The organism is Brachybacterium netajii (SeqCode) (assembly GCF_054114245.1).
The window spans coordinates 57,672-115,342 of sequence record NZ_JBSYXB010000006.1; the positions used below are offsets into that span (position 1 = coordinate 57,672).

A 57,671-nucleotide genomic window follows, 5' to 3' on the forward strand; every position below is an offset into this window, starting at 1 on the left:
GGATCGTTGGCGATCACGACGTCGGCCTCGAGCGTGCGGGCGAGCTCGAGCGCGAGATCGATCGCCCCCGGCTCCTCCGGGTTCGGGAAGGCGACGGTGGGGAACTCCGGGTCCGGGTCGGCCTGCTTGGCGACCGGATGGACGTCCGTGAAGCCCGTCAGGTGCAGGGCCGCCAGCGCCGTCTCTGAGCCGACGCCGTGCATGGCGGTGTGCACGATCCGCACATCCCGCGCGCCCGAGAGGTCGACCGGCGCGCAGATCGCCTCGAGGTACTGCTCGTGCAGGCGATCGCCGATCATCTCCCAGCCGTCCGCGGCGACCGGGATGGCGGCGACCGGCCCGACGGCCGCGATGCGCGCCGCGATCTGCGCATCCGACGGCGGGACGATCTGCACGCCCCGCCCCTCGGGCTCCGCCGCCCGGCCGCCGAGGTACACCTTGTAGCCGTTGTCCGCGGGCGGGTTGTGGGAGGCGGTGACGACGATCCCGGCGTCGGCCTCCAGATGCCGGACCCCGAAGGCGACCAGCGGGGTCGGCATCGCCCGGTCCAGCAGCTGCACCCGGCAGCCGGCGGCCGTCATGATCGCCGCCGAGCGATGCGCGAAGTCGCGGGAGTTGAAGCGCGCGTCGTGGCCGATCACCACGAGCGGGCGTTCCAGACCGAGATCGCCGAGGAGATGGTCGGCGAGGCCGCGGGCCGCGCGAGAGACCACCGACAGGTTCATCCGCAGCGGCCCCGGGCCCATCCGTCCGCGCAGCCCGGCGGTGCCGAAGGCGAGGGTGCCGGAGAAGGCGTCGGCGATCTCCTCGACCGCCACGCGCTCGCCGGCCTCGGCCTGCTCGAGCAGGGACTCCAGCGCGGCCCGCGTGCCGGCGTCGGGGTCGTCGGCGATCCACTCCAGGACCCGTGCCCGCAGCGACGGCTCGAGGGGCGCCGCCTGCTCGAGGGACGCGGAGGTCATCGCCGGGCCCCGGTGATCCGGCGGACCGTCTCGGCGAGCAGGCGCGAAATCCGCGGACCGGCGTCGCGGCCCGCCTGGAGGACCTCCTCATGGCTGAGCGGCTCGGGGCTGATGCCGGCGGCCAGGTTCGTCACCAGCGAGATCCCCAGGACGTCGAGTCCGGCCTCGCGAGCGGCGATCGCCTCGAGCGCCGTGGACATGCCCACGAGCGAAGCGCCCATCGCGCCCGCCATCCGCACCTCCGCCGGCGTTTCGTAGGAGGGGCCGCGGAACTGCATGTAGACGCCCTCGGCGAGGCTCGGATCGACCTCGCGGGCGATGTCCCGCAGCGCCGGCGTGTAGACGTCGGTCATGTCCACGAAGGTCGCGCCGCGCAGCGGGGTCTCGCTCGTGAAGTTGATCTGGTCGGCGATCAGGACGGGGGTGCCGGGGGCCCAGGAGCGGTCGAGCCCGCCGCAGCCGTTGGTCAGCACGATCGTGCGGCAGCCTGCCGCGGCGGCGGTGCGCACGCCGTGGACGACCGGGTCCACGCCCGCACCCTCGTACAGGTGGGTGCGGGCGCCGAGGACGAGCGCGCGGGCGTCGGAGCCCTCGACGCGGATCGAGCGCAGGGTCCCGACATGGCCGGCGACGGCCGGCGGGCGGAAGCCGGGGATCGTGGTCGCATCGGCCTGCCAGACGGTCTCGCCGAGGAGGTCCGCGGCACCGGCCCAGCCGGAGCCGAGCACGAGCGCCAGGTCATGGGAGGCGACGCCGCTGGCCTCGGAGATGGCGGCGGCCGCATCGCGGGCGAGCAGGGACGGATCAGGGGTGGAATCGCTCATGGACAGAACCTAGCGCAGCGAGCATCGCCCGTCCTCCCGTCGGCGGGCCCGCCCGTGCGTCCTGCGCGGAACCCGCCCCCGGAGGAGACCGACCCGACATGATGGAGGCGGCCGACATGATCGATACGGCCGACATGATCGAGGCAGCCGACACGATGAGGTGGATCGCCGACATGACCGACCCCAGCACCGCCCTGCCCGCGGATCCCGACCGGGTCCCCCGGTCCGGGGAGCGCACCCGGACGGTGATCCTCGGCGGAGGCCCCGGCGGCTACGAGGCCGCCCTCACCGCGGCCCGGCTCGGCGCCGACGTGACCCTCGTGGAGGACCGCGGGATCGGAGGCGCGGCGGTGCTCACCGACGTCGTCCCCTCCAAGACCCTCATCGCGACCGCCGAGGTCCTGGACCTGGTGGAGGGGTCCGCCGCGCTCGGGATCCTCGGCGCCGAGGGCGTCGCCGTGGACCTCGCCCGGATCGATGCGCGGGTCCGCGAGCTCGCGGCCGCGCAGTCGGCCGACGTCCGCGAGTCCCTGATCGCGGCGGGGGTGCGGATCCTCGACGGTCGCGGCCGGCTCGACGGGCCGCAGCGGGTCGCGGTCCGGCCGAGCGGCGCGGGGGACGGCGGGGCGGAGGCCGGCGGGGGCGAGGAGGTCATCGAGGCCGACGTGGCGCTGCTCGCCGTCGGCGCCCGCCCGCGGGAGCTCGCGAGCGCGCCCTGCGACGGGGAGCGGATCCTGAGCTGGACCCAGCTGTACGAGCTCGAGGAGCTGCCCGAGCATCTCATCGTCGTCGGCTCCGGCGTGACCGGGGCCGAGTTCGCCAGCGCCTATCGGGCGCTCGGCAGCCGCGTCACCCTCGTCTCCTCCCGCGACCGGGTGCTCCCGGGGACCGACGCCGACGCCGCCGCGGTGCTCGAGGCGGCCTTCGCCCGCCGCGGCGTCGAGGTCCGGCCCCGGTCGCGGGCCGTCGCCGCCCGGCGCACGGCCGACGGCGTCGTCGTGACCCTCGAGAGCGGCGAGGAGATCGTCGGCTCCCACGTGCTCATGGCGCTCGGCGCCGTGCCCTCGACCGCGGGCCTCGGGCTCGAGCAGGCTGGCGTGCGGCTGCGGCCGAGCGGGCACATCGAGACCGACCGGGTCTCCCGCACGAGCGTCCGCGGGATCTACGCGGCGGGCGACTGCACGGGCGTGCACCCGCTCGCCTCGGTCGCCGCGATGCAGGGCAGGATCGCCATGCACCATGCCCTGGGCGAGGCCGTCAGCCCGCTGATCGCCGCCCAGGTGTCTGCGGCGATCTTCACCAGCCCCGAGATCGCGACCGTCGGCGCGAGCGAGCAGGAGATCCTCGACGGCGCGGTCGAGGGCGAGGTGCTCATGCTGCCGCTCGCGACGAATCCGCGCGCCAAGATGCAGGGGATCGACGAGGGCTTCGTCAAGCTGATCGTCCGCCCGGGATCCCGGACGGTGATCGGCGCCGTCGTCGTCGCCCCGCGGGCGAGCGAGCTGATCCTCCCGTGCGCGCTCGCGGTCGCGCACCGGCTCACAGCCGATCAGCTCGCGGCGACCTTCACGGTGTACCCCTCGCTCACAGGCTCCCTCGCGGAGGTCGCCCGTCGGCTCACGACCTGAGCCGGGTCCAGTCCTGGACGGTCTCAGTCCTGAATGGTGCTCAGTCCTGGATGGTGCAGAGCACGGCGCCGGCCGAGACGGTCGCGCCGATCTCGGCGGTGAGCCCGGAGATCACGCCCGAGCGGTGGGCGGTGATGGGCTGCTCCATCTTCATGGCCTCGAGCACGAGCAGCAGGTCGCCGTCGGCGACGGTCTGCCCCTCCTCGGCGACGATCTTCACGATCGTGCCCTGCATGGGCGCCGTGACGGCATTGCCGCCCGCCGCGGCCTGGCCGGACGCCTTGTGGGCGCGTTTGCGGGGCTGGCGCACGGCCGCCTGCGGGGCGCGCAGCGAGGCGGGCAGGGAGATCTCCACGCGGCGGCCGTCGACCTCGACGACCACGGACTCGCGGTCCTCGAGCTCATCGGGCTGCGCGGGCAGCGGGGCGGGGGCGATCTCCCCGGAGAACTCGGTCTCGATCCAGCGGGTGTGCACCGAGAACGGCTGCTCGGGATCCTCGGGCGCGAACGCCGGATCCTCGACCACCAGACGGTGGAAGGGCAGGACGGTCGGGATGCCCTCGATGCGGAACTCCGCGAGCGCCCGACGGGAGCGCTCGAGGGCCTCCTGGCGGGTGGCACCGGTGACGATGAGCTTCGCGAGCATCGAGTCGAAGGCGCCGGAGATCTCGTCGCCCGCGCGGACGCCGGACTCGACGCGCACGCCGGGGCCGCTGGGCGCCTCGAAGCGCTGGACCTTGCCGGGGGCGGGCATGAAGCCGCGGCCGGCGTCCTCGCCGTTGATGCGGAACTCGAAGGAGTGGCCGCGGATGATCGGATCGGTGTCCGGGACGCGCTCGCCGGCGGCGATGCGGAACTGCTCGCGCACGAGGTCGACCCCCGCGACCTCCTCGGTCACCGGGTGCTCGACCTGGAGGCGGGTGTTGACCTCGAGGAAGGAGATGGTGCCGTCGCGGCCCACGAGGAACTCGCAGGTCCCGGCGCCGACGTAGCCGGCCTCGCGCAGGATCGCCTTCGAGGAGGAGATCAGCTGGGCGTTCTGCTGCGGGGAGAGGAAGGGCGCGGGCGCCTCCTCGACGAGCTTCTGGTGGCGCCGCTGCAGCGAGCAGTCGCGGGTGGAGACGACCTGCACGTTGCCGTGCATGTCCGCGAGGCACTGGGTCTCGACATGGCGCGGGGAGTCGAGGTACTGCTCGACGAAGCACTCGCCGCGGCCGAAGGCGGCCGTCGCCTCGCGCACCGCCGAGTCGAAGAGCTCGCGGACCTCGGACTCCTCGCGGGCGACCTTGAGACCGCGGCCGCCGCCGCCGAAGGCCGCCTTGATCGCGATCGGGAGGCCGTGGGCGCGCGCGAACTCGACGACCTCGTCGCTCGACTCGACCGGGTCCTTGGTGCCCGCGACCAGCGGGGCGCCGGCCTTCTGCGCGATGTGGCGCGCGGAGACCTTGTCGCCGAGCTTCTCGATCGCCTCGGGGGAGGGGCCGATCCAGGTCAGGCCCGCGTCGATCACGGCCTGGGCGAAGTCGGCGTTCTCGGAGAGGAAGCCGTAGCCGGGGTGGATCGCGTCGGCGCCGGAGCGGCGCGCGATGTCCAGGATCTTGTCGACCACCAGGTAGGAGCTCGCGGCGGTCGTGCCGCCCAGCGCGTACGCCTCATCGGCGACGGTGGTGTGCAGCGCGTCGCGATCGGGGTCGGCGTAGACCGCGATCGACCGCAGGCCCGCATCCTTGCAGGCCCGGGCCACCCGCACCGCGATCTCCCCACGGTTGGCGATGAGCACCGTGGACAGGGGACGGGGCTTGGCGTGGCGAGAGGCCATGGGAGCGGGGTTCCTTCCGGGAGGGAGCAATGGTCGAGTCTAGTACCGGGCGGGGGTCACGAGGCCGCGGAGTCCGGGACGTCCTCGTCCCACAGGTCGTGGATCGCGATGCCGATCTCGCCGAGGAGACGGCGCAGCAGCGGCAGCGACAGGCCGACGACGGCATGGGGGTCGCCGGCCACGGAGGTGATGTACGGCCCGGCGATCCCGTCGATCGTGAAGGCGCCGGCGACGTCGAGGGGCTCCCCGGTCGCGACATAGGCGGCGATCTCGTCGTCGGAGATGGCGGCGAAGGTCACCTCGCAGCTCGCGGTCGCGCCGAGGGTCGCCCCGGTGCCGCCGTCCTCGGGGTCGCGGTCGTCGACGAGCCAGTGGCCCGAGTGCAGCACGGCGGTGCGTCCGCGCAGCGAGCGCCAGCGCTCGGCGGCCCGCTCCGCGGTGCCGGGCTTGCCGACGACCTCGCCGTCGAGCTCGAGCATCGAGTCGCAGCCGAGGACGACGTAGCCGCCGTCGCTGCGCGCGGTCGCGGCCTCGGCCTTCGCCCGTGCCAGCAGCAGGACCTCCTCCTCGGCGGCGAGCGTCTCGCCCGCCGCGGTCGCGGCCTCGCGGGCCGCGCCGAGCAGGGCGTCCTCATCGAGGTCCACCGGGAGCCGGGAGTGCGCGATCCGCGCGGACTCGAGGGTCCGACGACGACCCGCGGACGCGGAGGCGAGCAGCAGCAGGGGCTCGTAGTCCAGATCGTCGGTGTCGAGATCGCTGTCAAGATCGTCGGTGTCGGGAATGGTGGTGTCGGGGCTGGTCATCGCAGTGCTCCTCGCAGAACGGAGAGGGGGAGGCTGCCGAGCTCGAGGGCGCGGCGATGGAAGTCGCGGGTGGCGGCGGCGGTGTCGGGGGCGCCGACGAGGGCGGCGTCGCGCAGCTGCTCCCACTCGCGCTGGCCGATCTTGTAGGACGGGGCCTGCCCGGGCCAGCCCAGGTAGCGGTGGAGCTCGAAGCGCCGTTCGGCCTCGCTCACGCCCCAGTGCTCGCCCATGAAGTCCCAGGCCTTCTCGTAGGTCCATGCGCCGCCCGCCGATCCGGCGAGATCCTCGGGCATGGGGAGGCCGACGTGCAGGCCGATGTCCAGGACGACGCGGCCGGCGCGCAGCCGCTGGGCGTCGAGCATGCCGAGGCGGTCGCCGTCGTCGGCGAGGTGGCCGAGGGAGTCCATCAGGCGCTCGGCGTACAGCGCCCAGCCCTCGCCGTGGCCGGAGACCCAGCACATCATCGCGCGCCAGCGGTTCAGCGCGCCCGCCTGCATGACCTGGGTGCCGACCTGCAGGTGATGGCCGGGGACGCCCTCGTGGTAGACGGTCGTGGTCTCCAGCCAGGTGTGGAACTCGTCGTTGCCGGCCGGGACGTCCCACCACATGCGGCCCGGACGGGTGAGGTCCTCGCTGGGGCCCGTGTAGTAGATGCCGCCGGAGCCGGTCTGCGCGATCCGGCACTCGAGCCGGCGCAGCGGCTCGGGGATGTCGAAGTGCGTGCCGGCCAGCTCGTCGATCGCCCGGTCGGAGAGCTCCTGCATCCACTCCTGGAGGGCGTCGGTGCCGTGCAGCACCCGCTGCGGATCCGCGCCGAGGGCGGCCTTCGCGGCGGTCACCGAGCGGCCGCCGCCGGTGCCGTAGCGGGCGTTGAGGCGGGAGGCGACCTCCTCCTGCTCGGCGACGATCGCGCGCAGCTCCTCGATGCCCCAGGCGTAGGTCTCCTCGAGGTCGATCTCGGTGCCGAGATAGGAGCGGGAGGCCAGCTGGTAGGCGTCCCGGCCGACGGCGTCGGCCTCGGGGGCGCGATCGACGAGCGACTCCAGGACGTCCGCGATCTCGAGATAGCCGCGGCGCGCGGCCTCGGCGGCGGAGGCGACGGCGGAGCGCTGCGCGTCGGTGCCGACGGCCTGACGGGCGAAGCCGGCGAAGAAGCCGTCGTCGGCCGCATAGCCGCGGGCCTGCTCGGCGCCGAGCAGGAGCTGGCGGCGCGCCGAGACGGTGCCCGCGGACGCCGCCTCCTCGAGGGACTCCGCCCAGGTGGAGAGCGAGCGCGGGAGGCCGGCCATGCGCTCGGCGATCACCTGCCAGTCCTCCGCGGTGTCGGTGCTCATCAGATCGAGCACGTCGCGGGACTGCAGGACGCTCGCGAGGTTGTTGACGGCGGCGATGTCCAGGTGCTGCGCGGAGCGCTCGAGCTGCAGGCCGAGCCGCTCCTCGAGGGCCGCGCGTGAGACGCGGTCGGCCTCGTCGGCGTCGGGGACCTCGGCGATCGCGGCCAGCAGCTCGCGCGCGAGATCGTCGCGCTCGGCCTCGGCGGCGGGGGAGTGGTCGGTGACCTCGGCGTCGTGCCCGGCCACGCCGAGCTGCGTCGCGAGGAAGGGGTCGAGGGCGGCGAGGCGGTCGACGTACGCGTCGGCGAGGGCGTCCAGGGCGCTCGCGCCGCGCACGGCGGCGTCGGAAGCAGATGAGGTCATGGCTCGGAGTCTAGTGATCGGAGGCGTGGGGGCGGGCTCGGCCGTCGGCAGATCGGGATCGGGCTCGCCCGGGCTCGGCCGTCGGCTCAGCGGTCGCCGAACTGCCAGGCTGTGGAGGAGGCCTGCAGGCGCAGGCCGTGGGAGCGGGGATGCGTGCGCAGCGCATCGCCCCAGGACCCGGCGCCCGAGGCCCCGGGTCCGGTCGCGAGCGAGCGCTCCTCGGCCTCGATGCGGCTGGTCACGCTCATCGCGGAGACCACCACGGCGATCGCCGCGAGCTCGGCGTCGGCGAGGCGGCCCTGGACCAGACGGACGTCCGACGGGGAGATCACCGCGGGGGACGCGGGCACGGTCGCGCTCACAGCGGGATGTTCCCGTGCTTCTTGGTGGGCAGGGCGTCGCGCTTGGTGCGCAGTGCGCGCAGCGCGTGGGCGACCTCGCGACGGGTGTCGGCGGGCTGGATGACCCCGTCGATCCAGCCGCGCTCCGCGGCCAGGTACGGCGTCGCGAACTGCTCCTCGTACTCGGTCTCCAGGCGCTGGCGCGCGGCGGCGACGTCCTCGCCGGCCTCGGCGGCGGCCCGCAGGTCCTGGCGGTGGAGGATGTTCACCGCTCCCTGGGAGCCCATGACGGCGATCTGCGCGGTGGGCCAGGCGAGGTTGATGTCCGCGCCGAGGTCCTTGGAGCCCATGACGATGTAGGCGCCGCCGTAGGCCTTGCGGGTGATCACGGTGACCAGCGGGACCGTGGCCTCCGCGTAGGCGTACAGCAGCTTCGCGCCGCGGCGGATGATGCCGCTGTACTCCTGGTCCGTGCCCGGGAGGAAGCCCGGGGTGTCCACGAAGGTCAGCACGGGGATGTTGTAGGCGTCGCACATGCGCACGAAGCGGGCGGCCTTCTCGGAGGCCTCGATGTCGAGCGTGCCGGCGAAGTGCGCGGGCTGGTTCGCGACGACGCCGACGCTATGGCCCTCGACCCGGCCGAAGCCCACCACGACGTTCTGCGCGAACAGCGGCTGGACCTCGAGGAACTCCTCGTCGTCCAGGACGGTGCGGATGACCTCGAGCATGTCGTACGGCTGGTTGGGCGAGTCCGGGATGAGGGCGTCCAGGGCCGTGTCGGCCGACGTGCGGGACTCCTCGGCGTGCACCGGATAGGTGGGCGCCGGCGTCAGGGTGTTCGCCGGGAGGTAGCTCAGCAGGTCCTTGACGTACTCGATCGCCTCGGACTCGTCGGGCGCCATGTAATGGGCCACGCCGGAGCGGGTCGAGTGGGTGCGGGCGCCGCCGAGCTCCTCGAAGCCGACGTCCTCGCCCGTGACCGTGCGGATCACGTCGGGACCGGTGATGAACATGTGCGAGGTCTTCTCGACCATCACGATCACGTCGGTCAGCGCCGGCGAGTAGACGGCGCCGCCCGCGGCCGGACCGAGGATCAGGGAGATCTGCGGGATCACGCCCGAGGCGCGCACGTTGCGGCGCATCATGCCCGCGAACATCGCGAGGGAGGCGACGCCCTCCTGGATGCGGGCGCCGCCGCCGTCGAGGATGCCGATGATCGGGACGCCCGTGGTCAGCGCGAGATCCTGGACCTTCTGGATCTTGCGGCCATGGGCCTCGCCGAGGGATCCGCCGAAGACTGTGAAGTCCTGCGAGTAGACGCACACCTGGCGCCCGTCGATGGTCCCGTAGCCGGTGACGACGCCGTCGCCCGCGGGGCGCCGGCGCTCGAGGCCGAAGGAGTGCGACTGGTGCGCCACGAAGCGATCGGTCTCGACGAAGGAGCCCTCGTCGAGCAGATCCGCGATGCGCTCGCGAGCGGTCTTCTTGCCGCGCGCATGCTGCTTCTCGACGGCGACGTCGTCAGCGGCGGAGACCGCGGCGGCGTCGCGCTGGCGCAGGTCCTCGAGTCGCTGGGCGGTGGTGAGCGGCCGCGGGGCGTCGGTCACGGAGCCTCCAAATGCGGCGCTGGCGGGCCGCGACGATCCTGGGGATGAACACGGGGATACTACGCTACCGGTGGCCGCCGAGGGCCGAGGCGCCGGCCGCCGCACAGCGCCGCCCGATGCCCCGACGTCGACCCGGGAAGCGGCAGGACCAGCAGAACCATCGGGGCCGGACGGCGATGCCGCACCGCCCGAAGGGATCGGACGCGGCGGGACGAGCGGAGGAGCAGCGCAGTGGGACAGGGCACGGGCACGGGTGCGTCCGCAGCGGACGGACGGTCGGACGGACGGTCGGACGGACGGCCGGGCGGGCGACGAGCCGGGGGTGCGGCGTCGGTCGCGCTGCACGAGCGCGCCCGGGTGACCTCCACCCTCGATCTTGCCGATGAGCTCCTGCATGCGGGGGAGCCGCTGCCCTTCGGCGTCCTCGCCGCGGAGCAGACCGCGGGCCGCGGCCGCCTCGGCCGACGCTTCGAGTCCCCGGCCGCGGGCTCGCTCGCCTTCACGCTCGCCCATCGCACGCCGCTGCCGGTCGCCGCGCGGACCTGGTTCCCGATCGCCGTGGGAGTCGCCGCGCTCGCAGCGATCGGCGAGATCGTCCCCGGGGCCCGGGCGGGCCTCGGCCTGAAGTGGCCCAACGACCTCCACACCGCGGATGGGCGCAAGCTCGGCGGCATCCTCGTCGAAGGGCGCGGCGCGGACGTCGTGCTGCTCGGGATCGGTGTGAACCTGACCGGTCCGGTGCTCGACGGCGAGGGCGCCCCGGTGCCGGGCACGGCCTGGCTGCTGGGACCGGGCGGAGAGGGCGGTGCGGGTCACGGGTCCGACGTCCCGGCCCCGGAGGAGGTCGACGGACTGCGTTCGCAGCTCGCCGAGCGGATCGGCCGGCTGCTCGAGGACGAGCTGGAGGCGCTCGCGTCCGCGGACGGAGACGGCACGGCCACGGGCCTGCACGAGCGCTACACTATGACCTGCATCACATTGGGTGCGGAGGTGAGGGTCGACGTGCTCGGCGCCCCGGCCGACGGTCCGTCGGTGCACGGGACCGCTGAGAGCATCGACGGCTCGGGCCGGCTGCTCGTGCGCCGCGAGGACGGCGCGCTCGTCCCGGTCGACGTCGGCGACGTCCGGCATCTCAGGCCGGTCCGAGGCGAGGGAGGCAGGATGGGCGGCTCGCGCGAGTGAGCGCGGGGCGCGGCCCGACGGGTGTGGCGGCGTCGGCGGCATCGGCGTCGGCGGCATCGCCGAGCGCGGCAGACGCAGCAGGAGCGGCAGGGAGAACGGCAGGGCTGGCGGGGCCAGCAGGAGGGAACGATGGTGTGACCAGCGGTATCGACGATGTCGAGCGCGAGACGCTCAGGAGGGCGGCGAGGCGCGCGGGCGAGGAGCAGCGCGATCTCGACCTGCCCGACCTCGACCTGCCCGATCTCGACCTGCCCGATGCGGTGGAGGACTCGCCCGATCTCGAGCCCGACTCCCTCGGCGGGGAGGCGGTGCTGGATCTGAACCGGCGCTTCGCCGCGGTGCGTCGCAGCGTCGGCACCCTCGAACGGGCGCTCCTGCAGGGGCCCCGGCAGTACTCGCGGCGGGATCTCGCGGAGGAGCACGGCATCCCCGAGCGTCTGACCTCGGTCTACTGGCGGTCGCTCGGCTTCTCGCCGGTCGACGAGGACACCGTCGTGTTCACCGAGGAGGACGCCTTCGCGATCGGCGACCTCGCCGCGATCGTCGAGGAGGGGGTGCTCTCCGAGCGCGCCTTCTCCTCCATCACCCGCGGGCTCGGCTTCCACATGGGCCGCCTGGCCATGTGGATCACGGAGGCGCTGGTCGACGAGGCCAAGGTCGCCGGCGGCGCGAACGACGCCGACGCCCGCCAGCAGATGCTCGACGCCGTGCCCGAGCTCCTGGAGACCTTCGAGTCGCAGGTCATGTTCACCTTCCGCCGTCAGCTCGCCGCCTACGCCGCGCGCGCGGGCTCCGAGGTCCTGCACGGCGACACCGACGAGCTGTTCCCGCTCCAGCGGGCGGTCGGGTTCGCGGACCTCGTCCAGTTCACCCGGCTCTCCCAGGACCTCTCGGGCGCCCAGCTCGCGGACGTCGTCGGCCGCTTCGAGGCGATCAGCCGCGACCTCATCTCCGTCGGCGGCGGCCGGGTCGTCAAGACCGTCGGCGACGAGATCATGTTCCTCGCCGACACGCCCGAGGACGGCGCGCAGATCGCCGTGAGCCTCGCCGAGACGATCACCGCCGAGCCCGATCTGCCCGGCGTGCGCGTCGGCCTGTGCTGGGGATCGATGTTCTCCCGCTACGGCGACGTGTTCGGGCCGACGGTCAACCTCGCCGCGCGCCTGGAGTCCGTGGCCCGCCCCGGCACCGTGCTCGTGGACGAGACCACGGCGCAGGCGGTCGCGGACGCGCTGCCGAGCGGCTTCGAGGTCGACGAGGGGCACGAGGAGGAGCTGCACGGCATCGGCTCCGTGCGCGTGCTCGAGCTGCGCCGCGGCCGGTCGACGCCGCTGAGCCTGGGGCTGTGAGGGCTGTGAGGGCTGTGAGGGCTCGTGGGGCGCGCTCGCTGACGACGCGCGGGACCGGTGCGCGCCGACGTCCAGGGGGTGCGGCTTAGGATGGTCGACGTGACCCGCCTGCTTCTCGTCGAGGACGACTCCGCCATCGCTGAACCCCTCTCCCGCGCGCTCGATCGCGAGGGATACACGGTCATGCGCGCGTCGAGGGGCATGGATGCCCTCGGCATCGCCGCCGGCCCGGAGGGGATCGACCTGGTCATCCTGGACCTCGGACTGCCCGATCTGGACGGCCTCGAGGTCGCCCGCCGCCTGCGCAAGGGCGGCCTGGAGTCGCCGATCCTCATCCTCACCGCCCGCGCCGACGAGGTCGATGCGGTCGTCGGCCTCGATGCCGGCGCGGACGACTACGTCACCAAGCCCTTCCGGCTCGGCGAGCTGCAGGCGCGCATCCGCGCGCTGCTGCGGCGCGCCCAGGCCGCCGAGGAGTCCGGCGACAGCTTCGACATCAACGGCGTCACCCTTGACGTCGCGGCCCGCCGCGCCTATGCGGACGACGAGGAGCTCAGCCTCTCCGCGAAGGAGTACGACCTGCTCACGGTGCTGGTGCGCGAGGCCGGCAGCGTCGTCACGCGCGATGACCTCATGCGCGAGGTCTGGGGCGCCGAGTGGTGGGGCTCCACCAAGACCCTCGACATGCACATCTCCTGGCTGCGCCGGAAGCTCGGCGACGACGCCACCAATCCGCGGCGCATCACGACGGTGCGCGGGGTGGGATTCCGGTTCGAGACCGGCGACGGGAGCTGACGCGTGCGGCAGCGCGTGCTGCAGGCGACCATGATCACGGTGCTGATGGTCGTCCTCATGCTCGGCATCCCGCTGGTCTACTCCTGGCTCCAGCTGACCCAGGAGTCCCTGCGCTCGCAGGCCAACTCGATCCTCGAGGAGGTCCGCACCGACACGGAGCAGCGCCGCAGCGACAATCGTCCGATCGATGAGGCGATGCTGCAGCGGCACGTGGATGCGCAGACCGATCTGAACATCTCGATCTCGGTCACCCTCGACGGGGACACGATCACCGCCGGCGATGCGCCGGGCGAGAACGCGCTCACCGCGACGACGCAGGGCGCCGACACCTTCATCGTCGTCTCGATCCCGCAGTCCGACGTGCGCGCCCACACCGCGAGCGCCTCCGTCGTGCTCGGCGTCGCGGGCCTCGCCGCACTGTCGATCGGCGCCTCCATCGCGCTGTGGCAGGCGCAGCGGATCTCGATGCCGCTCGCCCGCCTCAGCCGGCGCGCCGAGGAGATGGGCAGCGGCCGGGCCCGCGGGCCCTGGATCCCCTCGGGGATCTCCGAGATCGACGACGTCGCCGAGGAGCTGATCCGCTCCGGTGCGATGCTCACCGAGCGCCTCGAATCCGAGAGCCGCCTCGCCTCCGACGCCTCCCACCAGCTGCGCACCCCCCTCACCGCGCTCTCGATGCGGCTCGACGAGATCCTCGCGACCAGCTCCGAGGAATGGGTGCGGGAGGAGGCTCGGATCTCGCTCGAGCAGATCGACCGGCTCACCGAGGTCGTCCACGACCTCATCAACGCCCCCCGCTCCTCCCAGCGCCGCAGCCCGGGCGTCGTCGACCTGCGGGCGATGCTCACCCAGCAGAGCGAGGAATGGTCCCCGGCCTATCGCCGTGCCGGGCGCGAGCTGCACATCCAGGTGCCCCGCAGCGCCGCCGTCTGGGGATCGACCGGTCCGCTCACGCAGGTCGTCGCGACGCTCATCGAGAACGCCCTGGTCCATGGCGGCGGGCGCACCACCGTGAAGGTGCGCCGCAACGACCACTCGACGGTCATCGAGGTCAGCGACGCCGGCGCGGGCATCGACCCGACGCTCGGGAAGCGCGTCTTCGAGCGCTCCGTCTCGGGCGCGGCCTCGCAGGGCACCGGCGTCGGCCTCGCCCTCGCGCGCACCTTCGTGGAGGACGACGGCGGCCGCCTCGAGCTGCTCACCGAACGCCCCGCCACCTTCGGCGTCTTCCTGATCTCCGCGCCCGGCGAGGAGCTCCCCGCCGCGGCCGCGCCGTCGGCCGAGGGCCGGGGCCCGTCCGCGCGGGCCGCGGCCGTGCGCTCCTCCGCCGCCCGGGCCGTCGCCGCCCGTCGCGCCGCGAGCCCGCTGGGAGGCGGGAGCGGCGAGAGGGCCGGAAGCGCTGGAAGCGCGAGCGGATCGGAGAGCGACCTGCCGCAGGGCTCCGTCGTCCGGCGGCGCCATCGGCATCCGCGGGACTGAGCTCGCCGGGCCGGGGCTCGCCGGGCCGGGGCTCGCCGGGCCTGAGCTCCCGGGACGGGACGGGCGGACCGCGGCGCGGCCCGCGCGGGGCACGGCCTAGACTGTCGGCCGTGCCTGACACCCCCTCGACCTCTCCCTCCGCCCCCTCGACCGGGCGCCGCATCGGCGTCGTCGGCGGCGGCCAGCTCGCCCGCATGATGCTCGGCCCCGCGATCGAGCTGGGCCTGCCCGTGACCGTGCTCGCGACCGCTCCCGAGGAGAGCGCGGCGCAGGTCGCCGGATCCGTCGAGATCGGTCGGCACGACGACGAGACCGCGGTGCGCACGCTCGCCGCGAGCGTCGACGTCGTCACCTTCGACCATGAGCACGTCCCCACCGCGATCCTCGAGGGCCTCCGCGCCGACGGCCTCGCCGCCGTCCGCCCCGGCCCCTCCGCCCTCCTCCACGCGCAGGACAAGCTGGTCATGCGGGAGCGCCTGAGCGCCCTCGGCCACCCCTGCCCGCGCTGGTGGCGGATCGCCGACGCCGCGCAGCTCGACGCCGCGATCGCGGAGGCCGGCGGACGCCTCGTCGTGAAGACCCCGCGCGGCGGCTACGACGGGCACGGCGTGCGCGTCGTCGGCTCCGCCACCGAGGTCGCCGACTGGCTCGGGGCGCACGACGAGCTGCTCGCCGAGGAGCTCGTCCCCTTCGCGCGCGAGCTCTCCGCGCAGGTCGCCCGCCGCCCCGGCGGCCAGGCGGTCGCCTACCCCGTCGTGCAGTCGACCCAGCGCGACGGCGTCTGCTACGAGGTCGTCGCCCCGGCGCCGGACCTCGACGACGAGGCGCAGCGGCGCATCCAGGCCCTCGCCCTCGCGATCGCCGCGGACCTCGACGTCGTCGGCATGCTCGCCGTCGAGCTGTTCGAGACCGCCGACGGCTCCATCAGCATCAACGAGCTGGCCATGCGTCCCCACAACACCGGGCACTGGTCCATGGACGGTGCCGTCACCGGACAGTTCGAGCAGCACCTCCGCGCCGTCGCCGACCTCCCGCTGGGCTCGACGGAGCCGCGCGCGGAGGCCGCCGTGATGGTGAACCTCCTCGGCGGAGCCGCCGAGGACCTCGCCCCCGGCATGGAGGCCGCGCTCGCCGCGGATCCCGAGCTCAAGGTCCACCTGTACGGCAAGTCCGTGCGGCCGGGCCGCAAGATCGGCCACGTCACCCTGCTGGGCGACGATGCCGCGGACCTCCTCCGGCGAGCCCATCGCGCGGAGCGGATGATCGTCGACGGCCCCGAGGCCGCGACGGGGACGGAGACCCGATGACCATCGAGAACAGCCAGCAGCAGGACCAGCAGCAGGACCAGCAGGATGCGCAGGGCCGGCAGGGAGCCGCCGCGGCCGAGCGTCCGCTGGTCGGCATCGTCATGGGCTCGGACTCCGACTACCCGGTGATGCGGGCCGCCGAGGAGGCGCTCGCCGAGTTCGGCATCGCGGTCGAGGTCGACGTCGTCTCCGCGCACCGCATGCCCGAGGACATGGTCGCCTGGGGCCGCAGCGCCGTCGACCGCGGTCTGCGGGTCGTCATCGCGGGCGCGGGCGGTGCGGCGCACCTGCCCGGCATGCTCGCGTCCCTCACGCCGCTGCCCGTCATCGGGGTGCCGGTCCCGCTGAAGCACCTCGACGGCATGGACTCCCTGCTCTCGATCGTCCAGATGCCCGCCGGGGTCCCCGTCGCGACCGTGTCCATCGGCGGCGCTCGCAACGCCGGCCTGCTCGCGGCGCGGATCCTCGCCGCCGGCGGCGACGAGCATGCCGCCGCCCTGCGCGAGCGCATGGTCGCCTTCCAGGGCGAGCTGCGGGAGATCGCCATGCGCAAGGGGGAGGCGCTGCGGGCGTCCCGCTGACGTCGGGCCGGATGACGGGCGGGCGTCGGCGACGGGGAGGTCCTGTGGAGGTCCCGACAGAGGGGCCGTCCGCGCGGGGATCGTCCCGGGAGGGTCCCGGAGGTCGGGGTATCGTCGTGCGCATGAGTGAAACCCCTGCCTACCGGGTGGCCCCGGGGGCCGACATCGCGGCCGAGGCGACCATCGGCGACGGCAGCTCGATCTGGCATCTCGCGCAGATCCGCGAGGGCGCCGAGCTCGGCCGGGACTGCGTCGTCGGGCGCGGCGCGTACATCGGCTCGGGCGTGCACATGGGAGACGGCTGCAAGGTCCAGAACTACGCGCTCGTGTACGAGCCCGCGCAGCTCGCCGCCGGCGTCTTCGTTGGCCCCGCCGCCGTCTTCACCAACGACCACTTCCCGCGCGCCGTGAACCCGGACCTCACGCCCAAGAGCGCCTCCGACTGGGAGCCCGTGGGCGTGACCTGCGACGAAGGCTCCTCGATCGGTGCTCGCGCGGTCTGCGTGGCTCCGGTCCGGATCGGCGCCTGGGCGATGGTCGCCGCCGGGGCGACCGTCGTGAAGGACGTCCCCCCGCACGCTCTGGTCGCGGGCGTCCCCGCCCGCCGCATCGCCTGGGTCGGCCGCTCCGGCGAGAAGCTGCTGGAGGCGTCCGACGGTACCGACGCCTGGGTCTGCCCGACCACCGGCGAGTGGTACATCCCGGATGAGACCACCGGCGGGCTCCAGCTCGCCTCCCACCCCGTCGTGGACGCGCCGCGTCCCGCGGAGCTCCCCGACCTCGATTCCCACGATGAACAGGACATGACGACTCGATGAACACTTCGAGCAGCGCAGAGCGCGCCTTCATCCCGCCGGCGAAGCCGATCATCGGCCAGGAGGAGAGGGACGCGGTGGACCGCGTCCTGGCCTCCGGGATGGTCGCGCAGGGCCCCGAGGTCAAGGCCTTCGAGGAGGAGTTCGGGGCGGCCCTCGTCGCCGGCCGCGAGTGCGTGGCCGTGAACTCCGGGACCTCCGGCCAGCATCTCGGCATGCTGGCACTCGGCCTGACGGCCGGGGACGAGGTCATCGTCCCGTCCTTCACCTTCGCCGCGACCGCGAACTCGGTCGCCGCGGCGGGCGGCACCCCGGTGTTCGTCGACGTCGACCCCGAGACCTTCTGCCTCGACCCCGAGGCCGTCCGCGCCGCGGTCACCGAGCGCACCGTCGGCATCCAGCCGGTGCACCTGTACGGGCACCCGGCGCCCATGGACGAGCTGCTGGCGATCGCCGCGGAGCACGGCCTGTGGATCTTCGAGGACGCCGCCCAGGCGCACGGCGCGACCTGGAAGGGCCGCCCCGTGGGCTCCTTCGGCCAGGGCGCCATGTTCTCGCTCTACCCGACGAAGAACATGACCTCCGGCGAGGGCGGCATGGTCGCCTGCGAGGCGCCCGAGCTCGCCCGCCAGGTGCGCCTGCTGCGCAACCAGGGCATGGAGAAGCAGTACGCCAACGAGGTCGTCGGCTTCAACAACCGCATGACCGACATCCACGCGGCCATCGGCCGCGTGCAGCTGACGAAGCTGCCCGGATGGACCGCGACCCGACAGGCGAACGCGGCCTACCTCGACGCGCACCTCGAGGGCGTCACGACGCCGGTGGTCCGCGCGGGCGCCGAGCACGTCTACCACCAGTACACGATCCGCGTCGCCGGCGCCTCGGCCGAGGAGCGCGACGCCTTCGCGACGGCGCTGCGCGAGGAGCACCAGGTCGGCTGCGGCGTCTACTACCCGACGCCGGTGCACCGCCTGGAGACCTTCCGCGCGGACATCGAGCTGCCGGTGACGGAGGTCCTCGCCCGCGAGGTCCTCTCGCTGCCGGTGCACCCGAGCCTCGTGCCGGGGGACCTCGAGCGCATCGTCGAGGCCGTGAACACCGTGGCGAAGGCAGGGGCGTGAGCATGAGCAGCTCGACCAGCGAGACCAGCACGACCGGCGGAGCCCCGCTGCGGGCGGGCCTGATCGGCCTGGGCATGATGGGCCGCCACCACGCCCGCAACCTGAGGAGCCTCGAGGGCGTCGAGCTCGTCGCCGTCGCCGACGCCTACGGGGACCCGCACGGCGCGGCCCCCGGCTACGAGGTGCTCCCGGACGTCGACGCGCTGATCGCCGCCGGCATCGACTACGCGGTCGTCGCGGTGCCCACGCAGTTCCACCGCGACGTGGCCCTGCGCCTCGCCGAGGCGGGCGTGCACACCCTCGTCGAGAAGCCCCTCGCCTTCGACATCGCCGAGGCCGAGGAGATCACCGCGGCGTACGAGAAGGCGGGCCTCGTCGGCGCCGTCGGCTACATCGAGCGCTACAACCCCGCCCTGCAGGAGATGCGCCGGCGCATCGCCGACGGACAGCTGGGCGAGATCTACCAGATCGCCACCCGCCGCCAGGGCGGCTTCCCCGCTCGCATCGCCGACGTCGGCGTCGTCAAGGACCTCGCCACCCACGACCTCGACCTGACCGCCTGGGTCGCCCAGTCGCCCTATGCGAGCGTCGGCGCGACCAGCGCTCGCCGCTCCGGCCGCGAGGACGAGGACATGGTCTCGATCGCCGGACGCCTCGCCGACGGCACGATCACCAACCACATCGTCAACTGGCTCTCCCCGTTCAAGGAGCGCGTCACCGTCGTCACCGGCGAGAAGGGCGCGCTGGTCGGGGACACGATCAACGCCGACCTCACCTTCCACGCCAACGGCGAGAACGCCACCAACCTGTGGGAGTCCATGGCGTCGTTCCGCGGGGTCAGCGAGGGCGATTCGATCCGCTACGCGATCCAGCGCAAGGAGCCCCTGCGCACCGAGCACGAGGCCTTCCGCGACGCGATCCTCGGCACCGGCTCGAACATCGTCACCATGCGCGAAGGGCTGCACACCGTGCGCACCGTCGAGGCGGTCCTCGCCTCCGCCCGGGACGGGCGCGTGGTCGAGCTCGACGCCTGAGGCGTTCGGGAGCGCGCGCGACGCTCCCCGCAGAACCAGCAGAACCAGCAGAAGGGGCCTCCGACCGGCGATGCCGGGCGGAGGCCCCTTCTGCGATCTCCGGGCGCGCTCAGCGCAGGAGCTGCTCGTAGAACTCCGCCAGGCGGTCGGCTCCCGCCTCCACGCTCCGCTGCCCGACGACGAAAGCCCGGGCCGCGGCGCCGATCTGCGTGCGCATCGCGGCGGAGTCCGGCAGCCAGGCGCGCAGCGCCCGGGCCACGTCCCGCGGTTCCGGATCGGCGGCCAGGACCGTTCCCGAGACGCCGTCCTCCACCATCTCGGCCTTGCCGTCGCCGCCGCTCACGACCGCTGCGAGACCGCAGGCCTGGGCCTCGAGGAGCACGAGCCCGGCGCCCTCGGCGTACGAGAGGAGCAGGAGGACGTCGGCCTCGCGCATGTGCGCGCGCACCCCGTCCCGGTCGGTGGGGCCGACGAAGCGGATGTGCGCGTCGTCGGCCGCCTGCGCCCGGAGCTCCTGCTCGAGCGGTCCGCCGCCGACGATCACCAGCTCGTGCGGCACCTCCCGGGCCAGCTCCTGGGAGGCGCCGATGACGAGATCCACGCGCTTGCGGGGGATGAGCCCGCCGACATAGAGGAGTCGGAGCGGGCGCGAGTCCGCGCCGCCGGAGTCCTCGGCGCTCGCCGGGGCCGGGGCGAAGAACGCGGTGTCGACCCCCTGGTAGTTCACGTGGAGCCGGTCCGCGGGGGCGCCCGCGGAGAGCGCCAGACGCCGCTGGTGATCGCTCACCGCGAGGAGCAGCTGCGAATGCTCGAAGGCGCCCCGCACCTGCTGCGCGTGCACCCGCTGGAGTCCGCGCGGGGCCTCGCGCCCGGCATGCACCACGTCGGTGCCGTGGAGCGTCGTCACCAGCGGCACCCCCAGGCTCGCGGCGGCGCGGACCGCCCCGCCGCTCCAGGTGCCGTGGTGCTGGTGGATCAGATCCGGTCGCATCCGCGTGACGATCGCGGTCTGGATCGGCATCGCGAACTTCGCCAGCGGCTTCTGCACGGAGTAGGGGAGCGGCAGCCGCAGCGCGGGTGTCATGGCGATGCTGGTCGCCCCCGGGGCGACGGACGCGGCGAGAGGCACCGCGTGGAACGAGAACCGGTCATCCCGCGGCAGGAGCGACTCCGCGTGCTGGGTCACGAAATAGGTGGGCGGAACGGCCAGCAGTGCTGTGGTGAGCGCCACTCGTGAGCTCTCGTTCGTCATGTCAGCGCGGTACTCCGTCTCCGAAAGATCACTGATGGCCCCTCGCCGGAGGAGGCCGATCCGAGACTACCGGGAGGCGGCCTCGGAGAGGTGCTCGCTCTCATCGTGCCCGGGACGGCACCGGTCCCGCTGCGACGCCGGGATCACCCGTCGCGGGACGGGAAGAGATCGCTGCCGGGAACCCAGCGGTCCTCGAGGAACAGCTCCGCGTACTCGCCCAGCGGCGTGATCCCCTGCAGCGTGCGGCGTGCGATGCGGGAGCGGTCGGCCCCGGTGATCAGCGCGTCGAAGCCGAGCGGATGGTCGAGGACGGCGGAGACCCGGCGCGTGCGCGAGCGCAGCTCGGGGAGGCCCGTGAGACGAGCGAGGGAGGACGCCGTCCGACGCGCCCAGGAGCGATCCGCGGACCGGCGGGCCGAGGACGGTGCGGGCGCTCCGCTGACCTGTGTGTACAGGGTCTCTGTCAGGTCGCGATACCAATCCCTGGAGGCGATCGCCTCGTCGGGCGCGCTCTCGTACACCTCCCAGACCGGCAGCTCATGCATCGGCAGCGCCCACTCGAGCCCGACGTGCTCGTAGCCCCGCATCGAGTTCAGGATGTACTTCGCCTGCCGTTCGCGCTGCCAGAACCAGCGCACCGCGTCCATCGTCGACCGCCGGTCTCCTGCGAGATCGACCTCGGTGAAGAAGGTCTGCAGCTCGCGCACCGCCGACGGGAGGCGCACGGCACGACGGGACCTCGAGCGCAGCGCGAAGTGCCAGGGCTCGAGGCACGCGACCACGGAGGCAGGGGTGACGGGCCGCCCGTACCGCAGCGGCTCGTCCTTGGCCGAGCTGACGACGGTGTGCCCGGGGATCACGATGCTCCCCGGAGCGAGAGCGCCCGTGCGGGTGAGCTCGCGCATGGCGTACCAGTCCTGGATATGGGGCAGCGAGGCGCCGCCGGAGCCCGCACGCAGGAAGTCCGCGGTCTCCGCGGAGGCCCAGGCGCTGCGGAGCTCCTGCGCGGTGAACTCGACCTTGCGCCAGGGCAGGCCGAGGCTCTCCGCGATGCGGGAGGAGGCCGCCGCCTCCGGGATCCCGCGCAGCCCGTAGGTGACGGTGAGGACGTTCGGGTAGCCGTCCCGCGCGAGCAGGGAGGCCAGCAGGCGGGAGTCCAGGCCCGCCGACAGCGGGAGCGCGATGGTGCGACCGTCCGCCCGCGCGTAGAGCTTCTGCATCTCGGCGTCGAGCGCCGCGGCGAACTCCGCGGAGAACTGCGACAGCTCCGACGTGCGCGGCGCGGCGAGCTCGAGCCGCCGCTCGAGGCGGGAGACGACCTCGCCGGTGCGACGGTCGATCCTCACGGTCGTCCCGGAGGGGACCTGCGAGACGCCGTCGAAGAGGGAGCGGGCGCCGAGCACGTAGCCGGTGTGGAGGAACTCCGCCGCGGCCTCGCGGTCGAGCTCTCTGCCGCCGAGGGCGTCGGCGACCGTGAAGGCGTCCTCGCCGATGTGCACCGCCCCGCCCCGGACGCCGTAGAAGAGGGGCCAGGACCGGAGATGGTCCGTCATCAGGACGATCTCGTCGGAGGTCTCGAGGACCGCGGAGAAGAGCCCGCCGCGACGGCGGAGCGCGACCGGATCGATCGACGAGGGCAGCGCGGCGCCCGGGACCAGACGGAGGAAGCCGGACTCAGCGACTCCCGACCACGGTGCACTAAGATGCGGGACGGCGGTCAGCATGGGCTCCTCGGGGGTCGGCACGCCGGGACGCGGGCTCTGCGGCCTGCTGGCACATCGTACTCACACCCCGCGAGGAGATCGCTCGTTGGCCTCGCCCTCCAGGTTCCGCGCCGCGTTCGACGCGCTGGTCACCAAGTACCCGACGCTGCGTCATGTGATGGTGCTGCTCACCGGCACCGCCGTCGCCCAGGTCGTCGTGATGGCCGTCTCGATCGTCACGGCGAGGCTCTTCACGCCGGAGGCCTTCGGCCAGTTCGCGGTGTTCGGCTCGCTCACGGCCATCGCCACCACGATCGCGTCCCTGCGGCTCGACATGACGATCATGCTGCCGGAGAGCGATGACGAGGCCCGGAGGATCGCGCGCGTCGCGACCTGGAGCAATCTGATCGTGGCCGGGCTGTTCACCGTCGCCGCGCTCGCCCTGCGCCCGATCATCATCTCCTATTACGACGATCCCGAGCTCGCGAGCTGGTTGGTGCTGGGCGGATTCACCGTCTTCTTCGTCGCGCAGGCCTCGATGATGCAGTTCTGGTTCAACCGGCGGACCGACTATCGGACGATCTCCCTCAACCGTGTGCAGCAGGCGATCGGTGCCTCGGGCGGGCAGCTCGGCTTCGGCCTCGTCGGACTGCGCACCCTTCCGGGCCTGATCTTCGGGACGCTCGTCGGCCAGGCCTACGCCTACTTCAATCTCCGCCACCGCTCCAAGGACCTGCGCACGCCGGTGGCGGAGGGGACCGCGAGCGGACTCGATCTCGTGAAGCGGTACAAGAAGATGCCGCTGCTCAACATGCCCAACGCGCTCATCGACTCGCTGCGGATCAACGGCATCACCCTGCTGATCGGCACCGTCGCGCTCGGCGCCGTGGGCCAGTTCAACCTGGCCTGGAGGATCCTCCAGGTGCCGATCGGACTCATCAACAGCGCGATCTCGCAGGTCTTCTTCCAGAAGCTCGCGCGGGTCCGGCCGGGGGAGATGTACCCGCTGGTGCGCTTCACGATCATCCGGTCGCTCCTCATCTCCGTCGTGCCCTTCGGGCTGATCTACCTCGTCGCGCCCTGGCTGTTCACCTTCGTCTTCGGCGAGCAGTGGGACATGGCGGGCGACTTCGCCCGGGCGCTCACCCCGTGGCTCGCGATGCAGCTCGTCACGTCCCCCATCTCGACGGTCTTCGTCGTGACCGACAACCAGCAGTGGATGCTGGCCTTCTCGGTCGTCTTCTGCGCGGCCCCGCTCTCGCTGCTCTACTTCTCCCCTCTCCCGCTCCTCCAGACGGTCGTGTGGCTCGGCCTGCTGATGGGAGCGATGCTGGCGATAATGTTGGTGATGGCGCTGCTCGCCGCTCGCGGCTACGACCGCCGCAGGCCGAGCGGCGACGGCAAGGGCGACGGCGAGGGCGAGCCCGGCCCGGAGGCCGCTGAGCCCGCCGCCTGAGCGGGTCGCCGCCCGACCGCCTCGCCTAACACCCCGCATCGCCCCGCGATCACCCTTCGACCGCCCGTCCGACCCCTCCTGGAGCCCTGCATGCGCGTCCTCGTGATCCCGTCCTGGTACCCGACCTCGCAGGAGCCGCTGAACGGCTCCTTCTTCCGCGAGCAGGCGCTGATGGTCGCCGAGGCCGGTCATGACGTGGCCGTCCTCGCGCCTCGCGTCGTCCCTGCCGCGCGGTGGCGCGGACCCTCCGTCGAGACGGTCGACGACGGACCGCTCACCGTCATCCGCTTCGACGTGCCGGCGCTGCCGCGCCTCGTCCAGCGGTTCGAGCAGGCGCTGATGGGCTCCCTCGCGGCGGCGGCCTACGGGACGACGTCCTCCGAGGCGCCCGACGTGCTGCACGCCCACTCGGCCGTACCCGGACTGCTGATCGCCCAGGACCTCGCCGTGCGGTGGGGGCGCGGTGTGGTGTACACGGAGCACCGGCCCTCCAGCCTCACGAGCCCCCGTTCCGCGACCCGTTCCGCGCATCTCCTCCATGCGCTGGCCGACGCATCGGTCCGTGCGACGGTCAGCCGGCCGTTCGCCGAGGCCATCGCCGAGCACTACGACATCGTCGAACCCGAGGTCATCCCGCTCCCGGTGCCCGACGAGTTCTTCGCCGCGACGCCCGAGGCCGGGGCCCTCGAGGGGGCCTACACCTTCCTGCACGTGTCCAACGTCGTGCGGAACAAGCGGGCGGAGGAGACGATCGATGCGTTCGCGCGGACGCGGGCCGACGTCGCCTGCCGTCTCGTGATCGCCGGGGGCACGCCGCAGCGGGCCGAGGAGCTTCGCGCGCACGCCGCGGCGCGCGGGGTGGCGCAGGACGTCGAGGTGCTCGGTCAGGTCGACCGCCCTGACCTGCCTGCGCTCATGGCGCGCTGCCACTGCCTCGTCCTCGCGAGCGCGATCGAGGCCGGCGGCACCGTCATCGGCGAAGCCCGAGCCGCAGGCCTCGCGGTGATCGTGACGGAGACCTGGGCGGGGCGCGCATGGGTCGATCCCGCGAGCGGAGCAGTCGTCCCCGTCGACGACGTCGCTGCGCTCGGCGAGGCGATGGCCACGGCCGCGCGGAAGGCCGAGAGCCGCTCCGGCGCGTTCCGCCGGGACGTGCGACGACAGGCCCGGGAGATCTTCTCCACCCGGGCGTTCGTCGACCGGCAGGTGGAGATGTACGAGCGCGCGGCGGAGCGCGAGTCCCGGCCCCGCATGCTCTTCCACGCCCCGTTCCCGATCGATCCCCATCCGAAGGGCGCCAGTCGCCTCCGTCCGCTGCGCATGCTCGAGGCGTTCGACCGGATCGGATATCGCGTCCATCCGCTCGTCGGATCGCCGCGCCAGCGGGCGGTCGCGTTCCGCGCCGCCCGGCGGCGCCGTCGGGCCGGGCAGACGTTCGACATGCTCTACTCGGAGAACTCGACCCAGCCCAATCTCCTGGCGACCAGCGTGAAGGACGGGCTGGCTCCCTTCCTGGACGCCCGGATCCTGCAGTGGGCTCGGCGCGCGGGGATCCCGGCCGGGGAGTTCTACCGCGATGTGTACTGGCGGTACTCGACCTCCCTGCGCTCCCTGCGCACCCCGCGCGCCGCGGTGATGAACATGCTGTACAGGATGGACCTGGCGGCGCTGAAGCTCGCGCGCACGCATGTCTTCCTGCCCTCCGAGCTGATGGCGCCGATCGTCCCGGTCTCCCCGGAGTCGAGCAGCGCGCTGCCGCCGGGATCCGATGTCGTCGACTCGACGACCCCCGACGGCCTGCACCTGCTGTACGTCGGAGGGATCGGCGCCGAGTACGGACTGGACGCCTGCCTCGAGGCGGTCGCGAGGACCGACGGCGTCACGCTCACCCTCTGCGTCCGTCCGGCGGACTGGGAGAGGAGCCGGGACCGCTACGAGTCCCTCTTGAGCGAACGGATCCGTGTGGTCCACGCATCGGGTCCGGAGCTCGAGCCGCTCTACGACGCGGCCTCCGCCTGCGTGCTCTTCGTCGAACCGGGGGAGTACCGCACGTTCGCGGCCCCCGTGAAGTTCTTCGAGTACATCGGGCACGGCAAGCCCGTCCTGCTGAGCAGCGGGACCCATGCCGCGACGCTCGGGGAGCGGCTCGGGATCGGCCCGGTCATCGACTACTCGGCGGATGCCCTCGCCGCCGAGCTCGAGAGGCTCCTGGCGGATCCCCGGCGGCTCGAGGAGTACGCCGCGAACGCGCGCCGCGCTCGTCCCGACCAGACGTGGACCGCTCGTGCCCGACAGGTCGCCGACCGGCTGCGCGGCGACGCCCGCCGGGAGCGCTGAGGCCCGATCTCCGTCGGCCGTCGACGACGCCACGACATCGCCCACAGTCTGGAGCGTGAACAGGGGACGCGCGCGGCGCTCCGCTTACGCTGTCCTGGCGGACGGCGGTCCCCGATCGACGCCGCCCGAGGCATGACCGCGCCGCGACGGCGAAGAGAGGGCAAGGGATGGAACATCTCCACGCGTGGGCGACGACGGCTCCGATCCTCGTAGCGCTGCTCGTCCTGGTCTATGCGCCCGGCCTCCTCCTGCTGCGCCTCGCCGATGTGCGATGGGGGCTGTCGATCGGCTTCGCCCCGGCGATCACCTGCGGACTGGTGGGGGTCGGAGGCATCGGGCTCTCCCTGATCGGCGTCCGCTGGGGCCTGCTCAGCTTCTGCGCCCTCGTCGCCTGCGGCGCCCTGCTCATCCTCGGATACCGATGGGTGCTCCGCCGCGCCGGCCAGCAGGGGCGCCCGCTGGGCGGCGAGATCGACGGGCCCCCGAGGACATGGCGCCAGCTCCTGATGGTGATCGGGGCCGCGGGGATCGCGGTGCTGGTGCACTGGCTGCCGGTGCTCATCGCCGTGGATCCCTACTTCCCCAGCTCCCTCTCCGACCCGATGTTCCACTACAACGGGATCAACGCGGTCCTCACCACCGGTGACGCCTCCATGTTCGGCGCCATGGACTGGAACCACGGACTGCGCGTGCTCGATGTGACCTACCCGGCGGTCTGGCATGCGCTCGCCGCGCTGGTCGCCGCCCCGGCGGCCGTGATCGAGGTCGCCCACGTCCTGAGCTATCTCGTCACTCCCGTCATCTTCCTGGTGGGGATGACGTGCCTGGGGGCCGAGGTCTTCCCTCGCCGCCGTCTGATGGTGATCCTGACGCCCCTGGTCGCCGCGGGCTTCGTGGCCTTCCCGGACTACATGGCCGTCGGGAAGAGCTTCTGGCCGAACGCGCTCGCCCTCGCGCTCTTCCCGGGGGTGCTCGCCCTGGGCTACGCCGCCGTGCTGGACATGGCACGCGGGGGGCTGGCCCGCAACGGGGTGCGGTACGTCGGGCTGATCCTCCTCCTGCTGGCGGGCACGGCGGGGATGGTCCTCGCCCACCCCACCTTCATCTTCACTCCGCTCTGGGTGCTCGCACCCGCGTTCGCGGTGATGGCGATGCAGCTCCTGCGGAGGCTGTGGAGTGTCTGGCCCCGCCCACGATTCGTCGTGGCCTGTGCGCTGTCCGTCCTGGCAGGGGCCGCGGTCCTGATGGGAGTCCTCAGCCACCCCCAGGTGCAGGCCGCGATGTCGCGCCCGACCATCGGGGAGTGGAACTCCTTCCTCTCGCGTCTGACGAGCACCCTGATGCTCTGGCCGAGCACGCCCGACCCCGTGGTCCTCAGCGCCCTCGCGCTCTTCTACGGCCTCCCGACGCTGCTCGGCGTGGTCGCCGCCGCCCGGTCGCGCAGATCGCGGTGGGTGCTCGCGGCCTGGGTGATGCAGACGATGCTGATCCTCGGGGTGTACTTCCCGCTCCCGGTCCTGTCGAGCATCGCGGGCATCTGGTACTCGGACGTCTACCGGCTCTTCGCGATCCAGGTCGTCTTCCTCGCGCTGCTCCTCGCCATGGGCCTGTCGACGCTGTGGGAGCCCGTCGACGGCGACGCCGATCCTGCGGCCCCTGCGGCCCGGCCGCGCTGGTCGACGATGCTGCGCGCCGCCGCAGGGCGTCCTGCGGCGCGGGCGGTGGTCGTCGGGTTCCTCGTCGTCCATCTGGGCCTGGGGGGATTCCTGTCGTGGAAGGCTGCCTACGCCCCCGCGGCGCCGTCGATCGGGGAACGGGCGATCATCGGTTCGCCCGCGGAGTTCGAGATGCTCGAGGACCTCGATGAGGTCGTCCCGGAGAGCGCGGTGATCCTCGGGGATCCGCTGAGCGGCGTGGGCTATGCGCCGGTGCTCGCCGACGTCAACTCCGTGTTCACGCAGATGACTATGCGCTCGCTCGATGAGGACGGCGTGTATCTCGCCCAGCACTTCGCGGAGATCCACTCCGATCCGACGGTCTGCGACATCGTGCGGCACTACGGGATCACGTACTACTACGAGGACGATCCGGTGCTGTACGAGGGCGAGCCGCGGGACGCGTCCCTGCCCGGGCTCTACGACGTCGACACGTCCGAGGGCTTCACGGAGGTGGCGGCCGCAGGGACCGCGACCCTCTGGAGGATCGACGCCTGCGGCGAGATCGACAGCCGCGAGGACTGGTGGGACCCGAACTGGAGGGGATACACCGTCGTCGGGGACCCGACCGACCACGAGGGGGAGGCTCCTCAGGGGGCCGGCGACGCGGGCTGACCCGAGGGGCTGACCCGAGGGCCGCGGATCAGCGGGCGATGAGCTCCGCGAGAATCTCCCGCGCGACATCCGCATCGGTCTCGAACGCGAGCGTGCGGGCCGCCCGATCGGAGGCCTGCTTCCAGCCGCGGATCTCCTCGGCGGTGACGTCCCGCAGGGACTCGACGATCGACTCCAGGCTGAAGTCCTCGGAGACGACGCCGAGGGAATGCTCCTCGACGAGAGCCTCCATCTCCGGCGAGGGCCCCACGGCGATGCCCAGACGCGCCTGGACGTAGTCGAAGAACTTGTTGGGGAGCGTGAGGCGCCCGTTGGTGTGCACGGGCGGGAGCCAGAAGACGCCGACGTCGTAGGCGTTGAGCGTGCTGGGCAGCGCCATCGGGGGGACCGGGTCGAGGAATCGGACCCGACCGTCCTCCGGGGCCCGCTCCTCGAGGCTGCGCAGGTATCGGCCGCCGTCGTTCGCCGGCACGAGGTACAGATCCAGGGTGAAGCGCTCCGGGAGGGCGCTGACCGCGTCGATGGTGAGCTCGAGGTTCCTCCCCTGCACCGCCGCACCGGAGTGCACGAGGCGCACGCGGTCCTCGGGGACCTCGGCGACGGCGAGGTCCCGGAACGGGGAGGAGTTCCGCATCGTGCGGGCCTCGACGCCGTAGCGGTCGCGGTACAGATCGCCGATGCGATCGCCGACGGTGGTCACCGCCGCGCATCCGGGGAGGTAGGTGCGGCAGAGATGGTCCATCAGGGGCGCCACGAGGAGTCGCCAGGAGAGGATGTGGGTGCGCTCCTCGGGCGCCCACTCGTGCATGTCCGCCCAGATCGGTGCGCCGTGCGCGACGGCGTCCGCGAGGCCGAGGATCCGTGCCTCGTTGGCGACCACGACATCGAACCGGCGGCCCTCGAGGGCGGAGAGCACCCAGCGGAACGCGGGAGCCTCGAGCTCCGCCGAGCGCAGGCGGCGCAGTCCGAGCTTCGCCACGCCGATCGGGGTCTGGGGGAGGGTGCTCAGGCCGTCCGGGACCTGGATGTGCTCGTCGGCATCCTCCGGTGCGGGGCCGAAGCCGACCGTCGTGACATGGCCGAACTCGGCGACGACGGAGAGCTGTCGGAGAACGCGAGCATCGCGATGGATGGGGGACAGGCTGATCACGAGGAGCTGCGGTCTGGGCACGTCGGCCAGTATAGGAGGAGGCGTCGACCCGTCGGGGCTCGCCCGGTGCCATGTCCTGCGAGCACCGGCGAGATCCGTACACTGCGAGGGTCGCCCCGTTCCGTCCCCGAGGGAGCCCTCATGAAGATCCTGTCCGTCGTGGGTGCGCGCCCGCAGTTCGTCAAGCTCGCGGCCATCGCCGACGCCGCCGCCCAGCGGGACGATGTGGAGCACGTCATCGTCCACACCGGCCAGCACTACGACGCCGCGATGAGCGACGTGTTCTTCGCCGATCTGAGGATCCCCGCGCCGGACGTGAACCTCGCCGTCGGCTCCGGCTCCCACGGCCGTCAGACCGGGGCGATGCTCGCCGGGATGGATGAGGTGCTCGAGGAGCACAGGCCGGACTGGACCCTCGTCTACGGCGACACCAACTCCACCCTCGCCGGCACCCTCTCCGCGGTGAAGATGCACCTCAAGGTCGCGCATCTCGAGGCCGGGCTGCGCTCCTTCAACCGGCGCATGCCCGAGGAGCACAACCGCGTGCTCACCGACCACGCCGCGGATCTCCTCCTGGCGCCGACCGAGGTGGCCCGCGGGCATCTCGCGGACGAGGGGCTCGCCGAGCGCACGCTCGTGACCGGAGACGTGATGACCGACGTGTGCCTGCGAGTGGCCGAGTCCGTGAAGGACGTCCCCGTCGCGCTCCCCGAGGGAATCGACCCGGGCGGCGACTACGCAGTGGCGACCATCCACCGCGCCGACAACACCGACGATCCCGAACGGCTCGCCTCGATCATCTCCTCCCTGCAGGCGCTGGACATGCCGCTCGCCCTGTTCGCCCACCCCCGCCTCGTCGCCAAGGCGAAGGAGGCGGGGATCGAGCTGGCGGGAGGCGCGGTGCACGTGGGCGAGCCCGTCGCGTACCCCGACCTGATCAACGCCGTCCAGCACGCGGCCGCGGTCGTCACCGACTCCGGCGGCCTGCAGAAGGAGGCCTATCTCCTCGGCACCCCCACCTCGACGGTGCGCACCGAGACCGAATGGGTCGAGACCCTCGAGGGCGACTGGAACCGGCTCGTCGTCGATCCGGCCGAGCTGACCGCCGCGGTGACGCGCCCCCGTCCCACCGCGGATCGTCCCGCCCACTACGGCGACGGACGGGCGGCGCTGCGCAGCGTGGACGCGCTGCGGGAACGGGCCTGAGCGGTTCCGCCCTGAGCAGGCCGGCACGGAGACCCGGTGCTACTGTGAAGCGCTTGCGAGAAGAACCCCAGGAGAAGTCGGAGGGCCACTGCGTGGCGTCGAAGCAATCCCATCGGACGCACGGAACGTATGTGGTCGCGACCCGGCTCTTCGCGCCCGAGCCCACACCGGCCGCCTCGCGGAACGAAGCGCTCGCCAGGGCGATGGAGCGCGCAGGGCACCGGGTCAAGGTCATGACGACCCGATCCCTCGAGGCCGAGGGGCACGTCGACGAGCTGCGGGACGTCTCCCGCTGGCCCGTGAAGCGGGACCGGCAGGGGCACGTCAAGGGCTATGTCTCCTACCTGAGCTTCGATATCCCGCTCTTCTTCCGGCTGCTCGCCCAGCGCGATCTCGCGGGCGTCGTCTCGGAGCCCCCGCCTACCACCGGGCTGGCCGTCATGGCCGCGAGCGCGCTCCGTCGGGTGCCCTACGCCTACTATGCGGCCGACGTCTGGTCCGACGCGACCGAGACCGTCGCGGGGGTGCCGTGGATCGTGCGCACCGTGCTCCGCTTCGCGGAGAAGCTCGTCTGGCGGCGCGCCGAGGTGATCCTCGCGACGTCCCAGGGCGTGCATGATCGGATCGTCGAGCTGATCGGCACCCGGCCCTCGCTCGCGGTGGTCGGCAACGGCATCAACATTCGGGACTTCACCCTCGAGGGGCCGGTCGCGGAGGAGCCCGGGCCGTACTTCGTGTACACCGGCACGGTCTCCGAATGGCACGGGGCCGGGGTGTTCCTCGAGGCCTTCGAGCGCGTCGTCGCGTCCCATCCTCAGGCACGGCTCCTGTTCTTCTCCGAGGGGGCGCACCGCGATGAGCTCGAACAGCGTGCGAAGGAGCGGGGGCTCGACGGCATCGAGTTCCGCCGACGCCTCCCTGCGCGCGAGGTCGCGACGTACATCCGCGGAGCGGCGGCCGCTCTGAGCTCCGTCACCCCGGGACAGGGCTACGACTTCGCCGTCGCGACCAAGATGTTCGCCGCCACCGCCTGCGGCACTCCCGTGATCCAGTCCGGGAACGGCTACGGCAACCGGCTGGTGGAGGACAACGGCCTCGGGTGGTCCGTCGCCTATGACCCCGCCGAGGTGGCCGAGGCGATGCTCTCGGCCCTCGACGGCGTCGACGTGCCGAGCAGGGAGCATCTGCGCGCATGGACGGAGCGGGACGCCAGCCTGGACGCGAGCGGCGACCGGGGCGTGGAGGCACTGGCTCCTCTGTTCTGAGCCGTCCCGCGTCGACCCGGCCGTCGGCTGCGCCGACCCTGCCGAGCTAGCAGTCGATCTCGTAGAGCGCCGAATGGTCGGTCGCGGCGATCGGGACGAGCCCGTCGATGCGCGCCTTCTGGAGCGGCGCATAGGTGGAGACGACGTTGTAGGCGAACGCGTCGACGTACACGTACTTCACGCCGGCTCGCTCCAGGACGCTGCAGTTGCTCGCGTCGGGCGCCGCCGCCGCCGCGATGACATCGGCGTCGGGATCGCGCTGCGCATGGCCGTCGGTGAGGAAGCGGACCGACTGCCCGGAGATCGCGTAGAGATGGGCCGCCCCGGAGAACGGGCTCGCGATGAGCACGCCGGAGCTGTCGAGGGTGGGGGCGACCTCCTTCAGGAGCTCCCATTCCTCGGTGTCGAAGTACCGGTTCCGGTTCGGCATGTCCAGATCGAAGTTCAGCGCGGCCTGGTCCGCGCGCGTGGGGACGTTCCACGCGACGACCAGGGCCGCGAGGACGGCCAGTGCGACGGCGGGCACGGCAGTGCTCCGCCGACCCGCGCCCCGACGCAGCGCCTGGCGCCGCCACCAGGTCCGCATCGCGGCGAGGCCCGCCACCGCGATCGGAACGGCGACGAGGGTCAGGAGCATGGACAGGCGATCCTGTCCCCGGTACCAGAGCACCGAGAGCCCCAGCGTCGAGTCCACGGCCGCATCCAGGTACAGCACCGCCACGACGGCGGCGCAGAGGATCGCGCCCCCTGCGCGTCGTCGGGCGAGGGCGATGACCCCGACCCAGACGACCACCCAGATCAGCACGCCCTGGGCCATGGGCCAGACCGTCAGGAGGCCGAGCCCCACCTCGCCGATCGCCTGCCACCACGGCACCGCGAGGCCGCCGTTGAAGTCCTGCGCCACACCGCTCCCGGGCATCGCGACGATCAGCAGGGTCGGGGAGAGGGCGATCAGCGGCAGCGCGAGCAGCCTGCGGCGCGCGCGTCCCGCCCGCACTCGGCGCGCGGCGTCGTATCCCGTCGCGATCGCGGTGAGCAGCGAGAGCGAGACGAGGACGTTCGGGTGGAGCAGTGCGATGCCGGCGACGCCTCCGAGGACCACGGCGACGAGCAGCGCCCGGCGGCCGAGCCCGGGGAGCCTCTGCGAGGTCAGTGCCCGCCAGGAGGCGACGACGAGCGCCGCGAGACCCGGCAGGACGGCGAAACCGACCAGATTCGACGTGGGGGAGAGATGCACCCATTCGTCCAGCGGGGCGGCCGGTGCGAGCGCGCCGAGGATCGCGGCGGCGGCAGGGCCCCAGGAGAGCCGCGGCCACAGCGCCTTCGTGAGCACGGCCAGACCGGTGCACCACGGCACCGTCGCCAGCGTGATGGCGGCGGCGTTCACCGTGATCGTCGTCGACGCGAAGGGGATCAGGGCGACGATGTCGTGGAACGCCGCGGGGTAGAAGGCCGCGCGCAGATTCGAGTAGGCGATGCCTCCGAGGGTGAGGGTCGAGCCGTCACCGGTCTGCCGCACATGCTCGACCGCGCTGAGGTGGAAGAGTGCGTCCCATCGCTGCAGGACCGCATCGGGGCCCGGCATGGCATGCAGGACGGGGCCGACGGCGACGGCCATGGCGAGCAGCACGAGCACGAGCGACACGGCACGAGCAGCCCGGCTCCTCGGACTCGAGGCGACCGGCGCGGGCAGGACGGGCCCGGTGAGCCTGCGACCCAGGACCGCGCAGACGGCGGCGCCCACGAGGACCAGGGCGAGGGCGCTCACGAGCGTCCAGGGGATGCCCGCTGCGGAGAAGAGGACGGCGGCGACGCCGAACCCGCCAGCGGTCAGGGCCGGTGCCGCACCGAAGGCGTAGAGGGCCGGGACGCGGCACAGACGAGCCCACAGATACCCGGGGCCGAAGGTCAGCAGGGCCGCGCAGGCCGCCGCGGCGAGGAAGAGGAGCCATCCGGTCATGCGCGCCGCCTCCTCGCTCGCGGATGCGGCACAGCGGCGCGCCCCTCCGGGCGGCCGCTCCGGCAGGCTCGTTCCAGGGCGGCGATCCGGCGGCAGGCCGGATCGCTGTCGAGACGACTCACGATGCACACGGTGATGGTCCTCCGGACAGGTTCAGAAGATGGTTCGCACGAGGGGGACACGTCGCCCGAGGAGAGCGATGCAGGTCGAGACGGCCACGGTGACCGCCCAGGTGATGGCCATCGGCACCGCATCGTAGTCCCGCAGCGCGGGGATGAGCTCTCGGAGGACGACCAGGACGGCGAAATGCACCAGGAAGATCCCGAAGGTCGCCGCTCCCAGGGTGCGCAGGATCCTCTCCGCGCGCTCCGAGACCCGCCACCGGCCGCACAGGCGGGAGATCGAGGCCATCAGGACCACGGCGTAGACGACGACGGGGAGCGAGCCGTACAGCGGGGCGAGGACCGCGGCCCACGGCTCCACCGGAGCGCTCCCGTCGATCCCGCCCGCGCTGCGGAGGTAGATCGCGGTGATCGCGACGACGAGCGCGGGGCTGAGCACGAGGCCCGCCACCGCCGCCGGTCGGGGGATCGGCGCGACGATGACGGCGCGGCCGAGGACGTAGTAGCAGGTGTAGAGGAGGAAGTAGGTCAGGCTGCTCGCCGCCACGGGGACGACGGAGAGGAGTCCGCTGCCGCCGGCCTGGGACAGGGAGACCGCGAGGACCGTCCACGCGGCCGCCGCCAGGCCGAGGATCCACGCCCGTCGGCCCTCGTCCTGCGCGAGGAAGGGCGTCAGCACCGGCGTGATCAGGTACAGGCCCGCGATCGCGAACAGGAAGTACAGGTGCGTGTAGGTCTCCCCGGTGCTGATCAGGTCGATCAGCTCGCCGAGGGACGCGACCGGCTGCCCGGAGACGGCTCCGCGGATCACGAGGAGATAGAACGCGGACCAGACGACCAGCGCGGGGAGGATCCTCTTCGCCCTCCGGACCAGGAATGCCCCGGGACCGTCGCGCTGCGCGAGCGGATCCAGGTTGAGCGCGCCCGACATCATGAAGAAGACGGGGACGGCGGCCTTGAGCGACATCAGGACGGCGACGGTCGTGATCCCGACGTCGTGGGCGGCGACGCCCCCGCCCACGACGTGCACCCCGACGACGCCGAGCACGGCGACGATCCGGGTGACGTCGAGGTACGGGAGGTACCGCGGGATGGGGGAGCTCACCCGTTCTCGGACGGGCGCTCCATCTGCCCTCGATACGCAGCCGGCTGCACCGCCTCGTCCAGCGCGAGGCGCCGGGCGAGGTAGGTCGTGCGCTTCTCGGCGGCCTTGGTGCGGGCCTCCTGCAGGGCGAGGAAGCCGAGCAGGACCAGCACCGTGGCATACAGCAGCAGGTCGGCGCCGCGACCGACGCCGATGAGGTTCGCGATCTTCGTGAGCATGCTCGGCAGGAGCACGGTGAGCACGGCGAAGATCGCGAAGGCGATGATCAGCAGGCGGCGCACGGCCAGCTGCTTCGCCCCGCGGGTCATGAACAGCCACCCGACGATGAGCACGATCCCCAGCACCAGCACGAGCTGGATGATGAAGGTGCGTCCGCCCGCGCCGAGCCCGGGGCCGAGGGCGATCAGCTGGTCGAGTCCGGGCATGGGGTCAGCCCTCCTGAGCCTGCTGGTGGGTGGAGGCGGAGCCGTCGCCGAGGACGAGGCGGGGGGTGCCGGTCCAGTTCTCGGCGGTCGTGACGTTGCGGCCGTCCACGAGGAGCTTCACGCCGGGCACGTCGGCCGCGGTGAGGTCCTTGTACTCGGGATGGTCGGTCTGGACGATCACGAGGTCGGCGGCCTCGCCCAGGTGGTACGGGGCCCAGCCGAAGCCGGCGAGCTCCTCGTCGTCGTAGAAGGTGTCGTGCACGGCGACCTCGGCGCCGTGCTCGCGCAGCGCCTCGACGACGGGGAAGACGCCCGAGAAGGCGGTCTCCTTCACCCCGGTGCGGTAGGAGGCGCCGAGCACGACGGCCTTCAGCCCGGACAGGTCGCCCAGCAGCGAGGACGCGCGCTCGACGAGCCGCGCGGGCACCGAGGCGTTCAGCGTGCGGGCGGTGCGCACGGTCTCGGCCTGCGGATCGGTGGAGAGGTACAGGCGCGGGTAGACCGGGATGCAGTGGCCGCCGACGGCGATGCCGGGACGGTGGATGTGCGAGTAGGGCTGCGAGTTGCTGGCCTCGATGACCTTGTACACGTCGATGCCGTTGTCCTGTGCGAAGAGGGCGAACTCGTTCGCGAGGCCGATGTTCACATCGCGGTAGGTGGTCTCGGCGAGCTTCGCGAGCTCCGAGGCCTCGGGGGAGCCGAGGTCCCACACGCCGTTGGGACGGGCGAGGTCGGGGCGCTCGTCGAAGGTCAGCGCGGACTCGTAGAACGCGCGGGCGCGCTCGGCGCCCTCGGGGCTGATCGCACCGATGAGCTTGGGGTACTTGCGCAGGTCCGCGAACACGCGGCCGGTCAGGACGCGCTCGGGGGAGAACACGGCGAAGAAGTCCTCGGACTCCTTCAGCCCGGAGATCTCCTCGATCATCGGGACGAAGCGGCCGCGGAGGGTGCCCACGGGCAGCGTCGTCTCGTAGGAGACCAGGGTGCCGGGGGTGAGGTGCTCGGCGAGGGACCGGGTGGCCTGGTCCATCCAGCCGAAGTCGGGCGCCCAGGTGGCGTCGTCGACGAACAGCGGGACCACGATCACGACGGCGTCGGCGCCGGGGATGGCCTCGGCGTAGTCGGTGGTGGCGCGGAGCTTCCCGGCGGGGACGAGCTCGGCGAGCTTCTCCTGCAGGTGGGCCTCGCCCGGGAACGGCTCCACGGCCTGGTTGATGAGCTCCACCTGGCGGGCGTTCACGTCCACGCCGATCACCTCGTGACCGGCATCGGCGAACTGCACCGCGAGCGGCAGTCCGATCTTCCCCAGGGCGACGACAGCGGTCTTCACGACGAAATCCTCCTCGGCCGACAGCCCCCTCGGGCGCCGGGTGCGCGATGACGACCACCGGCGGCGGCCACCCGGACAGGGTATCGTCCACCTGGTCCGGGATGCTGATCCCGCGCCCGTCCGCACAAGGTCCCCACAGGGCCGACGAACAGCGCGTGAACAGCCCGTGAACCATCCGTGCGCAACGTGCCGCGGACCCGCATCATCGACCGCGGGGCGACCGTCGCCCCTTCCGAGGAGATCCATGAGCACCGCCTCTCCCGCGGCCGGGCACGCGCCCGAGGAGTCGCCCGCAGCGGACCGCACCTGGTTCGTCGTGCCCCTGTTCAACGAGGGCGAGGTCGTCGGCGACGTGATCCGCGCCCTGCGCACGCGCTACCCGCTGGTGGTGTGCGTGGACGACGGCAGCACCGACGACTCGGCGCGCGTCGCCGAGGAGGCCGGGGCCGTCGTCGTGCGCCACCCCTACAACATGGGCCAGGGCGCGGCGCTGAAGACCGGCATCGACTACGCCCTGCGGGACCCCGCGATGGCGCAGATCGTGACCTTCGACTCGGACGGCCAGCATCAGGTCGACGACGCCGCCGCGATGATCGCCCTGCGCGAGCGCGAGGACGTCGACGTCGTCCTCGGCTCCCGCTTCCTCGACGGTCGCACGAAGCCCGGAGCCCTCAAGCGCGTCGTGCTGCGCGGAGCGGTCTGGTACTCCAACCTCACCAGCGGTGTGAAGCTCACCGATGCCCATAACGGGCTGCGGGTGCTGGGTCGCGGGGCCTGCGAGAAGATCACCATCGAGCAGAACCGGATGGCCCACGCCTCCGAGATCATCGAGGAGATCGGTCGGCACAAGCTGACGGTGCGCGAGCATCCCGTGCACATCCTCTACACGGACTACTCGCGCTCCAAGGGCCAGTCGGTCCTGAACTCGGTGAACATCGTCATCGACATGCTGTTCCGCTGAGCCGCTGAGCCGCTGAGCCGCTGAGCCGCTGGACCCCGCGCGGGGTCCGGCGGCTCAGCCGTCCGCGGGGATCTCCGCGGAGCCGTCGCCGACCGCGGCGAAGAAGGCGGCGATCTCGTCGTCGTCCACGAGGATCGCGACGCCGGAGTGCTTCGTCTGGTAGTTCGGGTCCGCGTACGGCATCTCGAGGGTCCCCGCGCTCATCGCGCTGCGCGCCGCGAGGCCCATCCGTGCGAGGTCGACGATGCCCGTGCCGTCGTCGGTGATCAGCGCATCCGATCCCGCGCCCGCGAGACGGGCCTGCGCGACCGGGTTCAGCAGCACCGACGGCGTCATCACGCGGTCCATCAGCGCGGAGACGAACTGCTGCTGGCGTCCCTGCCGTCCGATGTCCGCGGTGGGGTCGAAGTAGCGGGCGCGGACGAAGGCGAGCGCCTGCTCGCCGCCGACGTCATGGCAGCCCTCGGTCATCACCAGGCCCGACTTCTCGTCGTCGACGTCCTGGTCGATGCACAGGTTCACGGTCCCGACGGCGTCCACGATCCCGGCGACGCCGTCGAATCCGACCTCGACGTAGTGGTCGATCGTCAGCCCCGTGAACTGCTCGACGGTCTCGACCAGCAGCTTCGGGCCGCCGAAGGCGAAGGCGGCGTTGAGCTTGTATCCGCCGTATCCCGGGATGTCCACGAGGGTGTCGCGGGGGAGGGAGATCAGGTAGCTGTTCCCGTTGCGCGCCTTGTGCAGCAGCATGATCGTGTCGGTGCGGGCGCCCTCGGTGCCGTCGGAGACGACGGTGTCGCCGCCGCGCCGGTCGGAGCCGGCGATGAGGTAGGTCGTGCCCGGGGTGTCCGCGGCCCCGGAGAGCGCGTCGACGTGCTCGATCCGCGAGTTCGCCCAGAGCGTCAGCCCCGCGCCCCAGCCCACGACGATCAGCAGCAGGAGCACCAGCAGCGTGGTGCCCAGGCGCACGGGGCGCGGGATCCGCGAGCGCCGACGGGCGGTGCGGCGCTCCGGATCGCGAGGATCGGCGAGCGGACGGCCCTCGACGGCGAGGTCGTCGTAGGCCCGAGGATCGGTCCCGCGGGAGGCCGCGGTGCGCGAGGAGGCCGACGGGCCGCCCGAGGGGGCGCGGAGATGCTCTCCGCGCGCGGAGGCAGGGGATCCGGCGGGCCGGGAGGACTGGACGGGCCGGGAGGACTGGACGGGCCGGGAGGACTGGACGGGCCGGGAGGGCGCCGCGTGCTGGGAGGATCCCGACGACGGGACGGGGCGTGCGCTCCCGCCCGCCTTGGCCCGGCTGCCGGCGGGGCGTCGCGGCCCCCCGGGCCGCGGGGAGCGCGGAGGCTGCTCGTCGCTCACGCTCGTCTCCTCTGCATCTCGTGCATCTCCTGCATCTCGTCGAACCCCCGGCCGGCGGCGCCGGCTCCGGCCGACGGGACGGCCCGCTCGTCGGCGCGTTCGCCGCCGCGCTCGCCGTTCCGCGCACGGTCCTGCTCGTCGTCCAGGTCTGTCATCGCCCCGCACCCCCCCGGTGTCGTCGGCCGCGTCGGCGGCACGGCACCGCGCGGTCCTGCCGCGCACGACAGAGTAGCCGTCGCGACGCTCCCCGTCCCCGGTGGGGGCCGCGCGTCGGGGAATCATCGCGGGATCCCGCGCACCGCGAGGGCGGTCGGCGAGGGCTCCGAGCGCCGTCGGCGCCGGGAGGAACCGTGCCGATCCCGACATTTCGCAGGTCACGGCGTCGCCCCGGGGTCTCTGCGCCCTCGCGGCGCGTCGACAGGACCTCCTCGGGACCTTCACGGATGCGGGCCCTCCGGAGTGCGCGCGTCGCCGTTCGCGTCCGTACACTGGGTGTTCGCCGCCGAGGCGGCCGGCATCCCCGGCCCCGCACCCGTGCGACGGGCGGTCAGCAGATCCAGGAGGCCCCGTGACCCAGACCTCAGCGACCGACGAGCCGGCGAGCGGCACCGGACGCGCGGCGAGCACGCCCGCGCTCTCGCGCTCCCGCGAGGCCTCCGCCCATGAGGGCGCCGCGTCCGAGGCCGTCGTCATGGCCGTCGTGGTCACCTACAACCGCGAGCAGCTGCTCGCGGACTGCCTGGATGCGCTCGCGGCGCAGGAGCGCCGCCCCGACGCGATCATCGTGATCGACAACGCGTCCACGGATGCCTCCGGGACCGTCGCCGACGAGCACCCGATCGGGGCCGACGTCGTCCACCTCCAGCGCAACGTCGGCGGTGCCGGCGGATTCGCCGCGGGCATCGCCCGAGCGCTGCGTCGCCATGAGGCCGACTGGGTGTGGGTGATGGACGACGACACCATCCCGACGCCGACCGCGCTCGGCGAGCTGCTGCGCTCCCTCGAGACCTCGCCCGTGCGGCTGAGCGTCCTCAGCTCCCGCGCCGTCTGGACCGACGGCCGCCCGCACCCGATGAACACCCAGCGGGTGCGCCTGGGCGCCTCGTCCCGCGAGAAGCGCGACGCGCAGCGCGCCGGCGGACGCCCGATCCGCACCGCCAGCTACGTCTCCGCGCTCCTCAACGGCGACGACGTACGACGCCTGGGTCTGCCGAACGCCGACTACTTCATCTGGTCCGACGACTTCGAGCACACCGGTCGCCTGCTCCGCCACGGACGCGGCCTGCAGGTGCCGACCTCGGTCGTCGAGCATCGCACCGTGCGCTTCGGCGATGCCCAGGCGAATCCCGGCTCGCGCTTCTACTACGACGTCCGCAACCGGCTGTGGGCCCTGCTGCGCACGGACTCCTTCACCCCGCTCGAGCGGATCCTCTACGGCGGACGCACCGCGCTCGGCTGGGCGCGGCTGCTGATCCGCCATCCCGGTGACCTGCTCGGCACCGGTCTGCGCGGGCTGCTGGCCGCGCTCGCGCACGGGCCGCGTCCCTCCGACGTCGTGCTCGCCCTCGACGGCGAGGCCGCGGCCGACGTGCGCGCGATCGAGCGGGCGGCCGGCCGATGAGCCCGACGCAGGCACCCCGGCCCGCGGAGGGCGCGGGCGCTCCCGAGGGCGCGGAGACCGAGGGCGCGGAGATCCAGGAGGCCCGCGACGGCCCTCCGGGCTTCTGCGTGCTCATGCCGCTGTGGGGGAAGGACCTGCCCGACCGTGTCGAACTGGCCCTGCGCACCGCGACCCTCGAGCAGCACCTGCCTCCCGACCTGCTGATCCTCACGGTCGACGGACCGCTGCCGCCGGCACTGGACGCGGTCGTCGACGCCGTGGAGGCGGGGGAGTACGGTCCCGCCCGGGTCCTGCGCCACGACGCCCACCGCGGTGTCGCCGCCTGCCTCCAGGACGGGCTGGAGGCCTCGCCCTTCGAGATCGTCGCCCGGGCCGACGCCGACGACATCTGCCGTCCCGAGCGCTTCGCCCTGCAGATCCCGCGGATGGCGGGGTGCGACGGGCAGGCGCCGCTCGACCTCATGGGCGGCTTCATGCGCGAGTTCTCGGATCGTGTGCGCCCGGGCAGCGGTCCGCTGCGGCGGCGCCCGCTGGACCACGACGAGATCCGCGAGTACCTCCCGTACCACAGCCCCTTCCACCATCCGACGGTGGTGCTGCGGCGATCGGTCGCGCTCGCCGTGGGCGGGTACCGCGACCTGCGGCTGCTCGAGGACTACTGGCTCTGGGAGCGGATGATGCTGGGCGGCGCACGGATGGGGAACATCCCCGAGGTCGTCGTCGACTACCGCGTCGACGACGAGCTGTTCGCGCGCCGCGGCGGCTACCGCCTGTTCGCCTCCGACGTGCGGCTGCAGCGCATCATGCTGCGCGATCGCGTGACGACCCCGGCGGTGTTCGTGCGGAACCTGCTCATGCGCGGCGCCTACCGCTTCGCGCCGGGCTGGGCGCGGCGGCTGGGCTACCGCAGCCTCGTCGAGCACCCCGAGGAGTCGGGCGCCGACCCGACGCCGAACAGCGTGTGAACTCCGGGCGAACAGGGCGCGGAGGTCCTGGGGATGCTCCGGCGGGAGGGGCGCGCCCGGACCGCGGATGCTCCCGGGCTCCGCTACTGTGAACGCGTTCGTCCGCGAGGACGCCTGCCTGCTGCGAAAGGACCACCTGTGGCGACTCCTGATCTGCTCATCGTCGGCTCCGGCCTGTTCGGCCTGACCGTCGCCGAGAGAGCCGCGACCCAGCACGGAGTCAAGGTCGCGATCATCGATCGCCGCTCCCATATCGGCGGCAACGCCTACTCGGAGGTGGACGAGCGCACGGGGATCGAGGTGCACCGCTACGGGGCGCATCTGTTCCACACCTCCAACGAGCGGGTGTGGGAGTACGTGAACAGGTTCACGGACTTCACCGGCTACGTCCACAAGGTGTACACGACGCACCGCGGCGAGGTCTTCCCGATGCCGATCAACCTCGGCACCATCAACCAGTTCTTCCGCTCCGCGCTGAGCCCCGACGAGGCTCGCGAGCTCGTGAAGGAGCAGGCCGGCGAGCTCGCCGGCACCGATCCGGAGAACCTCGACGAGAAGGGGATCTCCCTCATCGGGCGCCCCCTCTACGAGGCCTTCATCAAGAACTACACCGGCAAGCAGTGGCAGACCGACCCCAAGGACCTGCCCGCCGGGATCATCTCGCGCCTGCCCGTGCGCTACGGCTACGACAACCGCTACTTCAACGACACCCATGAGGGCCTGCCCGCGCAGGGCTACACCGCATGGCTCGAGCGCATGGCCGACCACCCGAACATCGAGGTCGCGCTCGACGCGGACTACTTCGACCCGGCGCAGCCCCTGAACCGCGACGCCGTGCGCGGTCAGCTGCCCGTGATCTACACCGGTCCCGTCGACCGCTACTTCGACTACGAGCTGGGCGACCTCAAGTGGCGCACGATCGATCTCGAGACCGAGCATCTCGACACGACCGGAGACTTCCAGGGCACGTCGGTGATGAACTACGCCGACGCCGACATCCCCTTCACCCGCATCATCGAGCCGCGCCACTTCCATCCCGAGCGCGACTACCCGAGCGATCGCACGCTGATCCAGCGCGAGTACTCCCGCTTCGCCGAGCGCGGCGACGAGCCGTACTACCCGGTCAACTCGGGCGCGGACCGCGAGACCCTGCTGAACTACCGGGAGATGGCCGACGCCGAGCCGCGTACGCTGTTCGGCGGGCGCCTGGGGACGTACCAGTACCTCGACATGCACATGGCCATCGGCTCCGCGCTGTCCCTGGCCGACAACAAGCTGTCCGACCTGCTGCGGGCCTGATCCCGCCCGCGCCCCGCATGCCGGCGGGGCACCCTGAACGCCGACGAGGAGCATCATGAACGCCACCGCCCCCTCCGCCACCGCCGCCGCGGAGCAGGAGGCCGTCCCGGCGACCCCGCAGCGCGTCCTGCAGCGCCTGATCCTGCCGCTGGAGGCCTCGCCCGACGTGGTCCCGCTGTACATCGAGGCGGAGGACGCCCGCTCGGGGGTCACCGAGGCGGCCTCCGGCCTGGGCGGCGCCGCGCCCGCCGGCCGCGGCGACGCCGAGAGCCGCCGCTATCGGCAGGTCGGCGCGCAGGTCGAGATCAGTGAGCTCGACCAGCGCCATGCGATCCGGATCCCGGCCCGCAGCATGCGCTCCTTCGGCACCTACTTCAACGCCTTCCCCGCGGGCTACTGGCGTCGCTGGACGCCGGTGCGTGCGATCACGCTGCGGATCCGCACCGTCGGCAGCGGGCATCTGGTGGTCATGCGCTCGACCGCCCGCGGCACGCTGCAGCGGCAGGAGTCCCGCACCGTCGTCGGCACCGGCGAGCAGGTCTTCGAGCTGCCCCTGACCGCCTTCGGCGACGGCGGCTGGTACTGGTTCGACGCCTATGCGGGCGAGGAGGATCTGGCGATCGAGAGCGCCGAGTGGACGGCCGACGCCTCCCTCGCGCGCACCGAGGGCACCTTCTCGATCGCGATGACGACGCTGAACAAGGTCGACTACTGCCTCGACAACATCGCCTCCGTCGCCGCGACCCCGGCGCTGCGCGAGATCCTCGACACGATGTACGTGGTGGACCAGGGCAGCGACCGCCTGCGCGACCACGCGGAGCGACTGGACCCGCTGCAGGCGGAGCTGGGCGATCAGCTGCGGATCGTCGAGCAGGGCAACATCGGCGGCTCCGGCGGCTTCTCGCGCGGCATGTACGAGGCGGCGACCGCGGGCGCCTCCACCTACGTCATCAACTGCGACGACGACATCGTCATGGAGCCCGAATCGCTCATCCGCCTGGTGACCTTCGCGGACTACGCGACCCGGCCGACGCTCGTCGGCGCACATATGTTCGACCTCAACAACCGCTCGGTGCTGCACACCTTCGGCGAGACCGTCGACCCGTGGCGCACGCAGCCGTCGCTGCCGGGCGAGGACGCGGAGCTGGGCCACGACTTCGCGACCGGTCCGCTGCGCTCCACCCCGTGGCTGCACCGCCGGGCCGACGTCGACTACAACGGCTGGTGGACCTGCCTGATCCCCACCGAGACCGTCCGGGCGATCGGGCTCAGCCTGCCGGTGTTCATCAAGTGGGACGACGCCGAGTACGGCCTGCGCGCGAAGAAGGCCGGCTACCCGACGGTCTCGCTGCCGGGCGCCGGCGTCTGGCATATGAGCTGGGTCGACAAGGACGACCTGGTCGGCTGGCAGGCCTACTTCCATGAGCGCAACCGCATCATCACGGCCCTGCTGCACTCGCCCTACGAGCGCGGCGGCCGAGTGGTGAAGGAGTCGCAGTTCATGGACATCAAGCACCTGATCTCCATGCAGTACTACACCGAGGCGGGGCGCCTGCTCGCGCAGCGCGACGTCCTCGACGGGCCCGAGGCCCTCCACCCCGTGATCGGCACGAAGCTCCCGCAGATCCGGGAGATGGCCGCGGAGTTCGCCGACGCCGTCGCCGAGAAGGATGCGGACCTCTACCCGCCGGTCCACATGGACAAGCCCCCGCGCAAGGGGCGCGGCTTCTCGCAGCCCCACGCCCTGATGCTCCCGGTATGGACGGCGAAGACCCTCGCCAAGCAGCTGCTGAAGCCGACCACGGAGCGCTCCGCGCACAATCCGCAGGCGGCGATCTCGCATCTGGACGCCAAGTGGTGGCGCCTGTCGGCCTACGACAGCGCCCTGGTCTCCAACGCCGAGGGGACGCAGGTCTCCTGGTACCGCCGCGATCCGCAGAAGGTCCGCGAGATGCTGGTCTCCGCGGTCACCGCGCATCTCGAGCTGCACCGCCGCTGGCCGGAGCTGCAGCGCGAGTACCGCGGGGCGCTCGAGCGCATCACCTCCTTCGAGGAGTGGGAGCGGACCTTCGCGGCCAACCCGGCGCCCGTGCGAGAGCAGGACCGCGCCGAGTGAGCGGGACCGAGACGCGCGGGGCCGATGCGAGCGGGGCCCGGCGCGGCCCGATGATGCGCCTGCCCTCCGCGGCCGATCAGGCCGAAGGATGGCGGGCGCCCGGGCAGGACGCCGGCTGGCTGAACCCGCTGCGGGAGCGCTTCCTGCTGCAGCTGCTGGTGAAGAAGGAGCTGCGGGTCCGCTACCGCGGCAGCGTGCTGGGCATGCTGTGGAGCTACGTGAAGCCCGCGGTCCAGTTCGTCGTCTTCTACATCGCGCTCGGCGTCTTCCTGCAGATGTCCAAGGGCACGCCCGCCTATGCGGTCTACCTGTTCAGCGGCATCATCGTCATCAACCTGTTCAGCGAGGTCTTCGGCAACGCGACCCGGTCGATCACGGGCAACGCGCCGCTGGTCTCGAAGATCTACCTGTCCAGCGAGCTGTTTCCCTGGTCGAGCATGATCGTCGCCGTGGTCCACTTCGTGCCGCAGCTGCTGGTGCTCGTGGTCGGTGCGCTGCTGTTCGGGTGGATGCCCTCGCTCACCGGGCTGATCGCCTTCGCGCTCGGCATGGTGATCCTGCTGGTGTTCACCGTGGGCCTCGGGCTCATGACCGCCGCGCTGAACGCGGCCTTCCGCGATGTCGAGAACTTCGTGGACCTGATCGTCATGGTCGCCACCTGGCTGTCCCCGGTGCTCTACCGCATCTCGATGGTGGAGGACGCGATCGGCGGGACCTGGCTGTGGGTGATCTATCGGCTGAACCCGCTGACGATCGTCGTCGATCTGTTCCACACGGCCTTCTGGCGGTACACGCCCGACGTCGTCGCTGCGGTCCCGTCGGACCCGTCGCTCACGCAGCCGGGCGAGCCCTTCGGCCTGTGGTGGGCGGGGATGCTGATCGCCGTCGCCGCGTTCGTGATCGGCACGCTCGTGTTCGAGCGCGCGAAGCGCCGCTTCGCCCAGGAGCTGTGACCGCTGTGAGAGGAGACCGACGATGAGCCCGTCGATCCAGGAGGTCCCCGCGGCCGGCGCCGTCCCGACCCGGCGGGAGATGGTGCGCGTGGAGGGCGTCTCCAAGCGCTTCGCCCTGCGGCACGACCGCTCCCTGAAGGAGCTCGTGTTCTCGGCGCTCAAGCGCCGTCCCCTCGCCGACACGTTCATGGCGCTCGACGGCGTGGACCTCACGGTGCATGCCGGCGAGACCGTCGGCCTCATCGGCTTCAACGGCTCCGGGAAGTCCACGCTGCTGAAGACGATCTCCGGCGTCCTCTTCCCCGACAGCGGGCGCGTCATGCTCCGCGGCCGGGTCGCCGGGCTGATCGAGGTCGGGGCGGGCTTCCACCCCGACCTCTCCGGACGCGAGAACGTCTACCTCAACGGCGCGATCCTGGGGATGGACCGCGCGCAGATCGATGCCCGCTTCGACGAGATCGTCGCGTTCAGCGAGATCGAGGAGTTCATCGACACCGAGGTCAAGTACTACTCCTCGGGCATGTTCCTGCGCCTGGCGTTCTCCGTCGCCGTGCACACGGAGCCCGACATCTTCCTGGTCGACGAGATCCTCGCCGTCGGCGACGAGCCCTTCCAGCGCAAGTGCCTCGAGCGGATCCGCGAGCTCCAGGAGGCGGGCCGCACGATGATCATCGTGTCCCATGAGCTCGACATGCTCGAGGACCTCTGCACGCGCATCGTCGTCCTGCGCAAGGGGGAGATCGTCCACGACGGCGATCCCGTCGACGGGGTCCGCCTGCTCCGCGAGAGCTGAGGACCGGCGCCCGACCCGGGGCGCACCGGTCACAGCGCGCGGGTGACGCCCTCGTCGGCCGCCTGCGCGGCGTCGACCTCGGAGGCGGGGCCGACGATCCCGCCGCCCGCGAGGAGAGCGCCCAGCGTCTCCGCGACCACGGGCAGCCCGTCGTCGGGCACCAGCAGCCGCGGTGCGCGGGCGTCGGGGGCGCTCGACGCGTCGGAATCCGCCGGAACCGGAGCTGGAGCCGGACCGGACCAGGCCGGGAGCGGGACGCCGAGCGCGTCGGGATGCGCCCGGACCTCGCTCGCCCAGTCGTGCACGAGCGGGGGGAGCGCGCCGGAGAACCGCGGGGCGAGGGAGACCGCGTCGAGGGCGAGGACCTCGTCGGCGTCGTCGGCGAGGGACGAATCCGGGCGATCGGTCGCGAGCACGCGGATCTCCTCGTCCTCCGGCCCGGTGCCGGCCGCGCCCTCGGCGCTGGCGTCGGCGCCGGCCGGGGGGATCCGCACCTCGGCGCCGAGCGACCATGCCGCGAGCGCGAGCACGAGGCGCTTCCAATGGGGTGGCACATCGAGGACGACGAGCTCGCCGGGCAGCAGGGCGAGCTCGGCATCGAGATGGCCGATCGCCTTGGTCACCCAGTTGGCGAGCACGTGCCCGGACAGCTCGATGCGCGCGGCCTCGCCGTACCAGGCGAGGGCCGGCCGCGGACCGGTCCGCTCGAGGGCCTCGAGCAGGACGTACGCGCGGGGCAGGTCGGGAGCGGTCATCGGGGATCCTCCATCGTGGCGGTGGGACTCGGCGGTGCGCCGACGACGACTGCGATGTCCGGCAGGGGACGGGCGATCGACTCGGCCCCGAGGGCGGTGCGCACGCGCTCGGCGAGGGCCCCGGCGGCGGCCCAGTCCTCCGGGGCGGCATCGGCGGGGACGATGACGATCCGGTCGGGGGCGGGTCGTTCGATGCGCGGGGTGCGGCCGTCGGCGGCGTCGGGGCGGGGGAGGGCGGCGACCGCGAGGGCGCGCGCCACCCGCTCCTCGGCGGGCTCGGGCTCCATGCGGGCAACCGGCTCGTCGGCGTGGGCGAGCCCGAGGGCCTGCCAGACCGATTCGAGGCTGGGGCGGCGGAACCAGTCGTCCTCGCCGGTGCGGGCCAGGTCGCGGGCGGGTACCGGGGCGGGAGGCTCCGCCGGACCGGCCGATGGGCCGACGGCGGACGCAGCGGCCGCGGGGACGGCGCCGTCGACGCCGCGGACGATCGCGACCGGCACCCGGGAGGCCTTGCCCTTGACGAGGTCGGCCGCGGCGGCGAGCTCGTCGGCGAGATCGCGGACGGTCACGGTCAGGGCGCGTCCGTCGCCGTCGACGCCGCCGCGCAGATCCTGCAGCGAGGCCACGCCGGCGGCGCCCAGGGCGATGTCGCCGACGCCCACGCGCCAGACCCGTGAGGAGGTGTCCGTCAGGAGCACCCCGAGGCCCGGGGCGACGCTGTCCTCGAGGACCGCGAGGAGGATCTCGGCGCAGGCGTCGGGGTCGTCGGGCAGCAGGAGGGGCCCTCCCGGCGCGTTGGAGGAGTCGACGCCGGCGGCGGCCATCACCGGGCCCGAGGCGATCTGGACGATCGAGGTGACCACGCGGGTGTGCCGGCGGCGGGCGACCGTGCGGACGGCCGCCGCGGCGACGGCGGCATCGCGCTCGGCGCGGTCGACGACGAGGCCCAGCGCCTTGGAGACGATCTTGGTGGAGATGCAGACGACATCCCCGGGGCGGGCGCCGGCGGCGCGGAGGGCGGGGGCCAGCGTCGCGCCGAGCCGTCGCAGGGCCGCGCGGCCGGACTCCCCGTGCTGGTCCGTCGGGCCGTCGGCCCGGATCTCGCCGATGCCGAGGACGGGCAGGATCTCGACGGGACCTGCCGGTGCGGCGTGGGGGACGGGCATGGAGCCTCCTGGCCGGATGCGGGCACCGGCGGCCGCGCGAGGGCGCGGACCGGGATGCGCTGGACGAGTGCGGGGGACGAGCCTGGGACGAGTGCAGCAATTCTGCAGAGTATTGCGCAGAATGATGGCGCACTCCGCCGAAAATATGCGCGAGGCTCTTCGTCGACCTCCATCCGCGAGAATCACGGGGAAATCACGGATGAATCGAGTGGGCAGATCGGAAGCATGTTTCCTGGGAAGCCGCTCCGGCTTGACGTCCCGGACTTACACAGGTGTAGTTTAGGTGCGCAACAGACTACTAGGGGTCATGAGGACGTGAGGGAGGAGTGGTGGAGATGAGCGAGGAGCACGTCGAAGGAGACGAGCGCGCGGAGCTGTCGCTGCTGGACTTCGCCGGGAGCGACTTCGAGGAAGAGCTGACGTGGCAGGAGCGCGCCCTGTGCGCGCAGACGGATCCGGAGGCCTTCTTCCCGGAGAAGGGCGGATCCACCCGCGAGGCGAAGAAGGTGTGCGTGTCCTGCGAGGTCCGGGCCGAGTGCCTGGAGTACGCGCTGCAGAACGATGAGCGCTTCGGGATCTGGGGCGGGCTCTCCGAGCGCGAACGCCGCAAGCTCAAGCGCCGGGCCGTCTGACCCGTCCTCTTGAGCGACCGCCACGTCACCGCCGTCGTCCTGCTGAACGGGACGACGACGCGCTCCACCCAGGAGGCGACGCTCGCGGCCGTCTCGGCGCAGACCAGACCCGCTGATCGGGTGCTGGTCGTCGCCCCGGCGACGCTCGACGAGGACCTCGATCGGAGCCTGCGCTCCGCCGCGATCGACGGAGAGGTCGATGATCTGCTCACCACCTCGAGCGCCGTCGGGCGCTCGGGGGCGGTGCGCGAGGTCATCGACCTGCTCGAGGACGATCGACGGGGCCGCGAAGGGGCCGAGCCCGAGGAGGATCCCCAGGATCTCCTCTTCGACGACGGCGACGACGGGGCGCAGGATCTCGCGCAGCGCGACGGCGTCTCCCGCAGCACCGGCCGCCGCGCCGCGGCGATCGACCGCGAGGCCGCCGAGCGGCTCGCGATCCTCGAGGCCGAGTACCTCGCGCGCATCCCCGAGCGCCTGCGCGAGAAGCGGCGGCGCGCCGGTCGGCGCGTGGCCAGCGCGAAGGACGAGCAGTGGCTGTGGTTCGTCGTCGACGGCGCCCTGCCCGCGGAGGACGCCCTCGAGCGGGAGCTCGAGGTCCTCACGCGCTCCCCGAACACCGCCGTCGTCGGAGCCAAGCGCGTGCGCCACGGCGAGCGTCGGATCGAGCGGGCGCGGGAAGCGGGGGAGACGGGCCCGCTCCCGCCCGAGGACGCCGACATCCTCGTGGATGTGGGGCTCACCCTGACCCATTCGGGCACGATCATCACCGGCGTCGACCCCGGGGAGATCGACCAGGGCCAGTCCGACTGGCGCCATGACGTGCTCGCCGTCGCCCTGCCCGGCATGCTGATCCGCGCGAGCACCCTCGTCGACAGCCAGGGCCTGGATCCCGCGCTGCCCGAGCCCTGGGCGGAGATCGACCTCTGCCGGAGGATCTGGCGCTCGGGCGAGCGCGTGGCGGTGCAGTCCTCGGCCCGGGTCGTGTTCCCGCCGCCGGCACGCCCCCTCCTGGAGCGCCTCCAGGACCAGCGCGCCGGGCAGATCCTCGCCCTCCTCAAGCAGCGCCGCCTGGCCGGCTCCCTCCTGCTGATCGCCGTGCTGCCGCTGCTGACCCTGCTGCGGATGGTCGGCGCCCTCGCCTCCGTCATGCCCCGGCGCGCCGGGATGGAGGCCCGCGCCTGGGCGACGGCCATGCGCCGGACCCCCGCCGTGATGGGCCGGGGGCTGCGGCCGCGCCCGCGCGCGAGAGTGCCGCGCGGACGCCTCGCACCCCTGTACCTGCCGCGCGGGGAGAGCATCCGACGAGCCCTCGAGGACACCTGGACCCGGCTCGTCGCCGACGATGATCGCACCCGCCGGATCCGCCGCACGACCTGGGGTGTCGCCGGAACCCGCCATGGCGTCGAGGACGCCGACTACGGGCGGCACATCGTCTGGACGATCGTCGTGCTGCTCTCGACGACGGCTCTGGGCATGCTCGCCCTGCGCGGGCTCTTCGGGCAGGGCACGATCGTCGGCCCGGCGCTGCTGGCGCTCCCGGACTCCTGGCGGGACACCGCCGAGGCGGCCTGGTCCACCTGGATCGCCGGCGGGCTCGGCGACCGCGGTCCCGCGGACCCCCTGATCCGCCTGCTCGGGCATCTGCCGATCGACGGCGCCGTGCTCATCGAGGTCCTGGTCATGGCCGCGATCCCCGCCTCCGCGCTCGCCGCCTGGTGGGCGGCCGGGGCGATCACCCGCGCGATCGGCGCCCGCCTCGTGCTCACGGTGACCTGGGCGCTGGCCCCGGTGGTCATCACGGCCCTGGCCTCCGGCGCCTGGCCCCTGCTGCTCGTGCACGTGCTGCTGCCGCTGCTCGCGCTCGCCGTCGGCCGCGCCGTCGGGCTCCCGCACAAGATCTCCCAGGCCTCTGTCCCCGCGGCGGCCGCCGCGGGCCTCGTGCTGCTGGTGATCGGCGCCGTGCAGCCGGTGCTGGTGCTCGTCGTGATCGTCGCGCTGATGCTGCTGGCGCCCGCCGTGCCGGGGCGCCGCGCGCGCCTGCTGTGGGTCCCGCTGCCCTCGCTCGCCCTGCACGCCCCGTTCCTGCCCGTGTACCTCGGGCATCCGGAGACGCTGCTCGCCGTCGGCGGCATCCGCTCCCTTCCCTCCGGGGCGAGCACCGCCGAGCTCCTGATGCTCTGGCCGAGCGCTTCCGGGCTCCCTGCCCTGCTCGCCCCGCACATCGGCGCCGAGATCGCGGCCTGGGTGCCCGCGCTGTCGCTCGTCCCCGTCGTGCTCGGCGCGCTGGGCGCCCCCTTCCTGCGCGGCACCGCGGGCCTCGCCGGCCGCTTCGCGCTGCTGGCCGCGGCCGCGGGGATGATCGGGGTGCTCCTCGCCTCCCGCACACTCGTCGCCGTCGCGGGCGACGAGGCGGTCACCGCGGACGTGCACGCCCTGCTGGACCTCGTGCTGCTGGCGCTCGGCGTCGGCGCCGCCGCGTCCTTCGACGCCCTCGCCCGCCGCGACGGCGGGATGCACCGCGCGCGACGGCTGCTGACCTCCGCGGTCGCCGTGGTCGCGGCGGCGATCTGCACGGTCACCGTGGTGGGCTGGACGCTGCTGCTGCCCGGCACCCTCGAGATCTCGCGCAGCACGAGCGGGGAGATCCCCGCCGCGGCCGCCGATCAGAGCCGCTCCGACGCCCGGTCGAGGGTGCTCGTGCTGGCCGAGGCCGACGACGGCTCCGTCACCGCGCGGATCGTCGTCGGCGGCGGCGAGACCGCCCTGCAGCGCGCGGCGATCGTCGACGCCCGCCAGGCCGATCTGGTCGCCGCGGGCGAGGTCGTGGACGGCGACGCCGGCTCGGAGGCCGTGCGCGCCGCGGTCGCGCGCATGCTCTCCTCCTCGGGCGCCGAGGCGGAGGACGCGACCCTCGCGGTCTCCTACGTCCTCGTCGGCGGCGACCTCTCCGCGCAGACCGACCTGGTCGCCGCGCTCGACGCCTCCACCGGGCTCGAGAAGGTCACCGTGAACTCCGCCGGCGGCATGTGGCGCGTCATCGACTCCCGCGAGCGGGCCGTCGTCCTGGACGCCGACGGCACGGCGACCCCGCTCGCCAGCTCCCTCGTCGGCGCGACGGGATCCGTCTCGAGCTCGTCCGCGGAGCGCACGATCGTGCTCTCCGAGCGCTACGACTCCGGGTGGCGGGCCGAGGTCGGCGGGCACCGTCTTGAGCCGGTCCTCGTGGACGGCTGGGCGCAGGGCTTCGTCCTGCCCGCCGGGGTCTCCGGCGACGTCGAGGTGCATCGCGACCAGGCGTTCACCCCGCTGTGGCGGGGGCTGCTCTACGCGGCGGTCGCGGCGACCGGCATCATCGCGATCCCCTGGCGGCCTCGCAGCCGCGGTGCGGAGGACCTCTATGGCTGACATGAACGCGCACGAGCACGAGGACGCCCCGGACGATCCTCGGGGCCCCCGGGACCGGCCCCGCGCGCTGCAGCCCCTCCTGGCCATCGCCGCGCTGCTGCCGCTGGCCGCCGTGGTCGGGATCCTCGTCACCGGGCCGGAGGCTCCGTCGGCCCCGGTTCAGCGTGCGAGCGTCACCTCGGAGGCGGGGACCTCGACCGCCGTGTGCGAGGGGCCGCTCGACGTGCCCGAGGACGTCGTGGCGACCTCGCAGTCCGCCGATGCCGCGCTCGCGGTCGAGCTGCCCCTGGATCGGATCGGCATCAGCGCGGTCGCCGTCGAGCGCGACTCCTCGCTGCTCTTCGGCACCGTGAGCGTGTCCGAGACCCGCCGCGGCGAGGACGGCGGAGCCCGCGTCCCCGGCATCGTCGCCCTCGACGCCGCCGGCGAGGACATGGAGGGCACCGCCGGGAGCGGCGACGTCGGCTTCGGGATGCTCACGCTGCGCAACCGCACCGAGGGGCCCGTGCTCGAGTCCACGGCCTCCGACGGCTCCCGGCCCGTCGCCGACGCCGTCCAGTCCACCGTCACCCGCACCGGCGACTACCGCTCGCTCGTGGTCGCGCGCTGCGGGACGCCGGTGACGGAGGCGTCGTTCCTCGGGGTCTCCACGACGACGGGATCCAGCGCCGAGCTCGTGCTCCGCAACGCCTCGACCCGGCCCGCGACCGCATCGATCCAGGTCATGACGACGGACGGAGCCGCGTCCATGGCCGGTCGCAGCCAGGTCGTGGTCGCCGCCGGCGAGGAGCAGACGGTGCTGCTCGAGTCGATCGTCCCCGGCGAGGACGTCATCGGCGTGGACGTGACGGTGCTGGGGGCGCCGCTGGCGATGCACCTGCAGACCACCGAGCGCGACGGCCTGACCCCGGGCGGCGCCGAGATCCTCAGCCCCCTCGGCGCGGCATCCGACGAGATCGTGCTGCCGGGCGTCGAGACCGCCGGCAGCCCGGCCGTCGTGACCCTCCAGAACCCGGGGCGCACCGATGCCACGGCCTCGATCCGCGTCGCGGACGAGGACGGCGAGATCGCCGAGGCCGCCCTCGACGGCATCGAGGTCCCCGCCGAGTCCGTCGTGCAGGTGCCGCTGGACGGCCTCGCGGACGGTGTCCGCACGGTCCTCGTCGACGCCGACGAGGACCTCCGCGCCGTCGCCCGCAGCGAGCGGACCGGCGCCGACCTCGAGGGCGAGACCATCGGATCGCCCGTCGACTTCACCCTGGTGACTCCCGCCGCTCCGATCGGGACCAGCGCCGTCAGCGCGCTCCCGGCCGGAGGGGCCTTCGGCTCCCTGAGCCTGTACTCCGACACGGCGACCGCGGTCACCGTCATCCCGCTCGCGGCCGACGGCACCGCCGGGGAGCCCGTCGAGGTCCAGGTCGCGGAGGGCGCGCAGGCCAGCCTGGCGGACACCGCCCTGAAGATCGGCGATGCCTGGGCCTCGTCCCTGGTGATCGTCCCCGATGAGGCGGGGGCCGTCTCGGCGACCTGGACCCAGCGCGTCAGCGACGGCGCCGGCGGCGTGCTGCTCTCCTCGATCCCCGTCGAGAGCGCGACCCTCGGCAGCGGAGGCACCGAGGTCTCCCTGGCGCCCTGAGCGGTCGCGGGGCCGCGGGCATGGACCGCGGTCGCGCGGTCAGCCCGGCCAGGCCTCGGGATCCACGTCCTCGGGCGGGAGGTTCAGCAGCGAGCCGATCTGCTCGGCGAGCACCTGGCGCACGAGGCCCTCCAGCTCCTCGTCGTCGGCGCAGCGGGTCTGCATCGGACGCCGGTACACGACGATCTTGGCCGGATGCTCGCGGGTGGCCGGATGCGCGCGCCCCAGCACCACCGAGGAGTCCTCCCAGGGCGCCGGATCCGTCGCCGGGACCTCCTCGACCATCACCTGCAGATGGGCGAGCCGGCGCGGGAAGCGATCGGCGATGTCGGCGGCGATGTCGGCGACGGTGTCGTCGAAGCGCTCGCGGCGGGTGCGATAGCCCGGGAGGTTCGGGGGGATGAGATCGAAGCGCCGCCCGCGGCCGTGACGGTCGCGGCGGCGGGGTCCCCGTCGCGGACCGGGGAGGTCTCGGGGTCGGGGGGCGAGGTCCATGACGCGAACTCTAGCCCGCCCCTCCGTCAGCGCCCCGGTCCGGGCAGGCGTGCCGCCTCCTCATTCCGCCCGCAACCTGCGTACACTCCTCTTGTGCCTGCTCGTGAATGCTCCCGGACCGCCTGCTCGCAACCTGCGGTCAGCACCCTCACCTTCGTCTACGAGGATTCGACGGCGGTGGTGGGCCCGCTGTCGCGCACGAGCGAGCCCCACACCTACGACCTCTGCCGGATGCATGCCGCGCGGCTGACGGCGCCGCTGGGCTGGGAGCTCCTGCGCATCGCCGGCGACTCGTCCGCGAGCGACGACCTGGTGGCACTCTCCGACGCCGTGCACCGCGCCCCGTCGGCCCCCGTCGAGCCCGCCGCCGGCGCCCCGCCGCGCCGGACCGACTCCGCCCCGCGCTCGGCGGGTCCCGGTCGCGCGGGCTCCGGCCCGTCGGGATCCGGCGTCGAGCGCCATCTCCGCGTGGTGAGGACCCCTCATGAGTGAGCCCCAGGAACAGCAGCCCGTGATCGACCTGCGCGGGATCGTCAGCAAGATCGATGTGCGCGGCGTGGCCGGCGTCGAGCTGACCGAGGAGGTCGCGCGCGCCTTCGGCGCCGCCTTCGCCGACGTCCTCGAGGACAGCGCCCTGATCGTCGCGCACGACATGCGCGTGTCCTCCCCGGAGCTCGCCGCGGCCTTCGCCGACGGCGCCGCGCGCCGCGGGGCGACCGTCGCCGAGGCAGGCCTGGCCTCCACCGACCAGCTGTACTGCGCCTCGGGCCTGCACCGCGCGGCCGGCGCGATGATCACCGCGAGCCACAACCCGCCCGAGGACAACGGCTTCAAGCTGTGCCTGCCGGGGGCGAAGCCGATCAGCCGCGACGACGGCCTGGACGACATCCGCCAGGGCGCCGAGCGGTACCTCGCCGGCGGGATCCCCGAGGTCGCGGGCGGGCGCCGGACACCGCTGGAGACCCTCTCCGACTATGCCGACACGGTGCTGCGCCTCGCGCCGCTGAGCGGGCGCCGACCGCTGCGCGTCGTCGTCGACGCCGCCAACGCGATGGCCGGGCTGACGGTCCCCGCGGTCCTCGGCCGCACGGCCGAGATCTCGCTGGTGCCCCTGCACTTCGAGCTCGACGGCACCTTCCCGAACCATCCGGCGAACCCCCTGATCCCCGAGAACCTCGAGGACCTGCGCGACGCCGTCATCGCCGAGGGCGCCGACATCGGCCTCGCCTTCGACGGCGACGCCGACCGCTGCGTGGTCCTCGACGAGCAGGGCCGACCGGTCCCGCCGTCGGCGATCACCGCGCTCATCGCGACCCGCGAGATCGCCCGGGTGCGCGCTGCGGGGGAGGAGCGACCGGTCGTCGTCGCGAACGCCGTCTCCTCGCGCCACGTGTTCGAAGCGGTCGAAGCCGCGGGCGGCGAGGCGCTCCGCTCCCCGGTGGGCCACTCGCTGATCAAGGCGCTCATGGCGCAGCACGAGGCGGTCTTCGGCGGCGAGCACTCCGCCCACTACTACTTCCGCGACTTCTTCCGCGCCGACTCCGGCATGCTCGCGGCGCTGCACGTCCTTGCGGCGCTCGAGGAGACCGACGAGCCGCTGTCGGCGCTCGTCGCCGAGCACGATCCCTATCCCGCGAGCGGGGAGATCAACACCCGTCCCGCGAGCGCCGAGGCGGCGCGCGCGGCGATCGAGCGGGTGCGCGCCCACGTGCTCGCCTCCGGCGCCGTGGTCGACGACCTCGACGGGCTGACGGCCGTGCACTGGACCGGCCCGGCCGCCGATGCCGACCGCGCTGGCGATGCCGTCGGTGCTGACGAGGACGCGGCGTCGTCCGAGAACTGGTGGCTGTCGCTGCGCTCCTCGAACAGCGAGCCGCTGCTGCGCCTGAACGTCGAGGCGGAGACCGCCGGGACCGTCGAGCGCGTGCGCGACGAGATCCTCGCGATCGTCCGCGCCGAGGAGGCGCCCGGCGATGAGGCCTCCGCCGGCGAGGCTTCCGGCGAGGAGGCGCCCGCCGCTGAGAGCGTCGCTGCGGCGACCGGGGGAGCGATGTCGGAGCCGGCGGAGGACGGTCTGCGGCCCGCCGGTGCCAGCGGCGCCGATGTGCCGAGCTGGGTCCGGGCGCGCCTGCGCTGCCCCGACTGCGGCGGCGAGCTGCGCGATGTCGACGCCGCCCTGCAGTGCATGAGCTGCCACCGCCTCCACGCCGTGGAGGGCGGGATCCCCGTGCTCATCGCCGGTCGCGCCGACCAGGTCGCCGGGCAGGCGGAGTAGCCGGAGCAGCCCCGGAATCCGGAGCAGCCCCGGAATCCGGGGCGGTCCGGCGGACAGGGCCGCCCCGCCGTCCCGCAGCAGTGCCGTCCTCTGGCCGCCCGGTTCAGGCGCGGAAGGGGGCGGTGCGGACCTCGGCCGCGAGCTCCCGCTGCCGCTCCCGCGCCCGCCGCAGACGCGCCTCGTCGCGGCGGGAGCGCTCGGCCACCACTGCACCGAGGAACTCCTCCAGATCGCTGCCGGGCGGGGGACCGG

General features: G+C 73.0%; 46 protein-coding genes and 1 pseudogene (2 of these 47 cut by a window edge). 27 read left to right on the forward strand and 20 right to left on the reverse strand.

Annotation, left to right across the window (positions count from 1 at the left end):
- Both ACXET9_RS11920 and ACXET9_RS11925 read right to left on the reverse strand, forming a co-directional pair.
- A protein-coding gene (locus ACXET9_RS11920) for a phospho-sugar mutase (RefSeq protein ID WP_457886827.1) crosses the window boundary here: on the reverse strand, positions 1-962 show its 5' portion. The gene continues 781 nt to the left of window position 1, outside the view; 962 of the gene's 1,743 nt are visible here — the first part of the coding sequence; it begins with the start codon at positions 960-962; its stop codon lies beyond the left edge, outside the window.
- Positions 959-1,786, reverse strand: coding sequence for a purine-nucleoside phosphorylase (locus tag ACXET9_RS11925; protein ID WP_457886828.1), 828 nt, complete (start codon positions 1,784-1,786; stop codon positions 959-961). Before ACXET9_RS11925 ends, ACXET9_RS11920 begins: the two co-directional genes overlap by 4 nt.
- Before the next feature lie 173 nt (positions 1,787-1,959).
- On the opposite strand from ACXET9_RS11925, the gene ACXET9_RS11930 reads away from it, so the two are divergent.
- On the forward strand, positions 1,960-3,414 hold the full coding sequence (locus tag ACXET9_RS11930; RefSeq protein WP_457886830.1) for an NAD(P)H-quinone dehydrogenase: 1,455 nt from the start codon (positions 1,960-1,962) through the stop codon (positions 3,412-3,414).
- 40 nt (positions 3,415-3,454) lie between these two features.
- Here the strand turns inward: ACXET9_RS11930 and ACXET9_RS11935 are convergent, their stop codons facing one another.
- From ACXET9_RS11935 to ACXET9_RS11955, 5 genes are all read right to left on the reverse strand, one after another.
- The gene (locus tag ACXET9_RS11935) at positions 3,455-5,233 is read right to left on the reverse strand and encodes an acetyl/propionyl/methylcrotonyl-CoA carboxylase subunit alpha (protein ID WP_457886831.1); all 1,779 of its coding nucleotides are present in this window, start codon (positions 5,231-5,233) and stop codon (positions 3,455-3,457) included.
- A 56-nt stretch (positions 5,234-5,289) separates the two neighbouring features.
- Positions 5,290-6,036 (reverse strand): Maf family protein, encoded by a 747-nt coding sequence (locus tag ACXET9_RS11940; RefSeq protein ID WP_457886832.1) that lies wholly within the window; start codon positions 6,034-6,036, stop codon positions 5,290-5,292.
- The gene (locus tag ACXET9_RS11945) at positions 6,033-7,733 is read right to left on the reverse strand and encodes a DUF885 domain-containing protein (RefSeq protein ID WP_457886834.1); all 1,701 of its coding nucleotides are present in this window, start codon (positions 7,731-7,733) and stop codon (positions 6,033-6,035) included. Before ACXET9_RS11945 ends, ACXET9_RS11940 begins: the two co-directional genes overlap by 4 nt.
- Positions 7,734-7,819: 86 nt before the next feature.
- Positions 7,820-8,095, reverse strand: coding sequence for a hypothetical protein (locus tag ACXET9_RS11950; protein WP_457886835.1), 276 nt, complete (start codon positions 8,093-8,095; stop codon positions 7,820-7,822).
- Positions 8,092-9,681, reverse strand: a complete 1,590-nt coding sequence (locus ACXET9_RS11955) for an acyl-CoA carboxylase subunit beta (RefSeq protein ID WP_457886836.1) — start codon at positions 9,679-9,681, stop codon at positions 8,092-8,094. Before ACXET9_RS11955 ends, ACXET9_RS11950 begins: the two co-directional genes overlap by 4 nt.
- 357 nt (positions 9,682-10,038) lie before the next feature.
- Here ACXET9_RS11955 and ACXET9_RS11960 point away from each other — a divergent pair, with 357 nt between their 5' ends.
- The 9 genes from ACXET9_RS11960 to ACXET9_RS12000 all read left to right on the forward strand — a co-directional run bounded on the left by ACXET9_RS11960 (position 10,039) and on the right by ACXET9_RS12000 (position 19,344).
- Complete coding sequence (locus ACXET9_RS11960; protein ID WP_457886838.1) at positions 10,039-10,863, forward strand: biotin--[acetyl-CoA-carboxylase] ligase; 825 nt, start codon at positions 10,039-10,041, stop codon at positions 10,861-10,863.
- Positions 10,864-10,997: 134 nt separating this feature from the next.
- On the forward strand, positions 10,998-12,212 hold the full coding sequence (locus tag ACXET9_RS11965) for an adenylate/guanylate cyclase domain-containing protein (RefSeq protein WP_457886839.1): 1,215 nt from the start codon (positions 10,998-11,000) through the stop codon (positions 12,210-12,212).
- 90 nt (positions 12,213-12,302) lie between these two features.
- A complete protein-coding gene (locus ACXET9_RS11970; protein ID WP_457886840.1) occupies positions 12,303-13,007 on the forward strand; it encodes a response regulator transcription factor in 705 nt (234 codons plus the stop codon).
- Positions 13,008-13,010: 3 nt separating this feature from the next.
- A complete protein-coding gene (locus ACXET9_RS11975) occupies positions 13,011-14,486 on the forward strand; it encodes an ATP-binding protein (RefSeq protein ID WP_457886841.1) in 1,476 nt (491 codons plus the stop codon).
- A gap of 194 nt (positions 14,487-14,680) precedes the next feature.
- Complete coding sequence (locus ACXET9_RS11980; protein ID WP_457886932.1) at positions 14,681-15,793, forward strand: 5-(carboxyamino)imidazole ribonucleotide synthase; 1,113 nt, start codon at positions 14,681-14,683, stop codon at positions 15,791-15,793.
- Positions 15,794-15,894: 101 nt separating this feature from the next.
- On the forward strand, positions 15,895-16,374 hold the full coding sequence (purE, locus tag ACXET9_RS11985) for a 5-(carboxyamino)imidazole ribonucleotide mutase (RefSeq protein WP_457886933.1): 480 nt from the start codon (positions 15,895-15,897) through the stop codon (positions 16,372-16,374).
- Between the two features lie 122 nt (positions 16,375-16,496).
- Positions 16,497-17,192, forward strand: a complete 696-nt coding sequence (locus ACXET9_RS11990) for an acyltransferase (RefSeq protein ID WP_457886842.1) — start codon at positions 16,497-16,499, stop codon at positions 17,190-17,192.
- Positions 17,189-18,310, forward strand: coding sequence for a DegT/DnrJ/EryC1/StrS family aminotransferase (locus ACXET9_RS11995; protein ID WP_457886843.1), 1,122 nt, complete (start codon positions 17,189-17,191; stop codon positions 18,308-18,310). Before ACXET9_RS11990 ends, ACXET9_RS11995 begins: the two co-directional genes overlap by 4 nt.
- A gap of 2 nt (positions 18,311-18,312) precedes the next feature.
- Positions 18,313-19,344, forward strand: coding sequence for a Gfo/Idh/MocA family protein (locus ACXET9_RS12000; protein WP_457886844.1), 1,032 nt, complete (start codon positions 18,313-18,315; stop codon positions 19,342-19,344).
- 109 nt (positions 19,345-19,453) lie between these two features.
- On the opposite strand, the gene ACXET9_RS12005 is transcribed toward ACXET9_RS12000, so the two are convergent.
- On the reverse strand, positions 19,454-20,596 hold the full coding sequence (locus ACXET9_RS12005; protein ID WP_457886845.1) for a glycosyltransferase: 1,143 nt from the start codon (positions 20,594-20,596) through the stop codon (positions 19,454-19,456).
- A 143-nt stretch (positions 20,597-20,739) separates the two neighbouring features.
- Positions 20,740-22,320, reverse strand: coding sequence for an asparagine synthase-related protein (locus tag ACXET9_RS12010; protein WP_457886846.1), 1,581 nt, complete (start codon positions 22,318-22,320; stop codon positions 20,740-20,742).
- Positions 22,321-22,405: 85 nt separating this feature from the next.
- Between ACXET9_RS12010 and ACXET9_RS12015 the strand changes: the two genes are divergently transcribed.
- From ACXET9_RS12015 to ACXET9_RS12025, 3 genes are all read left to right on the forward strand, one after another.
- Positions 22,406-23,755, forward strand: a complete 1,350-nt coding sequence (locus ACXET9_RS12015; protein ID WP_457886847.1) for a lipopolysaccharide biosynthesis protein — start codon at positions 22,406-22,408, stop codon at positions 23,753-23,755.
- Between the two features lie 90 nt (positions 23,756-23,845).
- The gene (locus ACXET9_RS12020; protein ID WP_457886848.1) at positions 23,846-26,092 is read left to right on the forward strand and encodes a glycosyltransferase; all 2,247 of its coding nucleotides are present in this window, start codon (positions 23,846-23,848) and stop codon (positions 26,090-26,092) included.
- A 167-nt stretch (positions 26,093-26,259) separates the two neighbouring features.
- Complete coding sequence (locus ACXET9_RS12025; RefSeq protein WP_457886849.1) at positions 26,260-28,422, forward strand: DUF6541 family protein; 2,163 nt, start codon at positions 26,260-26,262, stop codon at positions 28,420-28,422.
- Between the two features lie 28 nt (positions 28,423-28,450).
- On the opposite strand, the gene ACXET9_RS12030 is transcribed toward ACXET9_RS12025, so the two are convergent.
- The gene (locus ACXET9_RS12030; protein WP_457886850.1) at positions 28,451-29,593 is read right to left on the reverse strand and encodes a hypothetical protein; all 1,143 of its coding nucleotides are present in this window, start codon (positions 29,591-29,593) and stop codon (positions 28,451-28,453) included.
- Positions 29,594-29,713: 120 nt separating this feature from the next.
- On the opposite strand from ACXET9_RS12030, the gene wecB reads away from it, so the two are divergent.
- Both wecB and ACXET9_RS12040 read left to right on the forward strand, forming a co-directional pair.
- Positions 29,714-30,778, forward strand: coding sequence for a non-hydrolyzing UDP-N-acetylglucosamine 2-epimerase (gene wecB, locus ACXET9_RS12035; protein WP_457886851.1), 1,065 nt, complete (start codon positions 29,714-29,716; stop codon positions 30,776-30,778).
- A 131-nt stretch (positions 30,779-30,909) separates the two neighbouring features.
- Complete coding sequence (locus ACXET9_RS12040; RefSeq protein WP_457886853.1) at positions 30,910-32,043, forward strand: glycosyltransferase family 4 protein; 1,134 nt, start codon at positions 30,910-30,912, stop codon at positions 32,041-32,043.
- A gap of 46 nt (positions 32,044-32,089) precedes the next feature.
- Here ACXET9_RS12040 and ACXET9_RS12045 read toward each other — a convergent pair whose 3' ends face one another.
- The 4 genes from ACXET9_RS12045 to ACXET9_RS12060 form a co-directional block, all read right to left on the reverse strand.
- Complete coding sequence (locus ACXET9_RS12045; protein ID WP_457886854.1) at positions 32,090-34,003, reverse strand: DUF6541 family protein; 1,914 nt, start codon at positions 34,001-34,003, stop codon at positions 32,090-32,092.
- Between the two features lie 153 nt (positions 34,004-34,156).
- A complete protein-coding gene (locus ACXET9_RS12050; RefSeq protein ID WP_457886855.1) occupies positions 34,157-35,230 on the reverse strand; it encodes an acyltransferase in 1,074 nt (357 codons plus the stop codon).
- On the reverse strand, positions 35,227-35,655 hold the full coding sequence (locus ACXET9_RS12055) for a DUF2304 family protein (protein ID WP_457886856.1): 429 nt from the start codon (positions 35,653-35,655) through the stop codon (positions 35,227-35,229). The genes ACXET9_RS12050 and ACXET9_RS12055 overlap by 4 nt, the downstream gene beginning before the upstream one ends.
- 4 nt (positions 35,656-35,659) lie before the next feature.
- On the reverse strand, positions 35,660-36,985 hold the full coding sequence (locus ACXET9_RS12060; protein WP_457886857.1) for a nucleotide sugar dehydrogenase: 1,326 nt from the start codon (positions 36,983-36,985) through the stop codon (positions 35,660-35,662).
- Positions 36,986-37,229: 244 nt separating this feature from the next.
- Here ACXET9_RS12060 and ACXET9_RS12065 point away from each other — a divergent pair, with 244 nt between their 5' ends.
- A complete protein-coding gene (locus ACXET9_RS12065; RefSeq protein WP_457886858.1) occupies positions 37,230-37,946 on the forward strand; it encodes a glycosyltransferase family 2 protein in 717 nt (238 codons plus the stop codon).
- A gap of 54 nt (positions 37,947-38,000) precedes the next feature.
- On the opposite strand, the gene ACXET9_RS12070 is transcribed toward ACXET9_RS12065, so the two are convergent.
- Together ACXET9_RS12070 and ACXET9_RS12075 are read right to left on the reverse strand one after the other, a co-directional pair.
- Complete coding sequence (locus tag ACXET9_RS12070; protein ID WP_457886859.1) at positions 38,001-39,305, reverse strand: LCP family glycopolymer transferase; 1,305 nt, start codon at positions 39,303-39,305, stop codon at positions 38,001-38,003.
- On the reverse strand, positions 39,302-39,460 hold the full coding sequence (locus tag ACXET9_RS12075) for a hypothetical protein (RefSeq protein ID WP_457886860.1): 159 nt from the start codon (positions 39,458-39,460) through the stop codon (positions 39,302-39,304). The genes ACXET9_RS12070 and ACXET9_RS12075 overlap by 4 nt, the downstream gene beginning before the upstream one ends.
- A 413-nt stretch (positions 39,461-39,873) precedes the next feature.
- Between ACXET9_RS12075 and ACXET9_RS12080 the strand changes: the two genes are divergently transcribed.
- From ACXET9_RS12080 to ACXET9_RS12105, 6 genes and pseudogenes are all read left to right on the forward strand, one after another.
- A complete protein-coding gene (locus ACXET9_RS12080; RefSeq protein WP_457886861.1) occupies positions 39,874-40,926 on the forward strand; it encodes a glycosyltransferase in 1,053 nt (350 codons plus the stop codon).
- On the forward strand, positions 40,923-41,891 hold the full coding sequence (locus tag ACXET9_RS12085; protein WP_457886862.1) for a glycosyltransferase: 969 nt from the start codon (positions 40,923-40,925) through the stop codon (positions 41,889-41,891). The genes ACXET9_RS12080 and ACXET9_RS12085 overlap by 4 nt, the downstream gene beginning before the upstream one ends.
- Positions 41,892-42,029: 138 nt before the next feature.
- On the forward strand, positions 42,030-43,190 hold the full coding sequence (glf, locus tag ACXET9_RS12090) for a UDP-galactopyranose mutase (protein ID WP_457886863.1): 1,161 nt from the start codon (positions 42,030-42,032) through the stop codon (positions 43,188-43,190).
- Positions 43,191-43,245: 55 nt separating this feature from the next.
- Positions 43,246-45,297, forward strand: a pseudogene (locus tag ACXET9_RS12095) (glycosyltransferase); the annotation flags it as partial.
- A 59-nt stretch (positions 45,298-45,356) separates the two neighbouring features.
- Positions 45,357-46,259, forward strand: a complete 903-nt coding sequence (locus ACXET9_RS12100; RefSeq protein ID WP_457886934.1) for an ABC transporter permease — start codon at positions 45,357-45,359, stop codon at positions 46,257-46,259.
- 22 nt (positions 46,260-46,281) lie between these two features.
- The gene (locus ACXET9_RS12105; protein WP_457886864.1) at positions 46,282-47,052 is read left to right on the forward strand and encodes an ABC transporter ATP-binding protein; all 771 of its coding nucleotides are present in this window, start codon (positions 46,282-46,284) and stop codon (positions 47,050-47,052) included.
- Positions 47,053-47,081: 29 nt separating this feature from the next.
- Here ACXET9_RS12105 and ACXET9_RS12110 read toward each other — a convergent pair whose 3' ends face one another.
- On the reverse strand, positions 47,082-47,807 hold the full coding sequence (locus ACXET9_RS12110; protein ID WP_457886865.1) for a TIGR03089 family protein: 726 nt from the start codon (positions 47,805-47,807) through the stop codon (positions 47,082-47,084).
- Positions 47,804-48,973, reverse strand: a complete 1,170-nt coding sequence (locus tag ACXET9_RS12115; RefSeq protein WP_457886866.1) for a coenzyme F420-0:L-glutamate ligase — start codon at positions 48,971-48,973, stop codon at positions 47,804-47,806. Before ACXET9_RS12115 ends, ACXET9_RS12110 begins: the two co-directional genes overlap by 4 nt.
- Before the next feature lie 335 nt (positions 48,974-49,308).
- Here ACXET9_RS12115 and ACXET9_RS12120 point away from each other — a divergent pair, with 335 nt between their 5' ends.
- The 3 genes from ACXET9_RS12120 to ACXET9_RS12130 are packed head-to-tail and all read left to right on the forward strand — an operon-like array spanning position 49,309 to position 54,649.
- The gene (locus ACXET9_RS12120) at positions 49,309-49,605 is read left to right on the forward strand and encodes a WhiB family transcriptional regulator (protein ID WP_457886867.1); all 297 of its coding nucleotides are present in this window, start codon (positions 49,309-49,311) and stop codon (positions 49,603-49,605) included.
- Between the two features lie 9 nt (positions 49,606-49,614).
- On the forward strand, positions 49,615-53,013 hold the full coding sequence (locus ACXET9_RS12125) for a hypothetical protein (protein ID WP_457886868.1): 3,399 nt from the start codon (positions 49,615-49,617) through the stop codon (positions 53,011-53,013).
- The gene (locus tag ACXET9_RS12130) at positions 53,006-54,649 is read left to right on the forward strand and encodes a DUF5719 family protein (protein ID WP_457886869.1); all 1,644 of its coding nucleotides are present in this window, start codon (positions 53,006-53,008) and stop codon (positions 54,647-54,649) included. Before ACXET9_RS12125 ends, ACXET9_RS12130 begins: the two co-directional genes overlap by 8 nt.
- 39 nt (positions 54,650-54,688) lie before the next feature.
- Here the strand turns inward: ACXET9_RS12130 and ACXET9_RS12135 are convergent, their stop codons facing one another.
- The gene (locus ACXET9_RS12135) at positions 54,689-55,144 is read right to left on the reverse strand and encodes a metallopeptidase family protein (protein ID WP_457886870.1); all 456 of its coding nucleotides are present in this window, start codon (positions 55,142-55,144) and stop codon (positions 54,689-54,691) included.
- Positions 55,145-55,237: 93 nt separating this feature from the next.
- Between ACXET9_RS12135 and ACXET9_RS12140 the strand changes: the two genes are divergently transcribed.
- Positions 55,238-55,636, forward strand: coding sequence for a DUF3499 domain-containing protein (locus ACXET9_RS12140; protein ID WP_457886871.1), 399 nt, complete (start codon positions 55,238-55,240; stop codon positions 55,634-55,636).
- Positions 55,629-57,419 carry a phosphomannomutase/phosphoglucomutase gene (locus ACXET9_RS12145; RefSeq protein WP_457886873.1) on the forward strand — a complete coding sequence of 597 codons (1,791 nt, stop codon included), beginning with the start codon at positions 55,629-55,631 and terminating at the stop codon, positions 57,417-57,419. Before ACXET9_RS12140 ends, ACXET9_RS12145 begins: the two co-directional genes overlap by 8 nt.
- A gap of 103 nt (positions 57,420-57,522) precedes the next feature.
- Here the strand turns inward: ACXET9_RS12145 and ACXET9_RS12150 are convergent, their stop codons facing one another.
- On the reverse strand, positions 57,523-57,671 hold the final stretch of the coding sequence (locus tag ACXET9_RS12150; protein WP_457886874.1) for an RDD family protein. 769 nt of this gene lie beyond the right edge of the window; only the last 149 of its 918 coding nucleotides appear in the window; the start codon falls outside the window, past its right edge — the gene reads right to left on this strand; its stop codon occupies positions 57,523-57,525.

What these genes read in the sequence shown, in the direction of transcription:
- ACXET9_RS11925 (WP_457886828.1), bottom strand. Translation starts at nt 1,786, where the DNA reads ATGAGCGATTCCACCCCTGATCCGTCCCTGCTCGCCCGCGATGCGGCC.
- ACXET9_RS11930 (WP_457886830.1), top strand. Translation starts at nt 1,960, where the DNA reads ATGACCGACCCCAGCACCGCCCTGCCCGCGGATCCCGACCGGGTCCCC.
- ACXET9_RS11935 (WP_457886831.1), bottom strand. Translation starts at nt 5,233, where the DNA reads ATGGCCTCTCGCCACGCCAAGCCCCGTCCCCTGTCCACGGTGCTCATC.
- ACXET9_RS11940 (WP_457886832.1), bottom strand. Translation starts at nt 6,036, where the DNA reads ATGACCAGCCCCGACACCACCATTCCCGACACCGACGATCTTGACAGC.
- ACXET9_RS11945 (WP_457886834.1), bottom strand. Translation starts at nt 7,733, where the DNA reads ATGACCTCATCTGCTTCCGACGCCGCCGTGCGCGGCGCGAGCGCCCTG.
- ACXET9_RS11970 (WP_457886840.1), top strand. Translation starts at nt 12,303, where the DNA reads ATGGTCGACGTGACCCGCCTGCTTCTCGTCGAGGACGACTCCGCCATC.
- ACXET9_RS11980 (WP_457886932.1), top strand. Translation starts at nt 14,681, where the DNA reads ATGATGCTCGGCCCCGCGATCGAGCTGGGCCTGCCCGTGACCGTGCTC.
- purE (WP_457886933.1), top strand. Translation starts at nt 15,895, where the DNA reads ATGGGCTCGGACTCCGACTACCCGGTGATGCGGGCCGCCGAGGAGGCG.
- ACXET9_RS11990 (WP_457886842.1), top strand. Translation starts at nt 16,497, where the DNA reads ATGAGTGAAACCCCTGCCTACCGGGTGGCCCCGGGGGCCGACATCGCG.
- ACXET9_RS11995 (WP_457886843.1), top strand. Translation starts at nt 17,189, where the DNA reads ATGAACACTTCGAGCAGCGCAGAGCGCGCCTTCATCCCGCCGGCGAAG.
- ACXET9_RS12000 (WP_457886844.1), top strand. Translation starts at nt 18,313, where the DNA reads ATGAGCAGCTCGACCAGCGAGACCAGCACGACCGGCGGAGCCCCGCTG.
- ACXET9_RS12005 (WP_457886845.1), bottom strand. Translation starts at nt 20,596, where the DNA reads ATGACGAACGAGAGCTCACGAGTGGCGCTCACCACAGCACTGCTGGCC.
- ACXET9_RS12010 (WP_457886846.1), bottom strand. Translation starts at nt 22,320, where the DNA reads ATGCTGACCGCCGTCCCGCATCTTAGTGCACCGTGGTCGGGAGTCGCT.
- ACXET9_RS12020 (WP_457886848.1), top strand. Translation starts at nt 23,846, where the DNA reads ATGCGCGTCCTCGTGATCCCGTCCTGGTACCCGACCTCGCAGGAGCCG.
- ACXET9_RS12025 (WP_457886849.1), top strand. Translation starts at nt 26,260, where the DNA reads ATGGAACATCTCCACGCGTGGGCGACGACGGCTCCGATCCTCGTAGCG.
- wecB (WP_457886851.1), top strand. Translation starts at nt 29,714, where the DNA reads ATGAAGATCCTGTCCGTCGTGGGTGCGCGCCCGCAGTTCGTCAAGCTC.
- ACXET9_RS12045 (WP_457886854.1), bottom strand. Translation starts at nt 34,003, where the DNA reads ATGACCGGATGGCTCCTCTTCCTCGCCGCGGCGGCCTGCGCGGCCCTG.
- ACXET9_RS12055 (WP_457886856.1), bottom strand. Translation starts at nt 35,655, where the DNA reads ATGCCCGGACTCGACCAGCTGATCGCCCTCGGCCCCGGGCTCGGCGCG.
- ACXET9_RS12065 (WP_457886858.1), top strand. Translation starts at nt 37,230, where the DNA reads ATGAGCACCGCCTCTCCCGCGGCCGGGCACGCGCCCGAGGAGTCGCCC.
- ACXET9_RS12075 (WP_457886860.1), bottom strand. Translation starts at nt 39,460, where the DNA reads ATGACAGACCTGGACGACGAGCAGGACCGTGCGCGGAACGGCGAGCGC.
- ACXET9_RS12085 (WP_457886862.1), top strand. Translation starts at nt 40,923, where the DNA reads ATGAGCCCGACGCAGGCACCCCGGCCCGCGGAGGGCGCGGGCGCTCCC.
- ACXET9_RS12100 (WP_457886934.1), top strand. Translation starts at nt 45,357, where the DNA reads ATGATGCGCCTGCCCTCCGCGGCCGATCAGGCCGAAGGATGGCGGGCG.
- ACXET9_RS12105 (WP_457886864.1), top strand. Translation starts at nt 46,282, where the DNA reads ATGAGCCCGTCGATCCAGGAGGTCCCCGCGGCCGGCGCCGTCCCGACC.
- ACXET9_RS12110 (WP_457886865.1), bottom strand. Translation starts at nt 47,807, where the DNA reads ATGACCGCTCCCGACCTGCCCCGCGCGTACGTCCTGCTCGAGGCCCTC.
- ACXET9_RS12115 (WP_457886866.1), bottom strand. Translation starts at nt 48,973, where the DNA reads ATGCCCGTCCCCCACGCCGCACCGGCAGGTCCCGTCGAGATCCTGCCC.
- ACXET9_RS12120 (WP_457886867.1), top strand. Translation starts at nt 49,309, where the DNA reads ATGAGCGAGGAGCACGTCGAAGGAGACGAGCGCGCGGAGCTGTCGCTG.
- ACXET9_RS12130 (WP_457886869.1), top strand. Translation starts at nt 53,006, where the DNA reads ATGGCTGACATGAACGCGCACGAGCACGAGGACGCCCCGGACGATCCT.
- ACXET9_RS12135 (WP_457886870.1), bottom strand. Translation starts at nt 55,144, where the DNA reads ATGGACCTCGCCCCCCGACCCCGAGACCTCCCCGGTCCGCGACGGGGA.
- ACXET9_RS12145 (WP_457886873.1), top strand. Translation starts at nt 55,629, where the DNA reads ATGAGTGAGCCCCAGGAACAGCAGCCCGTGATCGACCTGCGCGGGATC.